The following is a 57,671-nucleotide window of genomic DNA, read 5'->3' on the forward strand; positions in this document are numbered from 1 at the left end:
GCCTACCCTAGACCCACAAGGCAACGGTCTCGGTGGAGGAACAAAAAGGCCCGAAATTCCGAGGCCCCCTGGCCCGATTTGTCCGGAGTCAGCGCCCAAGGGACCCACGCCGCCCCCGGCGGAGCCAGTGCCGCCGACAATCCCGACACCTGCGCCCGTACCACCCGTTCCAATCCCCCCGTCTGTTCCTTGGTTTTTTCTTGTTCCACAGTTCCTCATTCCGCGTTACAACTATAACGATACAATCGCGTTCTATCCCAGCGAGCTTCTAATCTACAGCGAGATCGCATGACAGACGACAAAGACAATCTCTGGCGAACTCTGGCAGCCCTGGAGGATGAGGGTGACGTCGCAGGTTCACTGGATTTCCTGCTGCGTTCGGCGCTCAGCGAGGATCCACGCGGGCAACGCTATATCGGATGGATATACTTCACGCGAGGTGATTTCGTGGTTGCCGCATCGTGGTACCTAAAGGCTGCCCAACAGGGCGACGAAGAAGCGCTAGCTGAGTGTATGGAGTGTGCAATAGCGATGTGGCGTAACGACCTTCATGAAGAAGCCCTTTCCCTGACGGCATCTCCTCCACTGTCGTCTCTCGAAACATTTCTACGATTTTCGGTGTCGCGCTACTTCGACCTTGGGAATAAAGAAAGGCTTCTTGAGTGGTCGGTCCGGCTTGCAGCGTTTGGCAAAGAAGGAGATGTCATGTATGTGGCGAGGCTTCTTCTATCGCGAAACGACCCGGCAGCAGCTGTTCCGTATCTTGAAGCAGCCGCTGAGCGAGGCAGCCCAGCAGCACATCAGCTCCTGGGTGAACTTTACCGGCGAGGCGCGGGCGTGATGCAGGACGAGATAAAGGCGGACCTGCATTTCAGGGAAGGTGCCAAGCATGGCTACATCCTAAGTCGAACCCGTCTCCTTCACTCCGGGCGCGCAATGCGGGGCATTTGGTATTTGCCAATATTTGTAGGTCGCCTTCTGGCTCTGATGGCAAAGACTGTCACGCTGAATTCCATCAACCCAACCGACCCGCGTCTTGCAGACCTGCCGGATTGCAGGCCTCGGCAGAGCAAATAACACGCCGAAAGCGCAAAGATGGCGCCGCGCGAAGCTGATCTCCACTTTCTTATCGAGATGCAGAGTGGTGACGTTATTGAAGCCGTTGCGGCTTCATTTGACTTTGCGAAGACTCTCACCACCACTGTCATCGTGCGGGATATTGAAAAGTAATGAAAATATCTCTTGCCGTGGTTTTTCTGCTGGCTAGCTGTAGCGTACTGGGTGCAGCTCCATGCAACGCTCGTTCAGGACACTCCGACGCCGCGGATGCCATCTTCGACGATGCATCGCCATTACTGAATACCACCATCCAGGTAAGAGGCCTTCTGCACTGGACGTTCGAGAATCAAAACCTCTTCCCGCCCGGAACGAGCACCGATCACATCTCTTCGAAAACTTGCCTTCCTGTACTAATCAGCAGCGACAACCGCGCACTGATTGAGCTGGCCAAGAAAAAGGACGGGTACGTCGTCACCGTAAGCGGCCGTATCGTTGATGTCGCACCTCCAGGAATGATTTCAGTCACCACGTGTAAGCCAGTGGGCATCGAAGTCACCGCCATTGATTAGGTGAGAACGCCCTTTCAGCCAGTATCGATCACAAACCCTCACTCGCGCCAATAACGCCCAGTCGGTCGACGCCATTCCCGGGCAACGCGTGGAAGGACGTCACGAGGAAAGTCGACCCGGACCGCACCGCTCGCGGCGGTATTAAGCACCTCAGCCCCCGCATCCCGATGCCGCGCCAACACCGACGCATGCGGATGCCCAAACCGGTTACGCCACCCCGCCGACACGATCGCCAGATCCGGCTGCACGGCACGCAACCAAAGCACATCGGACGAATGCTTGCTGCCGTGATGCGCCACCGTCGTCACGGTCGGAAGGTCCGACCATAATGCCTCGCGATCCATACGACGCTCGGCCTTGTCGCTGATGTCGCCGGTGAGCAACAGGCGGCCCCCTTCCCCCTCGACGGAAAGCACGCAGGAACGATCGTTGCTCGCGGTCTTGCCTTGCTCACTGCCCGGGACGTCGATGAAACGAAACACGACATCGTCCCAGGTCCAGCTCGTCATCGATGTACACCGATCCGCCGTAAATGACAGGCGATCCGGCTCGCCGGACAGCCTTCGCGCTTCCGGATAGCGATCGACAACCGCCGCCGCTCCACCCGCATGATCGATATCGCCATGACTGAGCACGAGCGTATCGACTGGCCCAAGCCCCAGTGCCGTGATCGACGGGAGCACGATGCCTGCACCCGCATCCCGGCCGCCGCCGTAAGCAGGACCCGTGTCATAGACCAGCGTGTGTCGCCGCGTACGCACGATCACCGCCAGTCCCTGGCCGACGTCGAGTGCCCAGACCCGAAACGCGCCTGTCTTTGGCATATCGCGCGGTGGCAGCAGTAGAGGCAGGAACAGCAGCGCGCCGTAGCCGCGCAAGGGAACACCACGCGGCATGAAGAGCCACAGGGCTCCGGCCGTGGCGAGGACGACCGGCAGCACGCCGCTGTCCGCCACGGTCAGCTGAGCGCCGGGCACACGCGCCAACTGCGCAAGTAGCTGCCACAGCCAGCCGAGCAACCAGGCGGCGCCGGCTAACAGAGGCCCTGCAAGCGATGGCAGGGGCAACAGCACGCAGCCGAGCAAGGTCAGCGGCACCACGACGAAGCTCACCAGCGGTGCCGCGACCAGGTTGGCGACAAAGCCCATCAACGACGTGCTACCGAACAGGCACAGGGACAACGGCAGCAGCGCGATGCTCATCGCCGCCTGCGCGCGAAGCAACTCGCCAATCCATCCGACAAAGCCCCGCGACCGCGGCGCCACGCAGCAGATGAGAAAGCCAACGCCGGCGAACGACAACCAGAACCCCGCCGACAGCACGGCCAGCGGATCGAAAACGAGCACCGCGAGCATCGCAAAGGCCAGCAGCGACAGACCACCCGCGCGACGCCGCGACATCCCGGCGAGCACGACGACACCGATCATCAGCAACGTGCGCACGGTCGGCAGGCCCAGGCCGGCGAGCATGCCGTAGCCGCCTGCCACCAGCAGGCCGAGCAAGGCCTGGGCGATCTGCCTCGGCAGCCACAGCCCTAACAAGGGCCACCAGGCGTAAAGAAACCGTATCGCGAGCACACCGCCGCCGGCCGCGACGCCGACATGAAATCCCGAGATCGCGATGAGGTGCGAGACGCCCGTCGCACGGGCGACATCCCAGTCGGCAGCGTCGAGCCCACGCGTATCGCCCACGGCGAGCGCCTTCAGGATGCGTGCGTCAGAGGCCCCGAGGCGCTCGTCCAGCGCCCGTGCTACGCCGTCTCGCCAGGCATCCACGCATCGACCGGGAGCGATGCGTGCGTTGTCCGTAGCGGCGCGCACGTAGCCCGTAGCGATGATGCCGCGCTGCAGCGCCGTACGCTCCGCGTCCCCTCCGCCTGGGTTGACGTTGCCGCGAGGACGTCGCAGGCGAACCGTCAGTCTCCAGTGCTCGCAAGGCGCCGGCACGACATGCGTGCGATACCAGCTGAGCCGAAGTTTGCCGCGAGCCCACGGCGCTGCGCCATCCACCGTGTCAGGCACGAAGAGAAACGACGCGTCGCCACCCCGTGCGCGCGGAAGATCCGTCACCTGGCCAGTAACGACGACGTCCTGACCCTCCTGCTCCGGGGGCAGGCGAGCTGCCATACCGCGAACGCCCTGCACGGCTGCCCATGCCGCGAACAACGCGACCACGGCGACGTGACGTGCAGGAGACCAGCGCCATGCAATAGCTACGACCAGGCCGACGACCATCGCGACGGCCAACCACGGCACGGCCGGAAGCCACGCACATCCCTGCACGGCGGTGCAGCCAAGCAGTGCGGAAAGGGCGAGCGAAATGATCGAGAACGAGGGAGCGCGTAGCGCCACGAGAAAGGCCGACAGACGGAAGCCCAGCCTAGGCGCGAATGACGGAGACGTTGTCCGTCACTCGTTGTAGGTCACCACTGCGTCGTCATCCCGGCAGGCGGATCACCGATGACCGAGCGATCGTCGCGCCCTCAGTGATCGTCGCGGTTGCTGTTACCACGGTAGTTCCCGCGCACACCCGGATGCCCACCGGCGTTGGGCGGCACTTGCGAGGGTCGATGACCTGCCTGCCCGCCCGACGACGGTGGACGACCGCCGCCCTGCCAGCCACCGGGTGGACGCTGATGATCGCCGCCTTGCCCGCCGCCCGGTGGGCGCTGATGGTTGCCACCCTGCCATCCGCCCGGCGGACGATGATCGCCATCGCCCGGACGGTCGTGCCAGCCACCCGGCGGTGGCGGACGCGGATGATCGCGTCCGTCACGGTCACGGTAGTAGCGGCGATCGTACCCGCGGTCGTAACCCCGACCGCCATACCACACCGAACCGACGGCGATGTTCGAGTAGCCGCCGTAATAGCCCGGTCCGTAGCCATAACCGTAGCCAGGGTCGTAATAGCCGCCAACGGGCTGGACGACCGTGGTCGTTTCCGTGCCGTAATACGCATCGCCGCCGGAGCTACTGCGAACGTAGCCCGGGTCGTAGTAGCAACCTGCGAGCGGCAGGGTTGCCGCGAGAGCCAGAAGCAGGGAATGCGCACGACGCATAGGAAGTCTCTGATGAGAACGACGGTGAGGAACGACTTCGACACTGCGCCCGCGCGATTGAACGCCCGCTAAAAAAGAAAGGGTCGCGAAAGCGACCCTTCCTCTCCATTCAGTCTTCGCTGACGTCAAACCGAGTTGATCAGCCCTTGTTCTTCTGCTGATCGCCGCGCTGGTGCGCCTCGTTGGCGTAGTTGGCCTCAGGCGAAGCGGCGGACGGCGACGGCGGGGTCGACTCGTTACCAGGCTGCGACGCCGGGACACCGTTGCCGTTCTCGCCGGTCGGCCACGACGGCGGCTGACGATCGCGCTCGCGCTTGGCTTCGAGGAGGGCCTGGATGTGCGCGACCGCCTCTTCCTGGCTGATGTGCTGAACCGGCTCGTCGGTGCTGGTCGGCTCGGCCGGCTTCGCAGCGGGTTTCGGCGCCGGCTTCGGACGGGGCTTTCCGGCCGGCTTTGCCTTGGCAACGGGCGTCGGTGCCGACGACGCAGCCGGGGCGACGGTCAGCGGCGGCTTGCGCGGCGTGCTGGTCGCCGGAACGCGCGATACCGGCTTCTGCTCGATCGTGTGCGCGCTTGCGCTGCGCTTGGTCGGCGTGGGCTTGGCGACGGACTTCGCGACCGGCGTCGCCGTGACCTTCTTCGCAGGCGCGGCGGCCTTGCGAGCTGGGGTCTTGCGTGCCGGTGCCTTCGCTACCGGCGCCTTGGTGGCGGCGACTTTTCGAGCAGGAGCCTTGCGGACGGCCTTCGTCGCAGCCGTCTTACGGGCCGGAGCCTTACGCGCCGAGGCCTTGGTGCTGGCTTTCTTGGCGGCCTTACGCGGCGCAGCCTTGGTGGCGGCAACCTTGCGCGCCGGCGACTTCTTTACGGCGGCCTTGCGTGCCGAGACCTTCTTGACGGCCTTCTTCGCGGCGGACTTCCTGACGGCAGTCTTCTTGCCCGCCGCTTTCTTCACGGCTTTCTTGACTGCCGTTTTCTTTCCCGCTGCCTTCTTGACCGCTGTCTTCTTGCCGGCTGCCTTCTTCACCACCGACTTCTTAACGGCTGACTTCCTAACGGCTGACTTCTTGACCGCCGTCTTCTTCACAGCCGACTTCTTGCTTGCCGACTTTCCGACAGCCTTCTTCGCCGCAGCCGGACGGGCGGCGGCCTTGCGTGCGGTCTTCTTGGCAGCGGCGCGAACGCCCGCTTTCTTCGCGACAGTCTTCTTTACCGCGGATTTCTTCGCGGCGGATTTACGGGTAGCCATGCGTTCACTCCTCCTACGTTAGTAGCCGACGCGAACTGCCCCACCGGGGAAGACCCGCGTGCATGCCGGATGACTTGGAAAAGGGTGGCGTTCGATCCGGACAAACGCATGATGTATCAGCTGTCGTCCGAAGTCACATAAATGGTTCGGAAAAATTCAGGTTGCGGGTCAGGAAAAGCTGGGTTGTGACAGCAGCGCGATGAACCGGGGCAGCAGCGAGGGCTCGAGCGCGATGGTGAAAATCACGCCGTAAGCCGCGCCCCACAGGTGCGCGCTATGGTTCACGTTGTCGCCGCCGCGCTTGTCCATGTAGATCGAATACGCCACGAAAAGCACGGCGTAGATGATCGCCGGCAGCTTGACGATGAAGACGTAGATGCTCGACCAGGGGCTGATCAGCACGTAGGCGAAGAGGACGGCCGACACCGCACCGGAGGCGCCCAGACTGCGGTACGAGGCGTTATTACGGTTCTTCATGTACGTCGGCAGGATCGAGAAGAGCAGCGCGCCGATGTAGAAGGTGACGAAGCCCAGCGGGCCCATCGCCTGCGTGTAAAGGCCTTCCATCGTCCGACCGAAGAAGTACAGCGTGAACATGTTGAAGATGAGGTGCGACCAGTCCGCGTGGACCAGGCCGTAGCTCACCAGCCGGTAGTACTCACGGCTGCGCGAGAGCGCGGGCGGCCAGAGGATCAGGTCGTCCATCAGGCGGCGGTTGCTGAAGGCGAAGAACGAGACCACGGAGGTCACGAGGATGATAAGCAGCGTGATCATGCGACGAACAGCGTCCTTGGGGACCGAGCCAGCCCGCATCTTGGCGGTAACGCGCGGCGATGTCGAACCCCCGGGCCCATGCCGACCCGGCGATGGACGGCTATCATGGCCGACCTCCCCCGCTCCCGGCACGACCGATGTCCCCCATTCGTTACAAGCAGCTCGACGTCTTCGCCGCCCGTCACGGCGGCGGTAATCCACTGGGCGTCGTCATCGACGCCGAGGGCTGGTCCGACGAGCGCATGCAGCGCTTCGCCCACTGGACCAACCTGGTCGAAACCACCTTCCTGATGCCCGCGCGCGCCGAAGGCGCCGATTACCGGGCGCGCATCTTCACCCCGACCAAGGAAATCCCCTTCGCCGGCCACCCGACCATCGGCAGCGCCCACGCCGCGCTCGACGCCGGCCTGGTCACCCCCGACGCCGCCGGCATCATCTGGCAGGAATGCGGTGCCGGCGTGCTGCCGATCCGCGTGGAGAAGGAAGGTAAGGCGCGCGAGCTGTTCGTGCAGTCGCCCAAAGCACGCATCGTCGGCGACGCCTCCTGCGCCGGTGAGACGCTGTCCGCCGTCCTTTACGGCGTCAAGCTCGGCGCCCTCGCCCCGGCTTGCGTCGAAGGCGGTCGCCGCTGGTGGGTCGCCGAATTCGCGGACGAGGCCGCGCTGCGTGGCTGGCGCCCTGATCACGCCGCGATCCGCGCACTTGCGCTGGCCACCGACACCCTCGGCCTCTGTGTCTTCGCCCGTTCGGCCGAAGGCCTGGCTGTGCGCGCCTTCCCGGCCGGCGTCGGCATCGTGGAAGACCCCGCCTCCGGCGCCGCCAACGGCCTCATCGCCGCCTATGTCGCCGCGCGTGATACCAGCGGCACGCTGACCAAGGGCTACGTGGTCAGCCAGGGCCGCGAAGTGGGTCACGACGCGCGCATCATCATCCGCATCGACGGCGACGCCGTGTGGGTCGGCGGCTGCACGAACACGATCGTCGACGGCCTCGTGGACTGGACGGACGCCTGAGCATGCAGATCTGGGTCGACGCGGATGCCTGCCCGAACGTGATCAAGGACATCCTGTTTCGCGCCGCCGAGCGCGAGCAGGTCAACGTCACCCTGGTCGCCAACGCCTGGATCCGCACGCCCACCTCGCGTTTCATCCGCTCGATCCAGGTACCGGGCGGTTTCGACGTCGCCGATGATGAAATCGTCCGGCGCGTCGAGCCCGGCGATCTCGTCGTCACCCAGGACATTCCGCTGGCGGCCTTCGCGATCGAAAAAGGCGCGCTGGCCCTGCATCCGCGCGGCGAGATGTACACGAAGGACACGATCGCGCAGCGCCTTTCCATGCGAAATTTCATGGAGGAACTCCGCGGCTCCGGCGTCAACACCGGCGGCCCCGCGACGATGCACCCGCGCGATCGGCAGGCGTTTGCCAATGCGCTGGATACGTGGCTGGCAAAGCGCCGATCCGCCAAATAGAAAGGACCGCCCGCTTCGCGAGCGCATGTTTTATGCGGCGTTCGCCGCCTCACGCTCGTGCTGCTGGGGAGGGGGGGCGAGCGCACCGCCTGCAGACGTCGACGCCATTGTAGGAGCCGACTATGTCGGCGAACCCTCGGGCTCTCCAGTGTGCGAAAGAGGCATTCCGATGATTTGGCGAGCGGTTAAACCGCCTGCACGATGCGATGCACAGCCTCATTCGCAATATGACGGTTGAGGGTTCGCCGACATAGTCGGCTCCTACCGGCGTTGCGCTCGACCCCATGCCACCTCAGTGTTCGCTGCCGCGAGGGGCAAGGCCCTTGGGGCCGCATGAGCTGAGGGCGGCCCCGACTGGCTAACGGAGCGAATGCGTGGCTACCGCCCGCCTCGAAGAGCTGCGCCGGCGGCCCCAAGGGCCTTGCCCCTCGCGGCTTCTAGAACACCCACACGCGTGAGGCGGCGAACGCCGCTAAGGACATGAGCTCGCGGAGCGAGCTATCCGCTTGCGAAAAAGATCCTGGCAACCTGGCTATCGCCGCTGAAGCGGCTCCCACATGAAGCGGCTTCCACACAAAGCGGCTACGCGCCGACGACTTCATCCAGTCGCAACGTCAGGCACTTCGCCGCACCGCCCGACTTCATGAACTCGTCCAGGGCCACCTCGATCACCATGAAACCGGCGCCCTCCAGTCGCGAGCGCAGATCCGCACTTGCGCGGTTGAGGATCACCACCTTGCCGAGGTTCACCGCGTTGCAGGCGAAGTCCAGGGCGTCGTGTTCGTGCACGACGAGTCGGTGGCTGGGCGGGACGTGCTTTTCGATCAGTGCCAGTGAGGGCGCATCGAAGGCGGCCGGGAAATACAGCATGTAGCCGTCCGCCAACGGGCAGAAACAGGTATCGAGGTGGTAGAAGCGTGGATCGGCCAGCTTCAGCGGCAGCACCTCGACATCGAGCAACGTGGCCAAAGCGGATGCCGCGGCCTGATCGGATCGATGGCCGTAACCCATCCACAAGCGACGCGAGACGCCACGATCGAACAGACCATCGCCCGCACCCTCGAAGAACACGTCATCGGGCAGCTCGACGATGTCGAAGCCATGGCGAGCGAACCAGGCGCGGTTAGGCGCTTCTTCGCCCTGGCGTTCGGCGTAGCGAAAGCGGCTGGGGACGAAGGTGTTGCCGAAGACCAGGCCAGCGTTGGCAGCGAAGGTCATGTCCGGCTGGCCCTGGGCAGGTTCCTCCAGGGCGACATCCGCATGGCGCGTCACCGTTTCCCGGAGCGCGTCCCACTGCCGGCGGGAGCGCTCGGCAGTGGTGTCATGGACGTGGTCGGTCATCCAGGGATTGATGACGTAGCTGACTTCGAAAAACGTCGGTGCGCACATCAAAACACGAGGAACGGTGCGTTCCATCGTGGGGGACATCGTTTCTGCCATGGACGGTGCTCGCCGGGATGGGGGAACGAGCCCCCATCATGGCAGAAACGCAGCGCTGTCCGTCAGGCCAGCTTGCCGCCGATCGCGTTGACCGTTTCCGACGAAAAATGCAGTTCCTTCAGGGCTTCCTCGAGCGAATCGCGCGAGTTGGCTTCCACTTCCACTTCTTCGCCGACACTGGCCGGCGAGACGTGCACGTAGCGACTGCCTTCCTGGTAAGCAATGCCTTCGTCATGGTAGATCTGCTTGGTGGCGAGCTTGAAGGTGCCGTCGTTGGACTCCTTCACCGTGACGTTGCGGCCTTCGTGCATGCCCTCGTATACCGTCTTCCAGCTTACCGTCATGATATCCGTCCTCAGCTGCACAGCAGTGTGCGGATCCGATTGTTGCGGACCCGCGGGGGTAATGATTGTGAAGGCTTGCCGAAATCCGGCTCGCTTTCAATCCTTCAGGCGCGCCCGGGCGCCGGCCACGCGGGCCAGGCCGGAGAAGTCCAGCTCACCGTCGCCCGCCGCCAGGGATTCCAGCAAGGCGTCGTGGAGGACGCTGGCGAAAGGCATGGGCACGCGCTTGGCGTCGGCCGCGGCGCGCGCCAGGCCGATGTCCTTGAAGCCCAGGCTCAGCTTGAATGCCGCAGGCGTGTAGGTCTGCGCAGCGATCATCCCGCCGTAGATCTTGTAGATCGGCGAGGCGAACAACGAATTCGACATGACATCGAGGAAATCCGCCGCAGACACACCGTGGGCACGGGTGAGCGTGGTTGCCTCGGCCATGCTCTCGATGGCGGCGCCGATCAGGAAATTGCCGCCGATCTTGACGATCGTGGCGCGGATCGGGTCGTCACCCATCGGCCAGACCTTCTGCCCGATCAGCTCGAGCAGCGGCTGCACCTTGGCCACCGCGTCCGGCTTGCCGGAGGCGACCACGTTGAGGTTGCCTGCCGCGGCGACTTCCGGGCGGCCGAACACGGGCGCGGCGACGTAGCCCAGACCGCGCTTCTCGTGCGCTTCGATCAGTTCCTGCGCCAGCGCCACGGAAATCGTCGCGTGATTGACGTGCACCGCACCCTTGGGCAACGCGTCGAGCACGCCACTATCGAGGATGACCTCGCGTACCGCGGCGTCGTTGGCCAGCATGCTGTGCAGCACATCGGCACCGGACGCGGCATCGGCCGGCTTCGTGGCCACGGTCGCGCCCTGCTCTGCCAGCGGCTTGGCCGCGTCGGCCGAGCGGTTCCACACCGTCACGTCATGGCCGCCCTTGATCAGGTTGCCGGCCATGCCGGTGCCCATGTTGCCCAGTCCGAGAAAACCGATCCGCATTGCGTTACTCCGCGTCAGACGGCCAGGCCGGCGGCGTTGCCGGAGGCCCAGGCCCATTGAAAGTTGTAGCCACCCAGGTGGCCTGTCACGTCGAGCACTTCGCCGACGAAATACAGGCCGGGCTGGCGTTTGGACATCATCGTGGACGACGAGACTTCGTCCGTATCCACGCCGCCGAGGGTGACCTCGGCCGTGCGGTAACCCTCGGTGCCGCTGGCCACCACGGGCCAACTGGCCAATTGTGCGCCGATGTCCCTCAACTCGGCGTCACGGTATTGCCGCATGGGCCGGTTCGGCAGCCAGATCTCGCACAGGCGCTCGGCCAGACGGCGCGGCAGCAAGCCAGCCAGCACCGTCTTCAGTTCAGCCAGGGGACGCTCGGCGCGGCCTTCGAGCAGCGCCTCCGCAGCGTCCATCCCCGGCAGCAGGTCGACACGCAGGTCCGTACCGGGCTCCCAGTACGACGAGATCTGCAGGATCGCGGGACCGCTGAGGCCACGGTGGGTGAACAACAGGGCGTCGCGAAAACTTGCATCGTTCGCCGCGGCCTCGACCGGCAGCGCCACACCCGCCAGGCCTTCGAAGCGCTCCTGATGCTTGCCACTGAGGGTCAAAGGCACCAGTCCCGCGCGCAGCGGCAACACCGCATGACCGAACTGCTTGGCCAGCTCGTAGCCGAAGCCGGTGGCACCCAGGCTTGGAATCGACAGCCCACCCGTGGCGACCACGACGGAGGCCGCGCGCACGTGGCCGAGCGGTGTGTCGCAGCCGAAACCAGACTCCGTCGCGCGCAGGCGGGACACCGCGCAGTTGATCTCGACGCGGACGCCCGCCGCGGCGCATTCGTCGAGCAGCATGCGCACGATCTGCTTGGAGGAATCGTCGCAGAACAGCTGCCCGGGCGACTTCTCGTGCCAGGCGATACGGTGCTTGTCGACCATGGCGATGAAGTCCCACGGCGTGTAGCGCGCCAGCGCGGACTTGCAGAAATGCGGGTTCGCCGAGAGAAAATGGGCCGGTGTCGTCGCCGTATTGGTGAAGTTGCAGCGCCCGCCGCCGGACATCAGGATCTTCTTGCCGGCCCGGTTGGCGTGGTCCACGACCAGCACGCGCCTGCCGCGGCCGCCCGCGACGATGGCCGTCATCAGGCCTGCCGCGCCCGCCCCGATGACGAGGACGTCGTATTCCATGCTGGATTTTCCACCGTACAAACACACATGGTAGCGCCCTCGCGTAAACTTGTTGACCTCGCCCCGAGCCCAAGGACCCCCGCCATGCCCTCCTTCGACATCGTTTCGGAAGTCGACAAGCACGAACTGACCAATGCGATCGACCAGGCCAACCGCAAGGTAACGAGCCGCTTCGACCTCAAGGGCACCTCCGCCGGCATGGAACTGGACGACAGCACCGTCACCCTGAAGGCCGACAACGAGTTCCAGCTCGAGCAGCTGATGCCGATCCTTCGCGAATGCCTGGCGGCGCGCCATATCGACGTCCGCGCCATGGATCTGGGCAAGGTCGAGACCAACCTCGCCCAGGCCCGCCAGAAGATCACCATCAAGCAGGGCATCGAACAGCCGATCGCGAAGAAGCTCATCGCGACGATGAAGGAAGCCAAGCTGAAGGTCGAAGCGCAGATCAACGGCGACAAGGTCCGCGTCACCGGCAAGAAGCGCGACGATCTGCAGACGGCGATGGCGCTGCTGCGCAAGGCGGATGTGGAACTGCCGCTGCAGTTCGATAATTTCCGCGACTAGAAGGCTCTTACAGCCCGGCGATGCGACTGCGGTTGCGCCCGTCGTTCTTCGCCTCGTACAACGCCTCGTCCGCGCGCCCCAGCAGCGAGTTCAGCGACTCCGGCGAGCGCCACATCGCGACACCGGCGCTCACCGTGATGCGGATGCGGTAGTCGCCGTGCACGATCACCAGKGCGGCCAGCGCGTGGCGGACGCGCTCGGTGATGTCCAGGGCATGCTCGGCCAGCGCGCCGGGCAGGCAGAGGATGAACTCCTCGCCGCCGAAGCGACCGGCGAGATCGTCGGCGCGGCACATCGACGAGATCACCCGCATCGTCTCGCGGATCACCGTGTCGCCGGCCAGGTGGCCGAAGGTGTCGTTGACCGTCTTGAAGTCGTCGATATCCAGCAGCACCAGGCTGAAGGGGATGCCGTCATTGGCGGCGCCCTGCCGCACACGCTCGGCCTGCTCGAGGAAGCGGCGGCGGTTGAGCGAGCCGGTGAGTTCGTCGGTGCCGGCGAGGTGGTCGAGGCGCTCGTTGGCGGCCTTGAGGTCGCGCGTGCGCGCGTCGACCTGGGCTTGCAGCAACTCCGCGCGCCGACGCAGATAAAGCGTGCGTAGCGAAACCAGGCCGAAGAACGCGGCGACGGCCAGCGCCACCGCGGCCAGCAGGGTCCAGGGGCTTTCGTACCAGCGCGGGGTGACATCGACGCGGACCGACGTTTCGACCGTGCGGGCGTCGAGCCCACGCATCGTCGCCCGCAGGCGCAGCGTGTACGTCCCGCTGGCGAGATTCGTATAGATCGCACTGGGCGGGATGCCGCGCGCCACTTCGTTCCAGCCCGTATCCGCATCGTCCATGCGGTAGGCGTAATGCGTTTCCATCGGTGCCCGGTAGTCGAGCAAGGCGAAATCCACGCGCAGGTTGCGACCGTCGCCACCGATGGTGATCCGGCCGCCGTCTTCGGGCATGTCCGCCAGCGGCAAGGGCTTGTCGTTGACGCTCACGTGGGTCACGGCCATGCGTGGCGGCACGATCTGCGGCGCCACCCAGTACGGACGAATCACGGTAAGGCCACCGAGGCCGCCGAACATCAGCTCACCACCGGGGGCCTCCGCCGCCGCGCGGTGGATATAGCTGGGAATGCGCAGGCCGTCGCGAATGCCAAGGTCCAGGACACGATGGCTGGCGGTGTCGACCATGGCCACGCCATTGGCCATGGATGCCCAGACGCGATCGTCGTGGTCGACCAGCAGCGCGTTGATCTTGCTGTTGACCAGGCCCTCACGGGCGCCGATCAACCCGAACCGGAACGGTCCATGCGGATTGAAAGTGTCCAGGTAGGCAATGCCACCGAACGTGCCCAGCCACAGGCGATGGTGTGAATCGAACACCATGGAGCCGGTGTAATCCTGCGGCAGGCTGGTCGGATCGGCGGGATCGTGACGCAGGTTCACGAAGCCCTTCTGGCCGTCATAGGCGATGCTGATGCCGCTGATCGTGGCAAACCACCAGGCGTCGGGCATGCGCACGATGTGGCGCACCTGATCGCCCACGATGCTGGCCGGATCAGCGGCATCGTGGCGCATCTGGATGAGCTTGCCGGTGACCGTGTCGTACTGGAACAGGCCGTCGTAACCGCCGATCAGGATTTCGTTGCCGTTGCGCTGCATCGACAGGATCAACCGGCCATCGAGACGCGGAATCATCGAGCTTTGCAGGGCGAACGTATCCGGATCGATGCGTGAGATACCTTGCGCACCGGCCCAGATGGAGCCGTCCGGCGCGACGACAAACGCCTGCACGTCGCGCTCGGCCTGCTCACCGCCAAGCTGCAGGTGGCGCATCGTGCCCCTGCCCAGGTCGAGCACGTCGATGCGACCCATGCCCAGGCCCAGCCACACCCGGCCACGCGGATCGACGAACACGGAGTGCACGTTGGCATTGGACAAGGTATGCGACTGCAGGGGCGATGGCAGGACGGAAAACACCTTGCGCCCGTTCGGATCGTAGTGCGCCGCACCGAGTTCGGTGGCGACCCAGATGTTGCCGGTGCTGTCCTGGAAGATGTCGCGCGTGATGTCCCCCGGCAGCGACGAAGGCATGGCGGCATCGTGGCTCAGGATCCGCAGCTGGTGGGTGTTGAAGTCGTAGGTGACCACGCCCGCGCCGTCCGTCGCGGCCCAGAGCACATGTTGCGGCGTTTCGTGGAAGGCACGCACCGTACGCCGGCGGGCCATGCCGTTCTTGCCGGAGAAGCCGGGGACCAGTTGCGCATGTCCCTGGGCGTCGACGTAGACGGCACCGGACTGGCCGGTACCGACCCACAGCCGCGACTGACTGTCCTGGAACAGGGCCCATACCTGGTCGTGGAGGATCTCGTCGATGGCCGGATCGCTCGAGACCACGCGCTGGAACCGCTCGCCCGGACGGCGCACGAACAGGCCGTTGTCCGCGCCTGCCCAGAGGTTGCCCGCCTTGTCTTCGGCGACGACGAAGGTGCGTGCGAGCATGTCCTTCGCATCGCCGGGCTGGCCGGATTCGTGGGTGATCTTGCCCGTGCCCACGTCGACGCGATCGATACCGCTCTCGGTGGCAATCCAGAACACGTTGCGCTCGCGGGCGCGTGCGATCGCGAAGATCTTTCCGTTCGACGTACCACCGGGGCCGACCGGATAGACGTGGAAACGCGTCGTCACCGGATCGAAGCGCACGAGGCCGCCGGCGTTGGTGCCGATCAGCAAGCCACCGTCGGCCAGCGGCATGAGGTCGCGCACGTAAGCGTCCGGCAGCACCGCTCCCGCATACGCGTCGGGTTCCTGGCCGAACACCTGCATCCGGTAGCCATCGTAACGGGCCAGGCCACCGAAGGTGCCGATCCAGATCACCCCGCGCGTGTCCTGCACGATCGAGGTGGTGGTCGAGTGCGGCAGACCGTCGGCCACACCGACGGTGTCGAACCAGGCCGTCTCGTAGACGGCCCACGGGTCGAGGCCGACGGTGGCCGGAGGCATCGCCGCTGAAGCGGCTCCCACAAGCGCAGCTACAGGTGCTGCTGGGGAGCTTTGTGTAGGAGCCGGCTGTGCCGGCGATGGGGCTGGCGGCGCACTGGCTATCGCCGCTGAAGCGGCTCCCGCTGAAGCGGCTCCCGCAAAAGCGAGCGCGGCCGCACATGCGAGCGCCCCCACAAGAATGCCAGCGCGCAGGCGCGAGGAACGCTTGCGGCGCGGCCGTGCGTCAGCCTGCATAGACCAGCGACGGATCGAGATAGCGGCGGAATGCGTCGGGCGTCATCGGGCGGGCGAAGAAGTAGCCCTGCCCCACGTCGCAACCAAGCTCGCGCAGCCAGTCGGCCTGGGCTTCGGTTTCGACGCCTTCGGCGATGGTGCGCATGTTGAGTTTCTTGGCCAGGCCGACGATCGCTTCGGTGATCTCGCGGTCGACGAGGTTGAGGCCGCTGCCGCGCACGAAGGACTGATCGATCTTGATCGTGCCGACGGGCAGCTCGCGAAGATGGCCGAGGTTCCAGTACCCGGCGCCAAAGTCGTCGATCAGCAGGTCGAAACCGTGCGAACGCAGCTTGACCAGCTGGCGCAGGGTTTCCTCCGGCTCGCGCATGGCCGTGGACTCGGTCAGCTCGAAACGGATGCRCATCGGATCCACGCCGTAGGAGCGCACCGTGCGGGCCAGCGTCTCGACGAAGGCCGGGCGACTGAGTTCGTGCATCGAAAGGTTGATGGCGACATAGTCGACGTGGGTGCCCGTGTCATCCCACAGCTTTACCTGCGCCAGCACCGAGCGCAGTACGAACTCGCCCAGCGCGTGGATGAGCGCGGAGCGCTCGGCAATCGCAACGAAGATCGCAGGCGGCACGTCGCCGCGCGTGGGATGGTGCCAGCGCGCCAAGGCTTCGACACCCGCCAGCGTACCGTCGCGCAAATTGCGCTTGGGCTGGTATTCCACGTCCAATTCGCCGCGCTGCAGGGCTTCGCGCAGTTCCACCGTAAGGGCGAGGCGCTCGCGTGCCTGCTCGAGCATGCCCTCTTCGTAGAAGCGGAAATCGGCCTTGCCGGTTTCCTTTACCGCGTACATGGCGGCGTCGGCATTGCGGATGAGGGTTTCGGCGACGTCGCCATCGCGCGGCGCCACGGCGATACCGATGCTCGGGCTCACGGCGACGAACTGGCCGGCGACGTTCACCGGCTGCGACACCAGGTCGAGCACCTTGCGGCAGACCCGCACGAGGTTCTCCAGGCCGCCGTACGCCTGCACCACGACGACGAACTCGTCGCCGCCGAAGCGCGACACCACGTCGCGCTCGCGGACACTGCTGCGCAGCGACGTGGCCACCGCACGCAGGAAGGCATCGCCGGCCTCGTGGCCCAGCGTATCGTTGATCGACTTGAAGCCGTCGAGATCGATGAACAGCACAGCCAGCGACTTCGTCTCCGTCGAGGCCAGCGCCTGCTCCAGCTYCTGCATCAGGTAGGCGCGGTTGGGCAGCCCGGTGAGGGTGTCGTGGTAAGCGTGGAAGGCGAGCGCGCGGCGGGCCTGCTCGCGCGGGTCTTTCAGGCGGGCATGAAGACGGCGGCGCTGGGTATAGAGCCAGCCGATGACCAGGCCGGCCAGCGCGCTGACCACGAGAAGGGCGACCAGCCAGCCGAGACCGGCACCGACGGTGCTGAAACCCGAGCAGCGGTCGCCCTCGCCGGACCCGATGAGGGACCAGCGAGCGCACTTCGCTATCGCCAGGTCGAGGCCGGCGTCGCTACGATTTGTCAGCACGCCACGCTCCGGCCCTGCACAAGACGTTTCCCTTGGGAGTATCGGCCACCACCGCCCCCGACTTTAGAGTCGAAACCAAGCCGAATGATGATGGGTCGGCGGAAAAACGCAATCCATGATGGTCTTTCAGTCAACCACCGTTGGGGAAGCGCTACTTCCCGCTGGCTGGGAGGTAACGGTCGAACCAGGCAAGGGCCCGGGCCAGCACGTCACGCCGGCTGGCGTCGCGCGCAAAACCGTGCCCCTCACCCGGATACACCACCAGCGAGGTCGGCACGTTCTGGGCGCGCAGCGCGTGCCAGAACTCGAACGACTGCGGCGCCGGGGTTTCGGCATCGCGCTCGCCCACGACGATCAGGGTCGGCGTCCGCACTTCCTTGATGAAGTTGATCGCCGAGCTCTTCGCGTAGACGCCCGGATCGTCGTACACCGAGGCACCGAAGTACGGCTTCATCCACTGGTCGATCAGGTTCTGGCCGTAGTAACTCTGCCAGTTCGAGATCCCTGCACCGGCGACCGCCGCGCTGAAACGATGGGTCTGCGTCACCGCGAACATGGTCATGAAGCCGCCGTAGCTCCAGCCGGTGAGGCCGAGCCGCTTGTCGTCGACGGGGTGGGTTTTTTCGATGCTATCGACGCCGGCGAGCACATCGCGCAGGTCGCCGTAACCGAAATCCTTGCGGTTGGCCTGGACGAACGCCGCACCCTGGCCATAGCTGCCGCGCGGGTTCGGCATGAAGACGAAATAACCGAGCGCCGACAGCGGCGCGCCACCGTAGCCCGCACCCGGCCAGCGCGGCGTCACGGCGGCCGCGGGACCGCCGTGGATCGACACGATCATGCCGTAGTGCTTCTTCGGGCTGTAGTTGGCCGGGTACAGCAGCCAGCCCTGCACGTTCTGCCCTTCGTTCTTCCAGGTAATGGATTCGGCCTTGCCCCACGACGGTTTCAAGCCGGCGTTGAACGTGGTGACTGCGGCAGGCGTGGCCTTCCCATCGAGGCTGGCGACGTGCACTTCGTAAGGCTGGTCGAACGAGCTGGCCGTGAAGGCCGCCTTGCTGGCATCGGTCGTGAGCGACACGGACATCGACAGGCGACCGTCCCCGATCGTCATCGGCACTTCGAACAGGGTCGTCGCGGAGGCCTCACCATTGGCCGAAAGCGCATAACGCGACACCCGGCTGGCGCCAGCGGCGGCTTCGGAAACGAGCAGTTCGTCCGCACCCGTCCAGGCGATCCAGGCGGGTGTCGTGGTGATGCCCGGCGTCACGTCGACCGGCGCGGCGCCGCCGGCGCTGGGCACCGTCCAGATGTCGCCACCGGTGGAGCCCTGGTCGCTCATCAGGCCGCCGATGAAGGCGATGCGCGAACCGTCCGGCGAGAAACGCGGCACGGCCATCTGCAGGTCCTTGAGCGGACCGGTGAGAGTCGCGGTGTCGACCACCGTAACCGGCTTGCCCTTGGCGGTCGGCGCGGCCGGCTGGACGTAGAGCTTGGCGACCCACCAGTTGTTGTCGCCCGGCGGTTCGGCCGCGACATAGGCGATGCGGCGGCTGTCCGCCGCGAAGCTGAATTCATAGACGTGCAAGCCCGCCGGGGTCAGCGTCGTCACCGCGCCACCCGCGGCCTCGACCATGGCGACCTGCTGGATCTCGATGCCTTCGACGCCGACTTCGCCGGTCTGCACTTTCGCCGCGGCGGTCGCGCTGGACCGGCGGGTGGCATTGGGCACATAGAGGAAGGCGAGCGCCTTGCCGTCCGGACGCCATTCCAGGCCGTCGATGTAACCGGTGAGGCGGGTCAGGCGCTGCGGCGCGGCCTTGCCGGCGATGTCGACCACGTTGATGTCGTTCTGCTTGCCCTCTTCCACGCCCGGCGCCTTGCCGGCGCAGTCGGTGAGGAAGGCCAGGTGGCGCGAGTCCGGCGCCCAGCTGACGCCGATCTCGCTGCAGCCGTTCGACTTGGTGATGCGGTGCGCGTTGCGCCCATCGGCGTCGGCGACTTCGATCACCGGCTTGCCGTTGGTCTTCACGGCCCATGCGAGGTGCTTGCCATCCGGCGACAGGGCCACGGATTCGACGGTGCGGACCTTGCCCAGCGAGTCGAGGATCGCGGCGATGCGCGGATCCGCGGGCTTCGCTGCGTCGCCGGCCTTCGCGGCGGTATCGGCCTGCGCAACGCCCGCACAGGCAAGCGCCACGGCGGCGGCAATCCACTTCGTACGCATAGGTGACCCTGAATCTGAATGGGGAGGACGAAAACTAGCACGTCCGTTCAGGTTCGGGCGAGCGTCGGGCAAAGCATCGCCGATGAATCGGCTCCTACCGGAGCAGGCCGCCTCCCATGCAGGAGCCGATTCATCGGCGATAACCAGGTCGCCTCACCCAGGTAGGAGCCGATTCATCGGCGAAAGCCCGGTCGCCTCACGCCAGCAGATGGGCGTACTCAGGATTCCGCTTGAACCAAGCCTCGGCATACGCACAAGCCGGGTCAATCTTCCAATGCTGCTTCTCCGCGGTTTCCACCGCGAACTTGGTCAGCAGGGCCGCGATGCCCCGACCGCCCACCGGCGACGGCACGCCGGTATGGGTGATGCTCATGATCTTGCCCTGCAGCCGGTACTCCAACTCGCAGTCGTAGCCATCCACGGTGGCCACGAACAGCTGGTTGGCGGTGTCGTGACGGATCTCAAGCGGTTTTGCCGTATCGCTCATCGTTCTCTCCAATCAAGGCAGGGCGACCCTTCGCATTATGTGGATGCATCGGCCGGTAACGTCCGTGGATCAGCATGCGCGTGTTCGAAGCGGCATTCCATCACCAGTGAGGAGAGCATCATGCAAAAGTGGGGATCAGCAGTATGGCAAGGCGGGATCAAGGACGGCCAGGGCGTCATTTCGAGCCAGACCGGTGTTCTTAAGGAAGCCCCGTACGGGTTCAAGTCCCGCTTCGAGGACGGCCCGGGTACCAATCCCGAGGAGCTTCTCGGCGCCGCGCACGCCGGCTGCTTCAGCATGGCGCTCTCCGGCTTGCTCAACGCCGCCGGCCTGACCGCCGACAAGATCGAGACCAAATCCACGATCACCCTGGAGAAGGACGGCGACGGCTTCACCATCACCAAGGCCCACCTCACCGTAAAGGCGAAGGTGCCCGGCACCGACCAGGCCGGCTTCGAGGCCATCGCCAAGCAGGCCGAGCAAGGCTGCCCGGTGTCCAAGGTGCTCAAGGCCACCATCACGATGGACGCGACGCTGGAAGGGTAAACTGCCCGCGCCACCGGCCTTGCCGGTGGCGCTCCCCGGTTGCCAAGGACACCCTCCCACGTGCTGATCGTTCACGAACACGGCAATCACACCGGCCCGGTCACGTGGTCCGCCGAGATGGGCAAGCCGAAGGCGCCGATCTGGATCGACCTGTTCGACCCCAACGAAGACGAACGCCGCTGCGCCGCCGAGATCACCGGCCTGCGCGTGCCCGAGCGAAGCGACATCGTGAACCTGGCGCTGTCCAGCCGTATCCGTACGGACGACGACGCCATGTACCTCTCCATCCCCTATTTCGCCGACACCGATAACGGCCACTACCCCGGCCCGGTCGGTATCGTCGTGACCAACCACGTGCTGATGACGCTGCGCTTCGCCGAATCGCCGGCGTTCAAGCTCGCCAGCGACAGCTGCCACGAGCATCGTTGGGAATCCAGCGCCGACGTCCTCGCGACCCTCATCGAAGCCATCGTGAACCTCTCCGCGCAGCGCATGGAAGACGTCTCGGCCGAGCTGAAAAAGCTCTCCGACCGGGTGTTCACGCCGGAACGGCTCGGCACGCCGCTGCTGCGCGACATCATGCTGGAGATCGGCAGACTCGAAGGCCTGCAGGCGCGCAACCGCTCGTCCATGCTGGGCGTGCAGCGCATCGTCTCCTTCGTGCGCGCCAAGAAACCGGAGTGGATGTCCGACACCGTCGAAGTACGCCTGCGCGTGGTCGACCACGACCTGCGTACGCTGGACGAGTTCGACGACCAGCTGACCAACAAGCTGCAGTTCCTGCTGGATGCCACGCTCGGTTTCATCAGCACGGACCAGAACCACGTGATGAAGGTGCTGACGGTCGCCTCCGTTGCGACCATTCCGCCGATCATCCTGGCCGGCATCTGGGGCATGAACTTCAAGGACATGCCCGAGCTGAACATGCCCTACGGCTATCCGATCGCGCTGGGCGTGATCATCCTCAGCACGATCCTGCCGGTGTGGTTCTTCAAATGGCGCGGTTGGTGGTCGGGAGACTGAGCCCATGACGGCCTTCGCGCGGCTGCTCCGACCGGCGTCCGCGCCGATCCGGCGCTGGGTGCTCACGGCCTTTCCGCGCCCACCCTCCGGCGGCATCGATTACGAGCACCCCGCGGGCGACCCCGGCCTGTTCGGCCCCTCCAGCGTGACCTGGCGCATGCATTCGGATTTCTGCGGCATGCTCGCCGGGGGCCTCTGTGCGCTCTACCTGCAGCTGCTGCATCCGCGCGCCCTGGCCGGCGTGTGGGATCACTCCAACTTCCGCGAGGATCTGGTCGGCCGCCTGCGCCGGACCACGGCCTTTGTCGGTGCGACCACCTACGCCCCGACCCACGACGCCGAGGCGATGATCGAACGCGTCCGCACGATCCATGGCCACGTTAAGGGCCTGGACGAGGCAGGCGTCCCCTACGCCGCCGACGATCCGGACCTGCTCACCTGGGTGCACGTCAGCGAGATGTCGAGCTTCCTCGCCGGCTACCGGGCCTACGGGCCGATGGCCGTGTCCGCCGCGGTGGCCGATGCCTACCTCGATGAGACACGTCGCGTCGCCGAAGCGCTGGGCGCACGCGATGTCCCTGGCTCGGTCGCCGAGATGGATGCCTACATCGCGCGCGTCCTCCCCTCGCTAGTGTTCGGCGAGCGGTCGCGGGTCGTACTCGAGGTGCTCGGCCGGCTGGATCTGCCGGTGCCGATGGCCGGGCTGTCGCGCGACCTGTTTCTGCACGCGGGTGCCGCACTGCTGCCGGACTGGGCCGCGTCGTTACTGCAGCGGAGCGACGCCGACCTGCGTAAGGCCAGGCTGGCCCGCGGCACCTTGCGCGGCATGGCCCCGCTTTTCCGCGTGGCGCTGACCGAGGGGGTCGCCTCGCGCTCCTGCCGTCGGGTGGGCGTCGACCCGGGGTTGCTGTCGCACTGGCCGTCCTAAGCCCAGCGCCCTACCCCACTTCATCACGTTCGTGAAGGCTGAAAAACGGAACGGGTTCTCACTTTCCTTAGTTTTTGCCGAATATGCTCTAAAGTTATCGGCCGCGACGCCGCTAACACCTTCGAGGTTGCGCGGCGGGGAATCGCCGCAGTGACACCAACACAGGGCGCGCATCACGTGCGTCCGACTCGGGGGAGGATGGGGTCGGTGACAGCCAGTTGCTCACATAGCGGACGCCAGGTCGTCGGGATCGTGGGGCCATGAGGTCGCCGTGGCATTCGCTTGCCGGCGGTCCGCCGGAGTCGCGCCTGCTCGCCTCCGTGGCCGAGTTCACTCACCACCGCGACATCGATGCGCTCGACCACAGCCTGGTGCTGTCGCTGGCCGAGCTGATCTCGGTCAGCAGCGTGACCCTGTGCAAGCGCGGCGAGAGCCTGCAGCTCCCGGTGGACTCGATCGTGGTCTGCTCGCGCAACGACGCTGGCGCCTTCGTCGTCGAAGCCCTGGATCCTTCGCGAGACGGCGATCCGATCGACACGATCGTCTGCGCCATGGAAACCCTCGAAGCGATCAGCGATGTCACCGAGGACGGCACCTGCCGCCTGGTCATCCCGATCCAGCGCGACCATGCGGCCATCGGCGCCCTGATGCTGGAGTCGGAAGACTCGCTCGACGGCGTGCGCAACATGGTCGAAGGCTATGCCCGCATCTACGGCAACTACATCGCCCTGCTCAACGAGAGCGAGCGGGACAAGCTCACTGGCCTGTACAACCGGCGCAGTTTCGAACAACGCCTGCAACGCCTGCTCAAGCTGCAGCGCCAGCGTGCCCGCGCCGCGGCCAAGGGCGAAGACGAGCGCCGCCTGCCCTTCGAGGCCGATGTCTCGCAGATCTGGCTGGCCATCCTCGACATCGATCACTTCAAGCGCATCAACGACACGTACGGCCATGTCTACGGCGACGAAGTCATCCTGATGCTTGCCCAGCAGATGCGGCACAGCTTCCGTCAGAGCGACGTGCTGTTCCGTTTCGGCGGCGAAGAATTCGTCATGCTGATCGCTGCGCAGGACGAACGCGTCGCGCACATGGCACTGGACCGCTTCCGCCACTTCGTCGCCGAGCATGCGTTCCCGCAGGTCGGCCACGTCACGGTCAGCATCGGCTACGCGCGCATCACCGAGAACGACTACCCCGAGATCGTGCTCGACCGCGCTGACAAGGCGCTGTATTTCGCCAAGGAAAACGGGCGGAACAGCGTGCATGGTTACGAGGCACTGACCGAGCGCGGTGAGCTGGGCGCCGCGGTAGCCCTGGGCAGCATCGACCTTTTCTAGTGCTCCTTGTGGGAGCCGATTCATCGGCGAATGGGTGCTTGCCGCAGTCTGGCCCGCTGCCGCGGGATCGCCGATGAATCGGCTCCTACCGAGCGGGGGGCGGTCTTACCCGAAATGCCAGGCTGATCCTCGGCCCCACCTCGCCGCGCGCCTTGGGGATCCCATGATCCCAATGAAACTGCGTCGCATAACTCATCGTCAGCAGGCTGCCGGGCTCCAGCTTCACGTCGAACTTCCGCTTCGGCGACTCGCGCTCGCGCAAGGTCATCGTCCGCGTGGCACCCAGCGAGAGCAGCGTGATCGGCGCGCCCTCGGCCAGTTCCTCGATGTGATCGTTGTGCGGCGCCACGCTGTCGCGTCCATCGCGATAGAGGTTCAGGCCCACCGAGGTAAACGGGGTACCTGTGGCCGCGACAACCTCGCGGCGCGCATCGCGCAGCACCGGTGGCAAGTCGGGGTCGTCCAGTGCGTAATGCTGCACCAGCCGTGGCACATCCACGTCGCGGCCATACATCTCGCGTCGTTTCGCCTGCCACGGAACCTCGGCCAGCAACGTAGCGAACCACGCCTCGGCCGCCACGACGGAAATCACGCCAGGCTCATACGCGAACCGCCCGTGGTCGTCATCGACGATCACGAGCGGTTCGGGAGCGAAAAGACCGCCTTGCGACATTCGACCCTTACTTGATCACGCCGCAGGCGATGCGCGCACCGCCGCCGCCGAGCGGCGCCGGCTCGTCGGCGTAGTTGTCGCCACCGGCGTGGATCATCAGCGAATGGTCCTTCAGCGTGGCCAGGCTCTTCAGGTGGGGCGCGGTGACGGCGGTGGTGTCGGTGCCATCGGCACCCACGGTGATGCGTGGCAGATCGCCTTCATGGCCCATCGCGTCCGGACCTTCGTGCTTGCCGGTCTTCATCGGGTCGTAGTGACCGCCAGCCGCGAGGGCCGCACCCTTCTTGCCATCCTTCTCGCCCGGATCGCAGCTGGCCTTCTCATGCAGGTGGAAGCCGTGCTCGCCCGGCGGCAGACCCTTGAGGTTCGGGGTGAAGACCAGGCCGCCTGCGGACTGCGTCACGGTGACCGTGCCGACCGAGGCGCCCGCGCCATCGGCGGTGACAGCCGTCATCGGGACGACGACGCTCTTGTCGACTACCTGGGCTGCTTGGGCGACGGTACCGGCGAAGAGGCTGGCGACAGCGACGGCAATGGCGATTTTGGTCATGGAGTGCTCCTTGGGGTCATGAGGACTTCCGGATACTGCACCCTGCGTGGACAAGGCGTCCACAGGCCGACAACCGCTCCGRTAGGAGCCGATTCATCGGCGATCCCGCGGCAACGGGCAAGCTCTCTGTAGGAGCCGATTCATCGGCGATCCCGCGGCAGCGGGCAGCTCTCTGTAGGAGCCGATTCATCGGCGATCCCGCGGCAGCGGGCCGGGGTGAGGCGARCACCCGTTCGCCGATGAATCGGCTCCTACCACAGCCGGCGGCGTCAAGGGCCAGCGAAGATGCGTGCGGTGTCTTCCGCAGTTAGCTGACGCCACTCACCAGAAGCCAGGCCGTCAAGGGTCAGGCCACCCAAGGCGACGCGCTCCAGGGTTTCCACGTGGTTGCCGATGGCGGCGAACATGCGGCGGACCTGGTGGTAGCGACCCTCGGTGAGCGCCAGACGAATGTGGCGGGGACCGAGTATTTCGAGGGTGGCCGGCTCCAGCGGGTCGGTCTCGCCGTCCAGCATCAACGTACCCGCCGCGAACGTGGCGGCTTCATCCCCGCGCAGGTCTTCGGCGAGCGTCGCCTCGTACACCTTGGCCACCGAGGACTTCGGCGAAATGATCCGGTGCAGCAAGGGGCCGTCGTCGGTGAACAGCAGCAGGCCCGAGGTCTCGCGGTCGAGACGACCCACCGTCGACAGGACCGGATTGCGGATGCCGTAACGCGGCGGCAGCAGTTCGTAGACAAGGCGACCGACGTCCTTGCGCGAGCACGTGTAACCGGCCGGCTTGTTCAACATGATCAGCATGCCGGCCGGCGGATCCAGAGGCTCGCCTTCGAAGCGCACGTCCGCATGCTCGACCTTGTCGTCGGCATAGAGCACCTCACCCGAGGCGTCGGTGACGACACCTTCGCGGAACAGCGCGGCGACTTGTTTGCGGCTGCCATAGCCGAGGTTCGCCAACAGGCGCACGAGTTTCATCGACGAGGCTCCTTCGCTTCGATCACTTTGAACCCGTCGCGCTCGGCGACGGGTCGAACATGGGTGAAGCACGCTTCGAGCGTGGCTTCGTAGGGGAGATGCCGGTTGGCGACCATCCAGAAGCGACCCTGCGGCGACAACGCGCGCGCAGCGACCGCGATGAAGGCACGTCCCAGTTCCGGCTGGTCGGCGCGCCCCTGATGAAACGGCGGATTGGACACGATGGCGTCGTAGCCACCGTCGATGCCGTGCGTGACGTCATGCCAGTGCACGTTGGCGGTGACCGCCCTGCCCGTGGCGGCGATCGTCGTGGCGAGGTTCTGCCGGGCCGGCTCGATGGCGCGACCTTCCGCTTCGTAGAGATCGACGGCGGTTACGCCAGGATTCGTGGCGATGACGCGGCAGGCGAGATAGCCGAAGCCCGCGCCGAGATCGCCGACACGGCCCATGAAGTCGACGGGCAACACCGAGGCCAACAAGGCGGAGGCGATGTCGATGCGATCCCAGGCGAACAGGCCGCGACGGCTGAGGTAGCGACCCTCGTCGATCGGCAAGGCCTCGTCCAGCGCAAGCCAGGCATCCCGCAAGGACGGCTCGGGCGTGGCCCCAGGACGCGTCCAGAACACGCGGCATTTGTGCTTGGAGAGGTGGGACACCCCGCCGCAGAGTAGCGCGAGGTCGGCCTCGGCGGTCTTTGCGCCTTCCGCGTTCGGCACCGCCGCGATAACCACCCCGTCGGGCGCCACGCGCGTCGTGGCCTGCGCGAACAAGGCCCGCGACTCTTCGCGCTGGCGCGTCGGCAGGACCATGACGACGGCGAAGCGGCCTTCGGGAATATCCGCACTCACCGCGAAACCGGAGCGTGCGAGCGCATCGGCCGCTGGCTTGAACGACTGCTGCAACACCCAGCCGGGACGACGCTGCTCACGCACGACGAAGCCGTCGCGCGCCCGCAGGATCAGGACATCGCCGGACGCCGGCCACGCGAGGTCGCCCGTGGCGAACGGGACGAACAAGGCATCGAGAGCGGCATCGGAAGCGGAACCAGCGGACAACGCGAAGGCCTGAAAGGGATATCCGGGCCGCCGATTCTACCCCGTGGCGGGTCAGCTACTGCAGGAAAGCATGGAGCAGCCGACCCGATCGCGCGCCCATTCCGGCCGGCGACCGGCCAGATGATCCCTACCCGGCTGCTCGTCGTAGGGCCGACGCAGGGTCTCCATCAGCTCGTGGAGGGGCGCGTAATCGCCCCGCTCCGCGCTGTCGATCACCTGCTGCGCGAGGTAGTTGCGCAATACGTAACGGGGGTTGCTGGCATGCATCAGGGCCAGCCGTTCCGACGCCGGCGACGCCTCCGCACGGACGCGCTCCGCATAGCGCTGCAGCCACGCACCCAGCGCCTCCTGCGTCGCCACCCGTTTCTCATCCTCGTAAAAAGCGGCCCCCACCACGCCTGGATGCGGCGCATCGAGATCGAGCAACGCGAGGTCGCGGTAGAAGATCGTCATGTCCATGCCGCCCAGTGTCAGCAGGCCGCGGAGGTCGGCGACCAGCGCTTCGTCGCCCTCCTGGGCGGTGACGAGGCCGAGCTTGGCCGCGGAGAACGCGGCATCGGTGGCTTCGAACACCTCGACGTAGCGGTCCAGGCCGTCCTGAAGCGCCTCCACACCAGTGAACAGCGGCGACAGTGCCTGGGCCAACCGCTGCAGGTTCCAGTACGCCACGCGTGGCTGGTGGCCGAAACGGTAGCGCTTGTGCGCGCGGTCGGTGGTGTTCGGGGTCCAGTCGGGGTCGAAGTCATCGACCCAGCCGTAGGGGCCGTAATCGATGGTCAGGCCGAGGATGGACATGTTGTCCGTGTTCATCACGCCGTGCACGAAGCCGACGCGCATCCAGTGCGCCATCAGGCGCGCGGTGCGCTCGCAGACCTCGGCGAAAAAGGCGGCGTAACGTGCCTCCCCGTCCAGCCCGGCGAAGGCCGGATAATGTGTGGCGATGGTGAAGTCCGCCAGCTTACGCAGCAGTTCCACGTCGTTACGCGCCGCCGGCAGCTCGAACGAACCGAAGCGGATGAACGACGGCGCGACGCGGCAGACGATGGCCCCCGGCTCCAGCGCCGGGTTACCGTCATACATCACGTCGCGAAGAACCTCGTCGCCCGTGAGCACGAGGGACAAGGCGCGGGTGGTCGGCACGCCGAGGTGGTGCATGGCCTCGCTGCACAGGAATTCGCGGATCGACGAACGCAGGACCGCCCGGCCATCGGCGCCACGCGAGTAAGGCGTGCGACCGGCGCCCTTCAGCTGCAGTTCCTGCCGGCCACGGTGGGCGGTGAGTACCTCGCCCAGGCCCAGCGCGCGGCCGTCGCCCAGCTGGCCGGCCCAGTTGCCGAACTGGTGACCGCCATAGGCCATGGCGTAGCCGGTCATGCCCGGCAAGCGCGCGTTGCCGGAGAACACCACCGCAAAATCCGGCGCATCGGGCGAGACGCCTAGCATGGCCGCGACCTCGGTCGAGACGGCGACCAGCCGCGGCGCCGCCACGGGCGTAGCCTCCACCCACGAGAACGCCGCGCCGACGACCTGACGCGGACCGTTGGACATTTCGGGGTCGGCCGGCAACTCGCGGACGAAGGCATTGTCGAAGCGCAGGTCTGTCATCGGCATCAGGGGTAGGACGTTGTTTCCAATATCCGGGCGTTCGCGGCGCATGCAAGGGCGTCAACTCGTGCAAACTAGCGCCCCTGCTCACCTCGACCTGGCCCTCATGCGTCCGACTCGCCTCCTGGCCATCCTGCTTGCCGCTGCCCTGGCTTCCGCCGTGGCGGCCGAGCCCGTGAGCGTTCCGCGCAGCGACAAGACCCTGGTCGAGATCATCAATTCGACCATGGGCACCCTGCCCAACGCGGTGGATTCCCTGTCCAACAAACTGCCGGGTGGACTGCACGCCACGGCCGACGCGCCACCGCTCATCGTGCGCAGCGTTCCCTTCGTCACCCGGGACGGCTACCGCGTCAGCGCCTTCGAGGCGCGCGGTTTCAACGAGGGAGGCGATGTGCCGATGGTGCGCTTCACCTCGATCCAGCTCGAGCAGCGGCCCTGCTTCGCGCGCAGCGGCCTGACCGAAGCTTTCCACGTGGCGACCTCGGAAACCAGCCTGCCCGCCGCGCCATCGATGCTGCCCAACCGCTACATGGTCATGCAGATGCCCTGGGGACGGCTGTCGTTCGGCAGTTCGCAAGAAAGTGGCGGCTGCATCATCGCCATCGTCGGCGACGCCACCGGCGGCCTGGTGGATGCGCATACACCGTTGCCGCTGCCGCAGCCCACCACGATGCCCGGCATGCCGGATCTTCGGCGGACCTGGCCGATGCCCGCGGACGCCTATCCGGCCGAATAAGCCGGCACGGACACCGGGTACGGGCCGATGATCCGCTCGATGCGGTCTTCGGGTACCGCCGGCGAGAACAGGAAGCCCTGCAGCTCGTCGCACCCGGCCTCGCTGAGGAAGGCACGCTGCTGCTCGGTCTCCACCCCTTCGGCCACCACGCACAGGCCCAGCGCGGCGCCCAGGTTGGACACGGCCCGCACGATGGCGGCGGAATCGCCGGCCTGGGTCGCGTTCTGCACGAAGGACCGATCGATCTTGACCTTGTCGACCGCGAGGTCCTTGAGCAGGGTCAGGCTGGAATAGCCCGTGCCGAAGTCGTCCAGCGAGATGCGCACGCCGGTCCGGCGAAGGCGCCTGAGCAGCTGCACCGCCGCACCATCCGCGTTGACGATGGCGGTCTCGGTGATCTCCAGTTCCAGGCGCTTCGGCGGCAGGCGCGTCTCCAGGAGCACGCGCATGACCATGTCGGCGAAGCCTTCGTCGCGCAGCTGCACGGCGCTCACGTTGACCGCCACGAACAGGTCGTCGAGCTTGGCCACGCGAGCGCATGCCGTGCGCAGGACCCATTCGCCCAGCTGACCGATCAGGCCGGTTTCTTCCGCCACGGCGATGAATTGCACCGGCGAGACGACGCCGAGGGTAGGATGCCGCCAGCGGGCGAGCGCCTCCAGGCCCACCACCTTGCCGTCCGCGCTGCGGATCATCGGCTGGTAGTGACAGCTCAGGCCCTCGCGGGTGAGCAAGGCCTCGAGCAGCGCCTTTTCGATGTCGCGGCGATGGGCCAGCGCTGCGTCCATGGCCTTGGTGTAGACCACCAGGCGGTTACGTTTCTTCTTCGCCTCGTACAGGGCGCTGTCCGCCTTGCGCGCCAGCTCGCCGGCAGCGACGGCATCGGTATCGATCGCGACCATGCCGATCGACGTGCCGATGAAGGTGGTCGTCGAGAGCACGTCGAACGGCTCGCCGGCCAGGAGCAGGATGCGCTCGGCAAGCGCGTGCGCATCGAGGTCGCCGTGATCGTCGACCAGCAGCGCGAACTCGTCGCCACCGATACGCGCCACGGTGTCGTCGGGGCCGACCACGCTACGCAGCCGCGCGCCGAACTGGACCAGCAACTCGTCGCCGATCAGGTGTCCGTAAGCGTCGTTGACCTTCTTGAAGCCGTCCATGTCCAGGTAGAACAGCGCCGAACGCAGGCCGCCGCTGGCCGCCCGGCCGATCGCCGCGTCGAGCCGGCTGAACAGCGCCGTACGGTTGGCCAACCCGGTCAGGGCGTCGTGGCAGGCAAGCCAGCGCACGTGCGCCTCGGACTCGCGCAGCTCGGTGATATCGGTGACCGAGGCCAGCACATGCGGTGCGCCCTCCAGGTCGATGCAGGTCTTGCGGGTGAGCAAGGTGCGGACGTGACCGTGCGGGTCGGTCACCGTCTCTTCGGTTTCCACCACTTCGTGGCTGCGCAGCACGGCGTCGTCACCGGCTTCGAAGCGGGCGGCCTGGTCGGGTGGGAACAGCTCGGCATCGGTCTTGCCGAGCACGTCGCCGGCGTTCAGGCCGAAGTACTCGCAGCCCATGCGGTTGACGAACACCCAGCGGTGCGCCGCATCGCGCACGAACATCGCCGTGGGCATCAGCTCCAGCACCGTCGACCAGCCGGCCAGATCCTGTATCAAGCGAATCTCCCCCCGTCAGGAACACGCGTCCAATGTGAAACGCGCCCCGTGATGTGGGTGTATGCACCCTCCGCCACCCCGAGGTCAAGGTGTGGCGGGTTGGGTCAACGGCCGCAGTGACTCGAACTTGCGCTGGTACTCGTCGGTGACCTGCTTGGCCTCGTCGCCGTTGGTGATCACCCGGGGGGTGATCAGGACGATCAGCTCGGTGCGAGTCCGCGTGCGGCTCGTCGTGCCGAACAACCGGCCGAATATCGGTATCTGGTTGAGCCCCGGGATGCCGGTATCGGTCAGGGCGTCGTTCTGCTTGATCAGGCCGCCGAGGAGCACCGTCTGCCCGCTCTGGACGGCCACCTGGGTGGCCACCTCACGCTGCTGGATCGGGAAGTTGCCGGTCGTGGTGTCCTTGATACCGGGGCTGCTCACCACCTGGCTCACATTGAGGTARACCAGGCCACCCGGATTCACGCGCGGACGCACGTTGAGGATCACGCCRGTGTCCTTGTATTCCACCTGGCCGATCGTGTTGTCCGTGTTCGCGCCGGTGTTGACGAAGGTCTGGGTGATCGGGATCTGGTCGCCGACCTCGATGTGGGCCTTCTGGTTGTTCAGCACCACCAGCGACGGTGCCGAGAGCACCTTGGTGTTTCCGTTCTGCTCCATCGCGTGAAGCGCAACAGAGATGTTGTTGTTGACGAAGGAATAAAAGAGGTTATCGCTGGCGCTGAGGGTCGCACCGCCACCGCCGAGCGCGTACTGATGTTTGTTGCCCGGCTGGGTCGGCTGACCATTGGTCGTGCCGGTCAGGCCTTCGAGGTACCACTGCACACCAAACTCGAGATCGCCGCTGAGGGTGACTTCAAGGATGCGTGTCTCGATCTGCACCTGCATCGGTACGGCATCGAGGCGCTTGATCGCCTGCTCGATCTCGGCCCACTGCGCCGGACGGCAACGGACCATCAACTGGTTGTTCGCGTCCACCGAGGTGATACGCACGCCATCGTCCGTCGTGGTCGAGGAATGCCGGTTACCCGCATCGCCGCCGCTGTCGTCGGACGAACCGGAGCCCGCACCGAGACCCGTCGTGCTGCTGCCGCCGATGCCCGTGCTGCTGCCGCCCAGCCCGCTACCGGAGCTCATGCCGGTGGTCGAGGTGCCCGTCGACGAACCCGTATTGCCGAAAGCGCCCGTGGTACTTCCGATGCCGGAGCCGCCCCGATTACCCAGATCGCTGTCGCTGCCGCCCAACGTGCCGGAGCTCAGGCCGGGGCCGACCTTGCCGCCCCTGTCGCCCGAACGGCCGCCACCGGATCCGCTGCCGTAGATGTCCGAAAGGTAATCGGCCATGTCCGAGGCCTGCACGTTACGCACATCCACCACGTAGAGCTGCGGCTCGTTACCGCCACCACGATCGATACGGTCGATCCAGCTGCGCACCTCGTCCAGGTAAACCGGCTGCGGGCTGAGCACCACCAGCGAATTGGTCCGCTCGATCGGAATGAAGCGCAGCATGCCGGCCATCGGCGTATTGCCCTTCTCGCCGAAAATGCCTTCGAGCTTCGGCGTGAGGTCCTTCACCTGGGCCCGCTGCAGGGCGAACACACCGACCGACATGCCACGCAGCCAGTCCACGTCGAACGTGGCGACCGTGCGCTGGTAGTTGTCCAGTTCGCTCGGCGTGCCGGCCATCACCAGGACATTGCGGGTGGGGTCGGCGAGCAGCACGGCGTCGGCACGCGCGAACGGCTTGATCAGCTTCTGCATCTCCGTCGCGGAGATGAAGTGCAGCGGGAACAGGCGTGCCTGCAGACCACCGGCGGGTGCCGTCGCGCCGATGCTCGGCACGAGGTTGCCGGCGACGGCGTCCTTCGCCGGCATCACCACATAGCGGCCATTGCTGTGGACGAGTGCATTCCCCGTCCACGAGAGCAAGGTCTCGAGGATCGGCAAGGCCTGCTCGGCCGTGACCGGCTGCGAGGTGGAGAAGGACACGTTGCCCTGCACGCCCGGCACGATCGAATAGTTCTCATGTAGCAGGTCGCCGAGGATGGCTTTCACCACCGACTCGACCGGCTGGTTCTCGAAATTGAAGGTGACTGTACCTGCGCCTTCGGCGACCGGCTTCGGCTTGGCCAAACCGACCGGCTTAATGAACTCGCCGGTACCCGTCGTCACCTGCGGCGCCGTGTTGGATGGAACAGACGGATTGGTCGACGGCGCGATTTTCGCCTTCGGTGCCGGGAGCTCGGTACCCGCCATGGCTTCGCGTTGCAGTGCGCCATCATCGCGGGGCTGGGGCAGCGTAGAGCAACCTGCCAGGGCTACCGCGAGCGCCGTGGCGCCGATCGTAAGAAAACGCGTCATGCAAGAACCATCATGGTTATTGAAGCCTGCGAGATTGGGGGGTGCGTGTTGCGACCCCATGACGCACTGTTGCATGGGTTCGCGCGAACCGGCAACTCGCCCCTAAAAGAAACGGCCACCTCCGAAGAGATGGCCGTTCGCTTTCGTGGCTCTTCCCGGCCACTGCCGCCGTCACTGGCTACATCGTTATTCCGGCTGGGTCGCGACCGCGGCCGGCGAATTGCCGACATTGACCGTGGCGACCACCGTGTTCTTGAACGGATCGATCACGGAGACATTATTCGAACCCGTGTTGGTGACGTAGACCCGACCGGAATTTCGACTGACTGCGACCGACTCCGGCGAATTACCGACGACTACCGTGGCGAGCGTCTTCTTGCTGAACGGCTCGATGACCGAAACCGTGTTGTCGGCAACGTTGGAAACATACACCGGCGTGCCGACAAGGCTCGTCGCCACGTCGAAAGCTCCGTTGCCTGCGGCGATCGTGCCGACGACCTTGCTGCTGAGGGTATCGACGATGGCGACGTTGTTGGATCCGATATCCGGCACGTAAAGGCGCGCGCCCAGGGGGCCGACGCCCAGGCCGAACGGAACGCCGTTCACCGACACCGTGGCGGTCACCTTACCCGCGCGCGTGTCGATGACAGAGACGGTGCCGTCGCCCACGTTGCCGGTATAGACACGGGCGCCACCAGGACCCGCTGCGATGCTCAGCGGAGAGCTGCCGACCGCGATCTCGCCGACCACCGAATTGGTGGACGCGTTGATGACGGAAACGGTATTGGCACCGGAGTTGGCCACATACACCTTCGAGCCATCACCGCTGACCGTGACGGCGGCGGGGGTCGAACCTACCGCGACGTTGGCGGCCACGATATTGGTGGCGGCGTCGATCACGGAGATCGTGTTGGACTGACTGTTGGCCACGTAGACGTGGTTGCCGTCAGGACTGACCGCGGCAGCTACCGGGGTGAAGCCGACCGTAATGGTGGCGGTCACACCGTTGGTGTTCATATCGATCACGGAAACGGTGTTGTCCGTCTGGTTTGCAACGTATGCGTGGTTGTTGTGAGCAGCCGACGCAGGGAGCGCCACGCCAGCCATGAGGAGCGGGAGAGCGCAGCGAGTCGCGGACGCGAGCCAATGGCTCTTGGACGCCGAAAGTTGAGTCGTCATGGAAAACACCTCGGTAATGGGTTTCGGTAATGGATCCTGTGCGCCGTCGAGACCCGTCGTCGTCCACCCAAGCGCGCGCCGAGAGACGCTATCGTGCCGTCGTGACCATTTGGCGATGCCCATATCTCAGCTGTCGTGACGATATGAAGACGGTGTATCAGGACGCCGGTACCGGGCGGCCGCCCGAACGATTCGCTTCGGCCCCCGATTCGCGCCATCGAAGCACACGATACGAGCGGGGATCGCCAGGTGCGTTCTGAAGAGCCACCGTTGCCTGGATCCTCACAGCGACTCCATCACTGAAGGTAGCCGTCGAAACGATGGTGACGGTGCCGCTGGCAAGTACGGACGACTGAGCCGACCCCACGTTACCCGGGATCGCGGGAAGGCCGCCGTGTTCGGGGTCCATGGCGCGGATGTCCTCGACATAGGACTCGGCGGCTTCCTGTCCCGCTCCCGTCATCGCGACGACCACTTCCACGGGAGCGTGCGCAWGGTTCGGTCCCGACGTCGACCATAGCGTCAGCGTCGGCTCCAGGCGATCAAGCACATCCGAGGGCAGACCGGGAACGCGACGCAGCTCCTCAAGGCTGGTGAATCCGCCCTTGGCCAGAAGACTGTCGGCAAAGCGTTCCCCGCCATTCCCCCACTGGACAATGGCATCGCGCATACGCGGCATCCGCTCCGGATCGACACCCACAGCCTTCAACAAAGCGCCCAGCTGTTCGGGAGACGCCTGGTTGAGATTGAGCTTGCCATCCTCATCCCCTATGGACACCGATACGTCGGCGTCGCCTTCTCGCATGCGATACGTTCGTCCATCGACCGACCACCGTTGCGCGGGCTGCGCAGCGCGAAGTCGGTATGCCGCTTGCTCGATGCCGGCTTCCGCCGCGTAAAAGCCCTTCGTCTGAAGATACTGCCCGCGGGCCTGTATCCCTTCGACCCTGGCACTGCTGGCCAGGGCACCAAGGGTAATGGCGGCGAGCGTGCATCCCCACAGCACCACGAGAAGGGCGATGCCTCGTTGCCCTCGCCTGCATCGCAGCGGCCTCATGACTTCGACTGCGCAGCGACAAGGCGTGTATAGGCTTCGCGATCGTTCACGGCACCCGTGTCCATGCGCAAGGGCACCGTGAAGGTTGGCCAGCGGAGTCCCGGGCGCAACTGAAGTTCCACACCGATCATGGTCGGCAGGCGCTCTTCATAAGGCCACGATGTCTTCCAGGTCACCGGGTGGCCCTGATCATCCAATCCGCTGTAAACGATACGCCCCGATGCAATGTGCTCGACGAGTGTCTCGGGCGCAGTCGGCACGATCCCGGCTCCTGCACGCGTAGCAAGCGGTGCGAAAGACACCTCCAGGCGTTGGTCTCCCGATGTGCCGACTAACGAGAGCGTCTGCAACTGCAAGCCCTGAGCCGCGAGGTAACCCGGTCCGGGAGAAACGAAGGTGACTGTCTGTGCATCCCCACGAAAGACGACTGCACGCTGTTCCTTGCCCATCGACCACGGATAGGCCAGCGCACCCGAAAGCGCCCGACGCATATAGTTCTGCGCCGCCCGCATCTCATCGAGTCGCTGGGTGGCAGCAAGACTCGCATGAGTGGACCGCGCAATCGTATCCAGCGACGCCATCACGCCCAGGAGCAGGAGTGCCAGCAGCGCCAGCGCTGCCAGCGTCTCCATCAAGCTGAAGCCTGCCGAACGCTTCACGAGTCCCCCGCCGGCGACGGTGCATCCCGCGGTGGAACCTGGGATACCGTGCGCCGGGTCAGGAAACGTGCTGACGCCGCCCTCCCCTTTTCATTCCATTCGACGATCAACTCGATGCGATAGAGCCGCATCGGTGCCGTCGTTCTGATGAAGGTCTCGGACGAAGGTTCCGACACCTTCATCGTCCACCGGTACACATCGTCGAACCTTCCCTCGTGAACACCTGTGGATGGGAACTCGGTGACATATTGCCTGTCGAGCAAGCCGCTGGCCCACAATGACGCTTGCGTGTAACCGGACGCCCGTGCGTTGAGCGCCATGGAAGCACCGGCCGCCTGCATCAAGGCGCCAAAGCACAGCGCGAGCAAGAACATCGCGGCCAACGTTTCGAGCAAGCTGAACCCTCGCGAGCGCCTCTGCCGCATCGTGTTTCCCTCATTCGTTCCCAAGCATAGGGCGCGCTTGATTTCGTTCGCATGACGCGGCCGGCACCTCAGAAAGAAAGGGCCCCGAAGGGCCCTTTCGCTCATCCCTGACTCATCCGTGAGAGTCTTCTCTGTAGCGAATTACAGCGTGATGCAGGTGTTGATCTTGGCGTTGGCCACCGGCGAGTTCACGAACGCGTAGCCGGTGGTGCCGCCAGCCGGCGGAGCGATCAGCGTGGCGCCGACGCGGCGGGTGGAGCTGTAGGTGAACGACATCAGGTCACGCACGGCGGCGAGATCCGAACCGTTACCCTTCTGGTTGAAGATCAGGTTCGACACGGCAAGGATCGGGTAGCTGCCGGCGACGCCGTTGGCATAGGTCGTCGGATCAGCCGACAGCATGCAACCGGCGGTCGTGGCACCCGTGAGGGCCTGGACGTTCGGCGTACCCGGAACGAAGCCCGTGTCGATCGCCGAATGGAAGCCGTTGATGACCTTGTCCACCAGGAGCGTGCTGATGCTGATCGAGTTGGACAGGTTGGCGTACGGATCCTTACCGTTGACCTTGGCAACGCGGGTGGTCGACGACACCGACGTGTGCTGGAGGTTGGCGGCTTCGGCGTAACCGATGGCACCCGACGTGGCGCTGATGGCAGCCACGACACCCGGGTTACCGGTACCGGCAACCGAACCGGCCGGCAGGGTGAACTGGGCAGCGACCGTGGTGAACGCCTGGTCCGCCTGGAAGAACTTGCTCGACGGCAGGGCCGTGCAAACGGTGGCCAGATGGTTGGCGAGCGAGTACGTCGTGCCGCTGCCATCGCCACGATAGGCAAGCTTGAGGGCGAGGTTCGGCATCGCCGTCGTCGGCGCGGTGTTGAAGTCCGTTCCGCTCAGCTGGTTCCAGTTGGTGACCTGGCCCGAGAAGATGCGGCAAAGACCGGCATCGGCCAGATCGAGGGACGGGGCACCCGGCAGGTTGTAGGCAATGGCGACCGCGCCAACGACGGCCGGGAACTGCACCGGCTGACCATACTTGGTGGCCTTGTTACCGAGGTTGGTGCCATTACCGAACCAGTTGAACTCGGACTGCGACATCGGCGCATCGCTTCCCACGAAGTGCGGGTCGACGATGGAGGTGTCGCCGCCGAAGCCCGACGTCGCGCTGGCGGTAGAGCTGCACGCCTGACCGGCGCCGCCCCAGGTGGCTGTACCGTCGGAATGATCGAAGATCTTCTTGCCGCCGCCGCTACCCGTCTGGCAGTACGACACGAGGTGGGTGGGCGTGGTGTTGCCCGAACCCGACCAGGCGCCCAGGAGCGAGGTCGGATCGATGGCCGAACCGGTCTTGCCCGTGACGTTGCTGGAGAAAATAGTGGAGGGCGCGCCCGAAGCGACGAAACCCCAACCAACATAACCGCCGGCCGGCAGCGTGGCACCGCCGCCGCCCACGTTGGTGCTCATTGCAGCACCGGCAGCGGTCAAACCGAGCGTCATCAGGACGGCGCTAGCGAGGAGCTTGGCGCGGGTGTTCCCCATAGCATTACGCTTGAACATGGTGTTACCCCTAGTCGTTAGACCTCCTTTTGGAGGCGTTCCGATTATTCGCCCGGTAATTGTCGTACGAATGACGTGGGGATGTCCTTCGATGTGCCATTACCGTGACAGCTTTAACGCGCTGTTGGCACTATCGAGTTAATGACAAATAACATGACAACGGAGCGATAAAAATCATGCCGACGTAACGACGTCACGCCGGCATTCTTAATTCCCCTGGAACGTATCACTGCATCAGACGCGCACGCTCCGTGGGCGTCAGTCCATCACCTGCAACGCCCGCGCGACGCACTACCTGCACGGGGCTTGCACTGTCGTAAGCCGAGCCATGCGTGCCGCTGTCGGTACTTGCGCTGGGGTCGGCGCCGATCACCTGCACGGAGATGATCGATGGCTGGCGGTCGCGCGCGTCCGACTGCTGCTGGCGTGCCACATCTTCGGCGGCCTTCGTCGCAGCCGTGGCAGCGGAGCTGGCCGCATTGAGCGCACCGACGTTCACCGATTGCACGACGGGCAGGCCCACGGAATCGCCCTTGACCTGTACGTTGTCGGCATTGGCGACGTGCGCCGCGGCGACGACGAGATTGCCGGAAACGCGTATGCCAGCGTCGCCTGCGTCCACGGTGCCTCGTGGCGCCATGAGGTAGACCGAGCCTTGGGGCGCCTCGGGGATCGTCTGCAGCGTGGCAATGCCTGCACCGCTTACCTGGCCTGCCGAATCCTGGAAGCACCAGGCGTCCACGGTGCACAGATAGCGTACCGGCGGGATCTCGCTGTTGGTTTTCGCGCCCTTGCCCGCATTGATATCGCCGTTGGAGCTCCAGATGGTGACGTCTCCACCTTGCTCGGTGAAGATGCGGCTCTGCGCGAGCAAGGTGCTGGTGTCGGTGAAGATCGACACATTGCCCTGCTGGAGGGTGAGGATGCCCTGGGTGTTCGGACCGGCGAGCAAGTTGCCTGTCACCGAATCGACGATGACGGGAGGCGCCGAGACACTACCCAACAAGGCCTCGCCGCCGGGGCCGACGATGGAAACATCACCGCCACGCTGCGTCTGGATCGTGCTGCCGCGAATGTCCAGGTCGCCTGTGTGCACGGTTTGCTGTGCGCCGTTGGTGCCGCCACCGAGTCCGTTGGCGGTGTAGCCGAGTGACGCGGGGAACAAGGTGTTCAGCGCCTCGTAACCACGCACGTACTGGTTCGCAAAGGGGCTCGACGCGTCGTTGTAATCCTTACCCACCTGCGCCAGGACACCGAACAGCGTCTGCTGCACGAAGATGGCTTTCGCCTCGTCCGGCAATGCCTGGAATCGTGCCCAGGCCTGATCCACCGTATAAGTCGGTACGTGACGATCAGCAAGCAAGCCCGTATCAACCGGCAACCCCGCGTCGTAATCTTCGACGAAGGTGACAAGGCCAGCGGAACCGTCGTCGAGGCCCGGCGGCTTTGCTGCGGAAGGATCGATGTAACGAGCAATGAAAGCCGCGCGGTCCACGCCTGGGGCGACACCGTACGACGCAACGATCGATGCGCCCTGCGTTGGGAGCGCGGCGTTGTAGATGTTGCCGACCGAATTGATGCCTGTATAAAGGCCCGCGTCAGCGGGGGCCAGTAGCGCGGCGACAGGTGCCTGCTGGCCGGAGCTCGGATACAGCTCGGTCTGCGAAGCCAGGCGCCCGAGGTTGCGGCCAGCCTCCACGGAAAGGTATCCAGGACCAGCCTGGGCGATGACCGCCATCGTATTTCCTGCGAGTCCCGTCGTGGCCCTCGTTACCACCGGCAGATCCACGACGTCCCGGCCCGCTTTGATAACTGAAATGTCAGCACCGTGAATTTGCTGACCGAGGTAGGCGAGATCGACGATATCCCGGCCTGCCTCGATATGCGACACCTTGTTGGGCATCAGGAAGACGCCGTTGGCTCCGCCACCGTCGCCGTTGACGATATCGCCGTCGAGCGCGTAGACGCGCGCCGGATCGGTGTCGTCGGCATGCCACAGGTCCGTAGCGTGATAGGCCTGTTGGCCGACCGCAAGAGGGGACATCTCGTGTAGCAGATAACCACCATGCGGCGAGCTATTACCCGGCGTCAGCCCGATCGGAGTGAGATTGAGTGGCGACACCATGGAGCTCAGCGGCGCGTCGATCATGCCCCACGCGTTTCGGTTGGCCTGCCCGAGATTGGCCACGCTGAAGGAAACATTGCCTCGTGCCAGCAAAGCGAGATCGCCATCGTCGGACGGAAAGAGCTCGCCACTGGTCAGCAGCGACAGATTGCCGTTGGCGGCCGCAAAGTTGACGGAGGCAGGCAGCATATCTCCCGCCGTATCCGGATACGGCTGGGAATTGGCTGCCAGCCCGGCCGTGAAGAGGGAGATCGGCGATGTCAGGTCGCCATACACCACGTTGCCCGAGAGCGACGTCACATCGATGCGCGAATCRGACGAATAATTCTGGCGATCGGGGTGTCCCGCCGGCACCAGGGCCGACACCGGATTGCTGTCCAGCAACGAAGGATCGAAGATGCCCCCGAGGCTCACCGATCCGTTGGCCTGCACCGACACCTGGCTGTCCTGCATGGCGATGAGTGTCGATACCGGCATGGTCGCCTGCTGGTTGGTCGGCGTCGTGTACGTCACCGAGAAATCGCTGCCGATCTGTCCGCTCGCCTGGATGCTGCCCTGCCCGTGCGCCACGAAGTAGCTGCCGCTGAGGATGTCGCCGCCGGCGCGCACATCGAGATCGCCGCCACCGAAGGTCTGCAGGCTGCGCGCACCGCTTGCGTCGGTATTGATCATCCAGGTCGTGGGGAGCGACACCGACAGCTCGCGGATATCGCCGCCCGCCTGCACGCTCACGTTGCCGCCCGCACTCATCACGCCCTGGTCGAAACCACCGAAGTTGATCGACGAGCGGGTCGCGGTGTTGTTCGTCTGCATCCACGGCCACCAGTACTGTGCCGTGCGCGTACCGGCGGTTCCCGTCAGGTCGCCCGTCGTGTCGACCGTATTCTGGATACCGTCGATGTCACCACCGGCACGCAGGCTCAGGTGTCCGGCATCGTCGGGATTGACGACGCCGGTGACGACGAGTTCCGGTGTCGCGGACTGGAAAATCGCCGTGTTCGTCGAAGGCTGAAGTAACGACACCGAGTCGTCCGCGGTCGTGCCCGGCGCCGGCGCACCCGCCGTGTACACAGCGGCGGGGGCGCGGTCATCCGTCCAGCGAATGTCGCCCGCGGCGGCGATCTCGATATCGCCCGTGCCCGTTCGCACGACGGTGGGTGCTGCCAGCACGCGATTCGTCTGTGGATCGGTGTAGTCGGTGTGGCCGCCAAGCAGGACGGACCCCAAGGCGCCCTGGCGCGTCGCGCCAGGGTCGCTGGATGCCAGATCCGCGCCCGCCGTCAGCCGATAGCTGGAGCTGTCCCCCCCCGTCAGCGTGGCGCTGAGGATCGGAAGGGTGTTGGTGGCAACCGCCCGTGGTGACGGGCTGTTGTCGACGGGCGCGGGCGTGGGAGCGATCAGGTCGAGCGTGGTCGGCGGGCCGTCCAGCGTCACAAAGTCACCCGGCATCGTCGACGTGTTCGCGAAGTCGGTCGACCGGGCTGCCGTGAGCAGATAATCCTTGTACGCGTTGAGGTAGGACGGAAACGCATTCAGCGTCTGCGGCGACGCCGGTTTCGGCGGTGCCGCCACCGACGGGTCGGTAATGAGAAAACCGATGGCGAAAGAAATAACCGTAGCCGGGCTGTTGATCGTGCTGTTGTTGGGCGGGGTCAGTTCCGCGATGCCGGTGGTCAGGTACTTCGCGTACTCGACGTACTGGCCGTAATACTGCTTCACGGCTTCGGAATCGCCGTCGGCGAACTGTGCCGGCTTGGTAAAGACGCCGTCGATCTGATCCGCGCCGCTTGCCTGGCTGACGATGAGGTCGTAGTAGGTGTTTGCTTCGGCCTGGTCGGCCTCCGGGGCATCGCCGCCGACGCCGCCTGCATTCCCCTGCTGGTAGAAACCATCCGTGATGCTCGCCCGGACGTCGAGATTGCCGTCCGCACGCAAACTGAGCGCGGGAGCCTGGTCGCCATAACGGTAGGCAAGATGAAGCGTGCCATTGGCATCCTGCGTGCCGGCGCCGAGATTCCAGTTGGTGAGCACGGTGATGTCGCCACCGTTCCAGGCCGTATTACCGTTACGCAGCTCCACGCCGGGCTGCACGGCGAGGTCAGGCACGGCTCCCTTCAAGCGGGATTCGAACGTGAACCCGGGATTCTCGATGAAGCTCATCAAGGTGCCGGCGCCCTGCCCCTCGCCGCCGTTGACGTAGCCGTAGAACGTGGCGTGTGCAAGGTTGGGATCGGCGGGTTCGAAACGATAGCGGGAAAGGTAGTCGGCCACTTGTGCGGCATTCGTCGGATCGGGCGCGGCGACGGCATTACCCGCGTCGTCCTTGAACGTACCGGCGACCAGCATCGGACGCCCCGTCACCGGGTCGGCCGCATACCATCCCGCGGCATCGACGAGGCCATCGAAGTGCTTTCCTGCATCTGCCACAGGGTCGACCGGCGTATCGCGCGTGTCCCATGACGCGTATGCCTCGACCGAGGGATCGCGGCTGTGCGACAGGTCGACGCCTGGGGCGATATCGATGGGCACGTCGCCATCGCTGAGCAACGGTGCGCGCAGGTAGAGCTTGCCGTCGGCATCGGTGCCGCTCTGCACGATACGTGCACCGCTGCCGATGCGGATGTGTCCCGCGTCCGCGCGTTGGACGTTCTCATAGCCAAAGGCGGCGTTCAGCGTCCCGTCGCTTGTCCCGCTCGTGCCAAGGGTGATGTCACCACCGTCGTGCTGCGCGGCCGAGGCGCTGGTGTCGAGCCCGCCATCGATATCGACACCACGCGCGCCGAACAGTGCGATCGTGCCGCCAAATGTACCGGATGCGTCGATATCGCCGGCGACGTCGACGGCACCGCCGTCTGCGGTGAGTTTCACCACGTGGGCGCGCAAGGTTTGTCCCGCCCCGACCGAAAGATCGCCGGCGCGGGTATGAACGGATATCGAGCCGTCTACCCCACCCGCACTCGTCAGGGCAGCCAGTCCGCCGAGATCGAAGGCGGCGGCCGCATCGACGGACAGCACGCCACCAAGGTAGCCATCGGCCGCACGCCCCATGAGCGCGCCACCCAGGGCGACGCTACCCTTTGATGCCTCGACGTCGAGGCGACCTGCACCGCCAGAGGCCGTGCCTTCACCCGGACCACTGATGTCGATCATCGAGCCTGCCGACGTGGCGACATTACCCGTATCCGCCTGCAGGGTCACCGAGCCGCCCGGCACGGCAACCGTGGTGTCGATGAACGGTAGTGCGACACCACCCACCCGAATGGCGCCCTGATCGCCGAGGCGCACGTCACCTTGCGTCGCACGCAGCGAGACTTCTCCACCCGGCGCCACGATGGCGGTGTCGAGATCGATGCTGCCGCCCTCGAGACCGATCGTGCCACTCATGTTGCTGCCCGGCGCCGGCGCCTGGCCGTTGCTGGTCAAGTGCATCGCGCCCGACGTTTGCACTTGGTTGTCTGCGCCGAGCGATGCTACGAGACCCGGCGTGGCGATATCGACAGAGGCTGCACCCAGGTCGACCGTACCCACGCCCGACGCATAGACGGCGCCGGCAACCTTCGCGGTGAATTGCCCGAGGCCACTGAATACCGCGTCTCCCGAACCGAGGTGCAGATCGTTCACGGCGACATGCAGCTGCCCATCGCCCACATCCGATGTCGGCGACTGCACGCCCGTGTCGTTTTCAATGGTGAGCGAACCAGCGGCGAGCGAAGCCGTTCCGCCATCGCTATGAATCGTGGGCGCGCTCAGCGTGAGGGCATTCGATACGGCAAGTGACGCGTCGCCGATGAGGTCGATCGCCTGGCGCCCGCGCAACGTCGTTTCGTCACTGTGGGCGAACTGCGCGAGGATACGCGGCCCGATGAGCAGGCTGCCTGCCTGGTCCTGCACCGTCGGATCGGTGTTCGTCAGGCCGATATGGCCGGCCGTTACGTCGATCGCGCGCGCACTCAGCGTCGCGTCATAGGCGAGCGACGTCAGTCCCGTGGCATCCATGCTGATGGTGTTCGCGGCGTCGATCACGGCCCCTGCACCGATGGCGAGGTTGCCGCCCGGGGCGCCGGCCGGGCCATCCAGGCCCGTGATATTCGTACGCACGATGGGCGACGCACCGAGCCCGGAGACACGCAACAGAGCACCGTCGCCACTGACGGCCGGCGTCGTATCACTGGCCTTCTGACCGATAAGCAACGCTGGCGAGGCGGCATCGTCGGTGGATGTCGCGCGCAGGACGCTACCGTCGTCGAGGGCCACGCCACCCTGGCCGTTGGCGACGAGAATGATCTCGCTGCCTTGCAGCGGGTGCGCCGCATCGTTCGAAAGCAGCACATTGTTCGCGAGCACGTCGACGCTGTCGCCCGCATCGGTGCTCTCGCGCTTTCCGCCGATGAGCAAGCTGCCCGCGCCCAATGTCGACAACTCGTCCGCCGAGACGTGCAGATAACCGTCACGCGCAATTCCTCCAGCGCCCAGGATCTGTATCGCGTCGCCGGCGATATCGACCTGGGATCCGCGACCTCCCTTCGCCGGAGCGGCATCCAGGGTGGCGCCGAGGTTCAACGCCGCAGTGGCCGCGATGCTCAACCGGCCGGCATCCGCGCCCAGTCGAGGGACGACGTTGCCGTTTGCATTGGCTTTATCGGTGAAGAACGTCGACGCGGAGGTGAGTGAGTACTCGGAGTACTGGCCCCAGGTGTCGGCCGATTGCACGGAGAACGAACTGGTCCGCGCATCCCTTGCGCCGGTCAGCGTGTCGGTAAAATAGCCCGACACGATGTGGCTGCCATCGGGCGCTGTCATCGCCGCACCCGGTACGGGATCCTTCACGCCGGTGTCCTGTACGACGCGATAGGCGCCCKGCAGCGTCGCGTAGCGGGCGGGAAGCAGCGTGTAAACGCCATCCGGCAGTCCTGGCACGCCGGAGAGGTAAACCGCCTGGCCGACGCCGGGTGCGGCACCCTGACCCATCTCGAGAGCGATGTCGTGAGCGGAAAGCGGCGACTGGGCGCCGGGGATGATCGCGTAGATCGGGCGGTCGTCCGCGTACTGGGACTTCTGCACACCGGCCTGCGAATTGGTGTAATCGGTGTAGGTCTGGGCGAGCACATCGCGCGAGCCACCCGTGCCGGGTACCCATTCCACCGCCTGGAGGTCACCGCCACCCGAGATATCGACGTTCGCGCCGGCATCCAGCGACACAGTGGCACCGGCGATCGACACCGATTTCTCCGGCGGGCGATCCACCAACAGCTGGGCCGTGCCGGCATTCTCGTAGTGCCAGTCCTTGCCGTCCTGGGTCGTACCGTAAGGAACGACCGCGTTGTCGAGCGAAACGGAGGTGACGCTTCCGGATGCCAGGTGCACGTCGCGCGTGGAGACCATGGGAAGCGAGGCATCCAGTCCGAGCGCCRTCTTCGTATCCGAAGGACGGTCGGTACCGAGAACGATCGAGCCGGACGGTACCCAGAGCGTGCCGTCCTGCTCGATGTGATCGGCGGTTACGACGAGCGTTCYACCGGCGCTCAACGGTGTCGAATCGTCGCTGCTGGCGGCACGGTGAAAGCTGACCGTCGTTTCGGACGTTGGATTGGCCGCGTCGATCAGGAACGCATAGTGCGTCATCGGGTACAGCCGGCTGCCCGTGAACTCGAGGTTGCCAGTGCTGTACAGCCATCCCGTCTGCGTGCTGCCGACATCACCCGTGGGCAGGGTGAAGCGTATGTCGCCGGTGGAGTCGAACGATGCCTGGCTGAAGCCGGCAAGATTCACACGGCCACCCAGATCGATGAAATCGGCATCGATCTGAAGCGTGCTGCTGCCCGACGCCGTCGGCGTCGGAACCGCAGCGGCATACTGTGAGCCCATGAGGGAAACGTAGGGCGCCTGCAGCTCGACATGACCCTCGATCCCGCCTGTCGCGTCGCCTGGCGTTCGTGCATCGGTGGCCATCGCCGAAACGCCGGTGGTCTGGATCTGGATGCTGCGGCCCAGATGCAGGGAAACGTCGCCCGCGAACGCCACCGAAAGCGGCTGCAGCTGCGTGGGGTCGGTACCGTTGATCGATGTGCCTATATAGAGGTCTTCGACACCCGAGCCATCGAGACGATCGAGCGCAAAGCGCAGATCGCCGCCGTCGAGTTTGTCCAGCCGGGTGGACGAGAAGGGATCGCTCCCCTCCGGTACGCGCCACCCGTCCTGCGTCAGGACAAGGAGGCCCTGGCCGAGAAGGCTATCGTCCCCGTTTCCCGACGTATCCGAAATGGATACCTGGCCGCCACGCGCCAGGGCTCCACCACCGTGGGCGTCAAGGCTGCCGTCGAAATACAATCCCGTGTTCGAGCGGATGTCGAGTGTTCCGCCGTCACTCCACACGGGCGTCGCCAGATAGGACACACCGGCGATCCCGCCGCGACGGCCCRCCGTCGGCAGGTCATAGGTATCGCTCGCCCCCGACAGCAGGATGCGAGATCCTTGCTCTGCGACGACGTCGTGGTCTGAATACAGTTGAATGGAGCCGCCGGGAAGCACGACACCTGACGCACGAGGCACGTCCGCTGCCCCGTCACGGGGCAACACGCCGGCTGCGGGGTCCCTCAGGGAAATGCCGCTGGCGTCCAGCACGCTGTCCGCGCCCAACCAGACGCTTCGATTGACGGCGGTCTGCTTGAGCGGCTGGATCAGGAGATCGTGCAACGCGATCGTGCCTCCCCGCGCGACGAGGGCACCATCCACGACGACGCTGCCAGGCGTGCTCAGAGCGATCGTGTCGCCTGCATCGACATCGATGCGCGCACCCTCACCCACCACCGCACTGCCGGTAACGCCGGGCAGTTCATCGCCTTGCCAGCCGCGATATATGCCCGCCTGAATCGTCAGACCATCGCCCGCCTYTCGTTGCGTGTAACGAACGTAGGGATCCAGCACCCCCGACGTGGCCAGATCACCCTGCCCATTCGTCCCTAGCAGGTTGGTGCGACTCGCCGTGCCCAGCAGTGTCGTGCGATCGGCCACCATTGCCCGCGCCTGCACGGTGACTTGCGCCCCGGGCATCACCGAAGCATCGGTGTCCGCGATGAGGTTGTAACGGGAGAAACCGAGCGAGGAGAACATCGCGGGGTCGAGATAAAGCAGTGATACGTCCGGCGTCGGTGACGCCTCGCCGCCTATCTGGATCTGCGGCGCGTGGAGGGTCAACGTTCCACCACCGGAAAATCCCTCGGCGATGATGGTGGCGCCGAGGTCGATCGCGCCGCCAAGCAGGTCGGACGGCTGCCGGCCGGTAACGTAATTGAGTATGGGTCCATCGACATGGGTCTGGATCGCCACGTCGCCACCGCGGCCATCCGGCACGTCGCCGTTTATCGACAGCGACGCATCGGTGCCGACATAGCCACCGCCGGAGACATCGATCACCGCGCCCTTCGCCAGGACGATATCCGCGGTCGTATCGGCGAAGCCCGCCACGCCGCTCGTCAGGCCGGTCAGCGTGACGCTGCCGCCATTGATCCAGCGACTCCCCTGCAATTCGTCGGCCGTGCGTCCCGCGTCGTTCACCCAAAGCCCACTGGCGTCGAGTCGGGACGAATCGCCCATGATGACCGACGAGGTAACGGCGTTCTCGAAGTCGCTCTGCGCATTGCGGGCGGAAAGATCGATAGCACCGCCGTGAGCCGTGATCGTGCCCTCGACGTCGACGTTGGTCGCCGTGATGTCCACCTCTCCACCGTCGGCGACGTGCAGGTCGGCACCGTCCTTTACCAACACGGTGCCGGCTGTGCTGATACGTACCTTGCGCAACCCCGCGTTGTCGATCATGGCGGTGGAGAGGCTATGCCACCACAGCGGGTTATTCGGGTTCGTGGGGTCGCCCTTTGGCGTGGGCCAGGGGTCGTCGGCGGTGAAATCGGGCGCGTAGGTCTCCAGGGGAATATGGTCGGGCTGGATCACGAAATTGACCCCAAGGCCCGCGGGGATCCTGTTTGATGCGTCGTAGTACGCAATGTCGACGACATTGATGTCGAGCGTGCCACCTAGCGGCTCGTTGCCACTACGAACCTGTTCACGGCCCGCGTACGCGTGTGCACTGACGTCGCCATCCAGGATGACATCGTCGACCAGCGTGATATTGCCGCTCTGACCGAACGACAAGGTGCCGGCGTAGCCGCCACTGATGAACCCTGGATCCCAGCGACCCATGTTCGCCAGCAAGGGGCTGGTATAGGTCTCGGTCACGCCCCAACGGGCATGGTCCTGGCTGAAGACGCCGGCAAAACCGGTGTAGTCAACGTTCGGATCGGCCGAGGCGATGTCGTAGACCAGACCATTCGCCGCCTGCAGGCGCGGCGTGGTGATGTATCCGGGGAGGTAGTTGAGGAAACCGCCCTCGAGCCGCAATTGCGCGCCCGTACGAACGATTCCGCCGAGCTGGAAAGCGATGTTGCCCGAGTTGATCATCAACTGGTCGACGGTACGCGGCATGTTGTTCACATAGCCAGCGGCGTTGAGCACAGGACTGCCGACCCAGTCGAGACCGTCGCTACGCGTGCCCGACCGGGTACTGTCGATCGCGACGTTCTTGGCCGAGAACAGGAAGCTGTCGCGCAGCAAGGGCGAGTTGGCCAGCTCGTTCAGGCCGATCCGGGGGATGATGACCAGGAGCGCGGACATCGGAAGGGTCACGTTGGCCAGACCGGAAACATCGATCGTCGCGCCGCTATCGACATAGGCCTCACGGTGGAAGGTGACGTTGCCAGCCGGCACCTCGACCAGCGCACCGGGATTCAACACCGCCTTCATGTTGAAGTCGACCTTGCTCGTCACGAACGCCGCGTCGGCGTCGGCTGTCGAGGTGGTCGTCTGTCCGTCCTTCTCCGGAAGAACCGTCGTGACCGAGCCCTGCCCAAGGGTCACCACCGTCGATACGTTCTGTGCATTGCCCAGATCGAACGTGATGCTGCCAGGGTGGCTCAGGCTCGTCGACGATACAAGCACGCCATCCTGATGCAGGTCTTCGCCGATCCACTGGATCTGACCTTGCCTGGCCTGGACCAGACCCGTGTTCACGATGGATCCCACAAAGCCGGGGGTAGCCGTGAACGGCACCACGTTCAGGCCAGCCCCAGGCTTGTTCGTCGCGGACGTGAGATCTCGAACAGCAGCAAGGATCACCTGCCCGTTATCGGCGACGACCTCGCCCGCCTGGGTGATCGACGGAGCCGCTATCAAGGCAAAGCCATCCTTCGATGCGGTAATCGATGCGCCCTGCTCGACCGTGAGCGCACCTCGTTGCGCGTTCGGCCGGCCTGCGTCGCCGCTGTCCGTAAGGATCGGGACCGGGTTGTTGCCATTGCCGAGGATGTTGTCCGTATCGGTCGCGCTACCAATACCGTACTTCAGGAAGAATGCGTTGCTCCTGGTCACATCGCCAGAGAACATGTCCAGCGAACTGGCGATCAACGAACGCGTATTGACCTGCGCTCCTCCGCCGAAAATCATGCCATTGCGATTGAGCAGGTAAACCGTGCCCTCCGCCTTGATCTGCCCCAGGATCGTGCTCGGATTCCCGGAAGGATCGTTGATCCGATTCAGAGCGATCCACTGATTCCCGCCGTCCGTCTGCGTGCCACCCGTCTGGTCGAAATGCACCGTCGTATGACGACCGACGTTGAACGACTCCCAGGTCAGGATCGCCTTGGACGCGTTCTGCTTGATCTCGACCGTGGTCTGACCGTTGGCGACCGACTGCGTCGGCGCATTGGCGTTCTGCCACAAGGTCGGGTCGCTGAGCACGTTGCGGTCGACCTTCAACCCGCCCGCTGCGATACCGTCCGGCACGTTCGACGCCAGCTGCTGCGCTGCCTTCTGCGCGCTGCTCTGCGCGGCCATCTGCGCCGCGACGGCCTGTGCGGCGGCGTCGAGATTGGCGATGGACTGCTGCACCCGCTGCTGCAACATCACGTTGCCGGGCGTGAACACGTTCCCGCCGTTGTTGCCTGCGCCGTTACCGGTCGTGGGCGTGGTCGGCTGCGGCGCACCCGCCTGCTTGGCCGCCAGCCAGGCCTGGCTGAAGGGCGGCGGCGTCGCGGCGTGGGCCGCGCCACCGAACAGCGCCATGGCGATGAACTGGCACAGAGCGTTACGGCGGAAAATCGGGCGCGGCTTGTTCATGAGAAATCACCAGTCATCGATGCCACTTCATCATTGAGTTCAGGTAATGCGGCGAGCTCCCTGAGCTCGTCGTCGCACAGTTCGCGCAGTACCGCGCGGATCGCCAGGCGGCGTCCGTCGTGGAGCCATGCGTTGAGCACGCTGGCGATCGCGCGGATCGTCGGCAGCGTCGTTTCTTCCTGTCCCGCCTTACGGTGTTTCAGCCGGTCGTCGACCGCGTAGCGCACGCGGCCGCCGAGAAAGGCTGACGATTCGCCGAGCAACTGCTCGAGCGTTTCGCGTGAGCAACGGTCCAGCAGTGCCTCGGCCAGCTTGTTCTGCCGCGCCGCATACAGCTGGCGCAGCATCTCGGCCAGCGCGTGCAGGCAGCTCATGCGGCCCACCCGTGCGTCCACTTCGGCGCGCGCACGCGATGCGCGCGGCCGCGGAGCGCGGTATTCGGGCAAGCTGGTCGAATCATGGTCGGGATACATGCACTGCCTCGCTGACCTGATGCATAAAAAAGAGACGTCCCTGTCCGTTGCGATGTCCTAAGCATTCCTTTGCGCCCCACCGCCGGGCTGACGGGTCCTGGTTCATTGCGTCGCGTTCATTTCGTGGCGGAAACCTGGCCGGCACGGGGATCGAAGCGCTGGTCGTAAAGCTTGTCGCCGAACGACTGCGCTGCGTTTTCGAGTTTCACCCGCGACTTCGCCGCGAACGGCTGGCGCGAGCTGACGATGTCCGTCGTGTCGATGTTTTCGTAGGCCGTGATCACCTCCTGCCCTACCCGGTACATCTGCACGTTGCGCGCGGTGCAGGCATCCACCTGGGCGTGCGACACGTCGAGCTCCTTGGCCAGGCGTGAACGCTCGGCCTCTGCCGTACGCAAAGCCACACCAGCGGACTCCGCGGCGGACTTGCCACGCTGCAGGCTGGCCTCGGCGGTCTCACGGCGCTGGCGTTCGGCCGCCAGCTCCCGCGTGACCTCGGGCGACACCGCCGACGACGCCTTGGCCGACGAACGAGCGGTCTCGGCTTCCTGCTTCGCCGCGTCGCGTTCTTTCTCCAGCGCCGCCTTCTCGGCAGCCCAGGTGGACTGCTGCGCCTGCAACTCCTGCAACTGCGTACGTGTCTCGCGCAGCTGGTCGCGCATGCGGCTTTCCAGGCTGGCGGTTTGTGCCTGCGCCAGCGGGAAGACGGCGAGCAGGATCAGCGCGATGAGGGTGCGTTTCATATCGCCTCCTTAGAACCGGGCATTCATTTCAAGCTGGAACACGTCGATCGAGAGCGGCGGGCCGAACACTTCCCTGGCGTTGAAGTAGCGCAGGCTGAGCCACGAGTACTTCGAGATGCCGTAGCTGCCGCCGAGGATGAAGCCCTTGGCATTGGTGCCACCGAGGTGGAAGTCGGTGTCGGTCAGGCCATCGAGCGTGGCGTCGGGCTGCAGGTACTTGTAGGCCAGGCTCACGTTCCAGTCGCCGGCCGCATGCGGGTTCACGTCGCCGAGCGTGGCGCGGAGCATCCAGCCCACCGGGCCGCTCTTGTAGGTCGACTCAGCGATATCGCCGACGCCGAAGTTGTTGACCAGACGATTCAGGCCGACGTCGGGGCGGAACGCATCCGCGCGGTGGTAAGCCATGTTGCGGATGTAGTCGGCTTCGATGCGCAGCGGCGTATCGGCCACCTTGGTATCGAACTGGGCGTTGGCATCGCCGACGTGATAGTCGTAGACCAGGCCGACGAACTGCGGCTGCGCGTAGTTGGTCGGCGAGTTCGGGTCCGGCACGATGTCGCGGATCAGGAACAGCGAGTTGCCCTTCTGCATGAAGGCCGAACGGCTGGTGTCCGTATCGCAGGCGGTCACGCCCAGGTAGATCGAGCACGGCGACGAAAGCTGGCCCTGCATGTGATCGAAGCGGTAGTACGCCAGGGCAGCCTTGAGCTGGGTGTCTTCGTTGAACTTCCACGTGGCACCGAGCTGCGCGCCGGTCATCCACTTGTCGCGGCTGGCCTGCTTGACGCCCTGCTGCGACGGGAAGTCGTYGGCCTGGTATTCGATCGGGAACATGCCGATGTTGGCGAAGGTGCTGAGCTGGTCGGTCATCGGCACGTTGAACTTGCCGACGATGCCGTCGAAGTTCAGGTCGTTCGAGTAGACCAGGTCCGTGCTCATGAACGGGTTCGGCATGCGACCGCCGATGACCTGCGCCCAATCGGTCGGCTTCCAGGCCAGCCAGGCCTGGTCGAGCCAGACGTCCTTCTTGGCGAAGCCGCCGCCGAGGGTCTGGGTGGTCGAGACCGGGTTGTTGTCGTTGCCGGTGCCGATGCGGATGCCGGCGGTGACGCCCTCACCCAGGTCGACGTTCACGCCGAGACGCGCACGGATACGCAGCGAGTTCGTGCGGTTCTCCAGCGTGTTGAGCAGCGGCGGCGGGTTGTTGCCGTTGAGGTCGTAGGGACCGGTCCTGTTGAGCTGAGCGAAGTCCACGACGGGCGAAGCATTGCCCTTGTCGTAGTAATGGAATTCGTCGCGCACGCGCATGTCGCCGGTCCAGCTGATCCGGTCGAGCCATTCGGGCAGCTTGCCCGGCTCGGCCCAATGCTCGGTCCTGGCCTGGGCGACCACTTCCTGGCGCAGTTCGTCCTTGATCTGGTTGCGCACCACTTCGGGCACATAGGTGACGCGCACCTGGCCCGGCGTGGTGGGCGCCGCATTGGCGGTGCCGGCGAGCTTCTGCGCCTGCGCGGCCTCGGCGTTGGCCTGGGCGATGAGGCCATCGGCGTCCGACTGGGTGAGCACGCCGCGCTTCACGAGCAGGCGCACGAGGTTGATCGTGGCGTTGTCCGACGCGGCACTCTGCGCCTGGGCAGCGCCCGCGCAGAGCGACAGCCCGATAGCGAGGGCCAGCACGGCTCGCGCGGGTCGATGGCGGGCCTTTCCGATGGTCATGCGAACTCTCCGGGGTTCCAAAGCGTGTGTTTCAAAGGGGATTGGCGTGGTGGGCGTCATACGGGGCGCTTCCCGCGGATGGCCACGCGCACGGGGAAGTGCAGCGCGGCGGGCGGCGTCACGTCGATGCGAGGCATCGCACGCAGGGCGTCCAGCAAGGCTTCGTCGGTCTTCGCGTTGCCGGTGCCACCGACCAGTTCGGCGCGGGCGAGCTTGCCGTCGGCATCCAGCCACACGTCGGCGCGCACATCGAAGGCCAGGCGGTTGACCCGGTCGTCGCGCTGCACCGCCTGCTGGATCGCATAACCGAGGTACTGGCTGTAGCTGCCGGTGCCCGTGCCGTTGCCGCCACCGGAACCGACCATGCCGCCGCCGTCGCCAGCGCCGATGTTGAAGTTGTCGCTGCCGGCCTGGGCATCGCCGTTGATCGTGACGTTCTTGGCCACGTCGTTACTCGGCTTCGGCGCGTCGGTCGGCTTCTGCGGGATGTCCTGCGGCTTCTCGATCGGCTTGATGTCTTCCTCGACCTTCTTCGGCTCCGGCGGCTTTTCCTTCGGCGGCGGAGGCGGCGGAGGCAAGGGGGTGATGGTGGCGATGCGCGGTGCCTCGCGACGCACGCCGACGCTGCTGCCGGCGAAGTGCCAGATCAACACACCGAGCAAGACGAGCACGGCGACACCGACCGCCGGCCCGAGCCAGCGTTTAGGTTTCCCGCGACGGGATGTGGGCAAGGTCACGCGCTCATCCCTTCGGCGACTTGCCGGTGACCAGGCCGACCTGCGGCAGGTCCACACGACGCAGCAGATCCAGGATGTCCATGACCTTCTGGTACTGGACCGTCGAATCGCCCTTCACCACCACCGGGAAATCCGGATTGAGCGCCTTCAGCGAGCGAAGACGCTCCTCCAGTTCGCCGATCGTCACCGGATAGGCATCGAGGAAGATCTGCCCGGATTCGGAGATCGTGATCGCCTTGGTCTGCGGCTTGGCCATGCTCACCGCCGCGCTGGCCTTGGGCAGGTTCACCTTGATGCCCTGCACCGACGCGGTGGTCATGATGATGAAGATCACCAGCAACACGTACGCCAGGTCGAGCATCGGCGTGATGTTGATGTCGTCGTACGGTTTCTCTTCGTCTTGCGCGCGCATGATCCGTTCCTCAGGCCGCGACGGCCGACGGGTGGGTGGCGCGCTGCTGTTCCGCCAGGCGAGTCACGAACTCGTCGACGAACACCTGCATGTTCGCGGTGACGTTCTTGTTGCGGATCAGCAGGTAGTTGTAGCCAAACAGCGCCGGGATCGCGACGAACAGACCGGCGACCGTGGCGAGCAGCGCCGCGGCGATACCCGGCGCGATCGCGTTGACGTTCACGTCGCCCGCCGCGGCGATCGCGGCGAAGGTGATCATCACGCCGACCACGGTGCCGAGCAGGCCGAGGAAGGGGCCACCGGAGATGGCGATGGTCAGCAGCACCATCGACTTGGACAGGCGCTGGTTCTCGCGCACCAGCACCGAATCCATGGTGGCGCGAATCGCTTCGATGGACTCCGCCGCAATATGGTCATGTCCGTCGGCATCGCGGCGATTCCACACTTCGCCGGCGCCCACCTTGTACAAGCGATACAGCGAGGCGTCTTCCAGGCGCGAGGCCGTCGGATCGCGCGACAGTGCCAGGATGTTGCGACCCTGCTGGCGGAACGCGTCGAGGAAGTCCTCGTTAGCGTTCGTCACGCGGTTGACGTACGCGGCGCGCTGCCACATCACCACCCAGGACAACGCGGCCATGACCAGCAGGATGCCGATGATGACCCAGGCATCCGCGGTAACCGATTTGACGATGATGCCGAAGTAGCCGAAGCCCACGCCCGACTGCTTTTCGTCGGCGCCGTAGTTGAGCAGCTTGGATTCCGCACCCTGCGTCTGCGCATCCACCGCGATCAGCGTGGCCGGACGGGCGATGCGCGACAGGCGCACTTCGTCCATCAGGCCGGTAAAGGGAACGAAGGTCTCGGTCTGGCCGGCGATATCGCCACCGAGCGTGGCCTGGCTCGTCATCGCCGGCAGTTTCGCGGCGAGCTTGGCGTAGGGCTTGCCATCGACATAGAGCGCGATGTCGTCGCCGGCGGCGGTGACCGCCAGGTGTGTCCAGGCACCGGCCTTGATCGGCTCGCCGGCCGTGCTGGTGGCGTCGCCTGTCTGCACGAAGGGCACGCCGTGATCGAGGCCGATCAGCAGCTTCTGCTCACCCTGGCGGCGGGCGTAGACCAGTGCGCGGCCATCGGCCACGGCATCGAGCTTGATCCAGGTGCTGAAGGTGAAAGTGCCGCCTTCGGCGACATTCATCGACACGCTGCCCGGCAGGGTGACGATCTTGGAGCCATCGAAGTGCGCGGACTTGCCGATGACGCCGTCGACGCCGGCGATATCGCTGCCGACGGCGTTGTTGCCATAGGCAGTGGCATCGTGCGGCGGCGTGCCGGCGGGCTCTTCGAAGTGGTACACCGCGGCGTAGTCGGCGTCGAACACGGCGCCGGTCTTCTCGGCACCCTGCGCCTTGGCGTTGCCGTAATACATCCAGATCTGCTGCTGCGCATCCGCGGCAACCTGCGGCACGTCGACCCAGATCAGCGCCACGCCGAGCACCGGATCGAAGCTCTCGATCTGGAAGTTAAGCGGTGTCTTGTCATCGGCAGCGACGAAGCGAACGTCCGCACCCGATTCCGAGACGCCGTCGAATGTGAAATTACCCGAGTGCAGGCGAACCAGCAGCGGCGTGCGACCGACCGCCGTCGTAACGTTGCCGCCCTTGGCGGTCGTGTCGATGGTGATGGCCTTGCGGAAGGAGAAGTCCTGGTTCCACCACGAGGTGTCGGCATGAGCCGCCGGCACCCAGCCGAGGATCAGCAAGCAGGTCAGTAACAAGATTCGAGTCACGGTGATACCCCTGGAGTCTATGGTCCGACCTGCCGGTCAGAGATCCGCTTTGAGTGAGAAATGGATGCGAGTGTCGTGCGCCCGCGTGGCCTGCCCGTTGTTGAACGGATAGGCCACTTCGAACGCACCGGTGGCGATGTTGAAAATCTGGAAACGGGTACCGACGCCGACGCTGGAAAGGTCGTAGCTGGTGACGCGCGTGCTGCCGGCGTCCGGATTGGCCGCGTCGATCAGCTGGGGCAAGGCGTTCATCAGCGCCAGATGCGCGGCATCGGCGAAGACGTGAAAGCGCCAGTCGTTGACCCAGCCACCGATGTGCTGCGCAATCGACGGCGTGCGGAACTCCAGCGAACCGATGACGCCGTGGTCGGCGGTCTCCTCGGCTTCGAGGTAGCCGCGAACCGTGCTGTCGCCGCCGGCCGCGTACTGTTCGCTGGAGACCAGCGACGAGGTCGACAGCTGCAGGCCGAGGCGACCCGCCAGGCTGAAGCCGTCCTCGAACAGCATGGTGTGGCCGCCGTCGAACTTCACGTAGAAGAAGTTCTGCTTGGCTTTGTAGCGCTGGTTGTCGAACGCCGCCGAGTCGCTGCCGCCGGCGCGGAAGCCGAAGGTGCCGCTCACGCCGATACTGCTGGAGGAGCGTTCGCCGACCGACTGACCCTGGTAGCTCGCCACCACCGGGATATAGGTGATCGGTGCCTTCGAGGTCTGTTCGCCCAGGCTGATGTTCTGGTCGAAATGCTTGCGCGTCACGCCCAGCGACAGCGACTGCGAGTACTCGCCATGCGTCGGCAGCGTGCGCACGAAGGTGAAGCCGAAAGCGTTGCCTTTACCCAGCACCGTGGTGCCGCCAACGGCATTGGCATTGCTGTTGGACTTGTACGCGGAGGTAAGCACGCTCCAGTCGCTGCTCAGCGGAACCAGGTAGGAACCGGCCCAGACTTCCGCCGCATTGCGATCCTGCGGCGCGACGATATACGTCAAAGACGCCGACTGCCCCTTCTGGA

General features: G+C 65.4%; 43 protein-coding genes (1 of these 43 running past the window's edge). 11 read left to right on the plus strand and 32 right to left on the minus strand.

What is annotated here, in order from left to right:
* Positions 1-288 precede the first annotated feature (288 nt).
* From AC1DYM_RS16450 to AC1DYM_RS16460, 3 genes are read left to right on the plus strand one after another with little or no spacing between them, the layout of a single operon-like run.
* Positions 289-1,077, plus strand: a complete 789-nt coding sequence (locus AC1DYM_RS16450; protein ID WP_477340121.1) for a tetratricopeptide repeat protein — start codon at positions 289-291, stop codon at positions 1,075-1,077.
* Positions 1,078-1,095: 18 nt separating this feature from the next.
* On the plus strand, positions 1,096-1,230 hold the full coding sequence (locus AC1DYM_RS16455; RefSeq protein WP_477340123.1) for a hypothetical protein: 135 nt from the start codon (positions 1,096-1,098) through the stop codon (positions 1,228-1,230).
* Positions 1,230-1,628: a hypothetical protein gene (locus tag AC1DYM_RS16460; protein ID WP_477340125.1), complete on the plus strand. Its 399-nt coding sequence runs from the start codon at positions 1,230-1,232 to the stop codon at positions 1,626-1,628. Before AC1DYM_RS16455 ends, AC1DYM_RS16460 begins: the two co-directional genes overlap by 1 nt.
* Before the next feature lie 38 nt (positions 1,629-1,666).
* Here AC1DYM_RS16460 and AC1DYM_RS16465 read toward each other — a convergent pair whose 3' ends face one another.
* The 4 genes from AC1DYM_RS16465 to AC1DYM_RS16480 all read right to left on the minus strand — a co-directional run bounded on the left by AC1DYM_RS16465 (position 1,667) and on the right by AC1DYM_RS16480 (position 6,706).
* A complete protein-coding gene (locus AC1DYM_RS16465; RefSeq protein ID WP_477340127.1) occupies positions 1,667-3,979 on the minus strand; it encodes a DNA internalization-related competence protein ComEC/Rec2 in 2,313 nt (770 codons plus the stop codon).
* A 131-nt stretch (positions 3,980-4,110) separates the two neighbouring features.
* The gene (locus tag AC1DYM_RS16470) at positions 4,111-4,686 is read right to left on the minus strand and encodes a hypothetical protein (protein ID WP_477340129.1); all 576 of its coding nucleotides are present in this window, start codon (positions 4,684-4,686) and stop codon (positions 4,111-4,113) included.
* 139 nt (positions 4,687-4,825) lie between these two features.
* Positions 4,826-5,932 (minus strand): histone H1-like repetitive region-containing protein, encoded by a 1,107-nt coding sequence (locus tag AC1DYM_RS16475; RefSeq protein WP_477340131.1) that lies wholly within the window; start codon positions 5,930-5,932, stop codon positions 4,826-4,828.
* A gap of 168 nt (positions 5,933-6,100) precedes the next feature.
* Positions 6,101-6,706 carry a rhomboid family intramembrane serine protease gene (locus AC1DYM_RS16480; RefSeq protein ID WP_046969357.1) on the minus strand — a complete coding sequence of 202 codons (606 nt, stop codon included), beginning with the start codon at positions 6,704-6,706 and terminating at the stop codon, positions 6,101-6,103.
* A gap of 137 nt (positions 6,707-6,843) precedes the next feature.
* Here AC1DYM_RS16480 and AC1DYM_RS16485 point away from each other — a divergent pair, with 137 nt between their 5' ends.
* Together AC1DYM_RS16485 and AC1DYM_RS16490 are read left to right on the plus strand one after the other, a co-directional pair.
* A complete protein-coding gene (locus tag AC1DYM_RS16485; protein WP_477340133.1) occupies positions 6,844-7,719 on the plus strand; it encodes a PhzF family phenazine biosynthesis protein in 876 nt (291 codons plus the stop codon).
* Positions 7,720-7,721: 2 nt separating this feature from the next.
* Positions 7,722-8,177, plus strand: coding sequence for a YaiI/YqxD family protein (locus AC1DYM_RS16490; RefSeq protein ID WP_477340135.1), 456 nt, complete (start codon positions 7,722-7,724; stop codon positions 8,175-8,177).
* A gap of 582 nt (positions 8,178-8,759) precedes the next feature.
* Here the strand turns inward: AC1DYM_RS16490 and AC1DYM_RS16495 are convergent.
* The 4 genes from AC1DYM_RS16495 to AC1DYM_RS16510 all read right to left on the minus strand — a co-directional run bounded on the left by AC1DYM_RS16495 (position 8,760) and on the right by AC1DYM_RS16510 (position 12,129).
* Positions 8,760-9,593: a dimethylarginine dimethylaminohydrolase family protein gene (locus AC1DYM_RS16495; RefSeq protein WP_477340137.1), complete on the minus strand. Its 834-nt coding sequence runs from the start codon at positions 9,591-9,593 to the stop codon at positions 8,760-8,762.
* An 86-nt stretch (positions 9,594-9,679) separates the two neighbouring features.
* Positions 9,680-9,961 carry a hypothetical protein gene (locus tag AC1DYM_RS16500; protein WP_477340139.1) on the minus strand — a complete coding sequence of 94 codons (282 nt, stop codon included), beginning with the start codon at positions 9,959-9,961 and terminating at the stop codon, positions 9,680-9,682.
* Positions 9,962-10,057: 96 nt separating this feature from the next.
* On the minus strand, positions 10,058-10,939 hold the full coding sequence (locus AC1DYM_RS16505; RefSeq protein ID WP_477340141.1) for an NAD(P)-dependent oxidoreductase: 882 nt from the start codon (positions 10,937-10,939) through the stop codon (positions 10,058-10,060).
* Between the two features lie 14 nt (positions 10,940-10,953).
* Positions 10,954-12,129, minus strand: coding sequence for a BaiN/RdsA family NAD(P)/FAD-dependent oxidoreductase (locus AC1DYM_RS16510; protein ID WP_477340143.1), 1,176 nt, complete (start codon positions 12,127-12,129; stop codon positions 10,954-10,956).
* A gap of 84 nt (positions 12,130-12,213) precedes the next feature.
* Here AC1DYM_RS16510 and AC1DYM_RS16515 point away from each other — a divergent pair, with 84 nt between their 5' ends.
* Entirely contained in the window at positions 12,214-12,696 is a 483-nt protein-coding gene (locus AC1DYM_RS16515; protein WP_046969350.1) for a YajQ family cyclic di-GMP-binding protein, read from the plus strand.
* A gap of 7 nt (positions 12,697-12,703) precedes the next feature.
* Here AC1DYM_RS16515 and AC1DYM_RS16520 read toward each other — a convergent pair whose 3' ends face one another.
* From AC1DYM_RS16520 to AC1DYM_RS16535, 4 genes are all read right to left on the minus strand, one after another.
* Positions 12,704-15,691 carry a ligand-binding sensor domain-containing protein gene (locus AC1DYM_RS16520; RefSeq protein ID WP_477340146.1) on the minus strand — a complete coding sequence of 996 codons (2,988 nt, stop codon included), beginning with the start codon at positions 15,689-15,691 and terminating at the stop codon, positions 12,704-12,706.
* Positions 15,692-15,914: 223 nt separating this feature from the next.
* On the minus strand, positions 15,915-17,462 hold the full coding sequence (locus AC1DYM_RS16525; protein ID WP_477340148.1) for a putative bifunctional diguanylate cyclase/phosphodiesterase: 1,548 nt from the start codon (positions 17,460-17,462) through the stop codon (positions 15,915-15,917).
* Positions 17,463-17,613: 151 nt separating this feature from the next.
* Complete coding sequence (locus AC1DYM_RS16530; RefSeq protein ID WP_477340150.1) at positions 17,614-19,689, minus strand: alpha/beta hydrolase family protein; 2,076 nt, start codon at positions 19,687-19,689, stop codon at positions 17,614-17,616.
* 196 nt (positions 19,690-19,885) lie between these two features.
* Complete coding sequence (locus tag AC1DYM_RS16535) at positions 19,886-20,176, minus strand: GNAT family N-acetyltransferase (RefSeq protein WP_477340152.1); 291 nt, start codon at positions 20,174-20,176, stop codon at positions 19,886-19,888.
* 120 nt (positions 20,177-20,296) lie between these two features.
* Between AC1DYM_RS16535 and AC1DYM_RS16540 the strand changes: the two genes are divergently transcribed.
* The 4 genes from AC1DYM_RS16540 (at position 20,297) to AC1DYM_RS16555 (ending at position 24,007) form a co-directional block, all read left to right on the plus strand.
* Positions 20,297-20,722, plus strand: a complete 426-nt coding sequence (locus tag AC1DYM_RS16540; protein WP_159892135.1) for an OsmC family protein — start codon at positions 20,297-20,299, stop codon at positions 20,720-20,722.
* 60 nt (positions 20,723-20,782) lie between these two features.
* On the plus strand, positions 20,783-21,745 hold the full coding sequence (locus tag AC1DYM_RS16545; RefSeq protein ID WP_477340155.1) for a CorA family divalent cation transporter: 963 nt from the start codon (positions 20,783-20,785) through the stop codon (positions 21,743-21,745).
* A gap of 4 nt (positions 21,746-21,749) precedes the next feature.
* Entirely contained in the window at positions 21,750-22,673 is a 924-nt protein-coding gene (locus AC1DYM_RS16550; RefSeq protein ID WP_477340157.1) for an oxygenase MpaB family protein, read from the plus strand.
* A gap of 260 nt (positions 22,674-22,933) precedes the next feature.
* Positions 22,934-24,007, plus strand: a complete 1,074-nt coding sequence (locus AC1DYM_RS16555; protein ID WP_477340159.1) for a GGDEF domain-containing protein — start codon at positions 22,934-22,936, stop codon at positions 24,005-24,007.
* Between the two features lie 85 nt (positions 24,008-24,092).
* Here the strand turns inward: AC1DYM_RS16555 and AC1DYM_RS16560 are convergent, their stop codons facing one another.
* From AC1DYM_RS16560 to AC1DYM_RS16580, 5 genes are all read right to left on the minus strand, one after another.
* Positions 24,093-24,644 carry an alpha-ketoglutarate-dependent dioxygenase AlkB family protein gene (locus AC1DYM_RS16560; protein ID WP_477340161.1) on the minus strand — a complete coding sequence of 184 codons (552 nt, stop codon included), beginning with the start codon at positions 24,642-24,644 and terminating at the stop codon, positions 24,093-24,095.
* A 43-nt stretch (positions 24,645-24,687) separates the two neighbouring features.
* Positions 24,688-25,230, minus strand: coding sequence for a superoxide dismutase [Cu-Zn] SodC (gene sodC, locus AC1DYM_RS16565; RefSeq protein ID WP_477340163.1), 543 nt, complete (start codon positions 25,228-25,230; stop codon positions 24,688-24,690).
* A 269-nt stretch (positions 25,231-25,499) separates the two neighbouring features.
* On the minus strand, positions 25,500-26,204 hold the full coding sequence (locus AC1DYM_RS16570) for a pseudouridine synthase (RefSeq protein WP_477340165.1): 705 nt from the start codon (positions 26,202-26,204) through the stop codon (positions 25,500-25,502).
* Positions 26,201-27,259 (minus strand): class I SAM-dependent methyltransferase, encoded by a 1,059-nt coding sequence (locus tag AC1DYM_RS16575; RefSeq protein WP_477340167.1) that lies wholly within the window; start codon positions 27,257-27,259, stop codon positions 26,201-26,203. The genes AC1DYM_RS16570 and AC1DYM_RS16575 overlap by 4 nt, the downstream gene beginning before the upstream one ends.
* 51 nt (positions 27,260-27,310) lie before the next feature.
* A complete protein-coding gene (locus AC1DYM_RS16580) occupies positions 27,311-28,864 on the minus strand; it encodes a protein adenylyltransferase SelO (RefSeq protein ID WP_477340207.1) in 1,554 nt (517 codons plus the stop codon).
* 106 nt (positions 28,865-28,970) lie between these two features.
* Between AC1DYM_RS16580 and AC1DYM_RS16585 the strand changes: the two genes are divergently transcribed.
* Complete coding sequence (locus AC1DYM_RS16585) at positions 28,971-29,603, plus strand: hypothetical protein (RefSeq protein WP_477340169.1); 633 nt, start codon at positions 28,971-28,973, stop codon at positions 29,601-29,603.
* Here AC1DYM_RS16585 and AC1DYM_RS16590 read toward each other — a convergent pair.
* From AC1DYM_RS16590 to AC1DYM_RS16660, 15 genes are all read right to left on the minus strand, one after another.
* Positions 29,588-31,264, minus strand: a complete 1,677-nt coding sequence (locus tag AC1DYM_RS16590) for a putative bifunctional diguanylate cyclase/phosphodiesterase (protein ID WP_477340171.1) — start codon at positions 31,262-31,264, stop codon at positions 29,588-29,590. The two genes, AC1DYM_RS16585 and AC1DYM_RS16590, sit on opposite strands and share 16 nt — an antisense overlap.
* Before the next feature lie 84 nt (positions 31,265-31,348).
* Positions 31,349-33,628, minus strand: a complete 2,280-nt coding sequence (gene gspD / locus AC1DYM_RS16595; protein WP_477340173.1) for a type II secretion system secretin GspD — start codon at positions 33,626-33,628, stop codon at positions 31,349-31,351.
* Between the two features lie 186 nt (positions 33,629-33,814).
* Positions 33,815-34,807, minus strand: a complete 993-nt coding sequence (locus AC1DYM_RS16600) for a YVTN family beta-propeller repeat protein (RefSeq protein ID WP_477340175.1) — start codon at positions 34,805-34,807, stop codon at positions 33,815-33,817.
* 157 nt (positions 34,808-34,964) lie between these two features.
* The gene (locus AC1DYM_RS16605; RefSeq protein WP_477340177.1) at positions 34,965-35,864 is read right to left on the minus strand and encodes a type II secretion system minor pseudopilin; all 900 of its coding nucleotides are present in this window, start codon (positions 35,862-35,864) and stop codon (positions 34,965-34,967) included.
* On the minus strand, positions 35,861-36,523 hold the full coding sequence (locus AC1DYM_RS16610) for a prepilin-type N-terminal cleavage/methylation domain-containing protein (RefSeq protein WP_477340179.1): 663 nt from the start codon (positions 36,521-36,523) through the stop codon (positions 35,861-35,863). Before AC1DYM_RS16610 ends, AC1DYM_RS16605 begins: the two co-directional genes overlap by 4 nt.
* Complete coding sequence (locus tag AC1DYM_RS16615; protein WP_477340181.1) at positions 36,520-37,053, minus strand: type IV pilus modification PilV family protein; 534 nt, start codon at positions 37,051-37,053, stop codon at positions 36,520-36,522. The genes AC1DYM_RS16610 and AC1DYM_RS16615 overlap by 4 nt, the downstream gene beginning before the upstream one ends.
* 36 nt (positions 37,054-37,089) lie before the next feature.
* Entirely contained in the window at positions 37,090-38,505 is a 1,416-nt protein-coding gene (locus AC1DYM_RS16620; RefSeq protein WP_477340183.1) for a substrate-binding domain-containing protein, read from the minus strand.
* 226 nt (positions 38,506-38,731) lie between these two features.
* Positions 38,732-50,797 (minus strand): filamentous haemagglutinin family protein, encoded by a 12,066-nt coding sequence (locus AC1DYM_RS16625; protein WP_477340185.1) that lies wholly within the window; start codon positions 50,795-50,797, stop codon positions 38,732-38,734.
* Positions 50,794-51,270, minus strand: a complete 477-nt coding sequence (locus tag AC1DYM_RS16630) for a hypothetical protein (RefSeq protein WP_477340187.1) — start codon at positions 51,268-51,270, stop codon at positions 50,794-50,796. The genes AC1DYM_RS16625 and AC1DYM_RS16630 overlap by 4 nt, the downstream gene beginning before the upstream one ends.
* 116 nt (positions 51,271-51,386) lie before the next feature.
* Entirely contained in the window at positions 51,387-52,013 is a 627-nt protein-coding gene (locus tag AC1DYM_RS16635; RefSeq protein WP_477340189.1) for a hypothetical protein, read from the minus strand.
* A 9-nt stretch (positions 52,014-52,022) separates the two neighbouring features.
* Positions 52,023-53,729 (minus strand): putative porin, encoded by a 1,707-nt coding sequence (locus tag AC1DYM_RS16640; RefSeq protein WP_477340190.1) that lies wholly within the window; start codon positions 53,727-53,729, stop codon positions 52,023-52,025.
* Positions 53,730-53,785: 56 nt separating this feature from the next.
* The gene (locus tag AC1DYM_RS16645) at positions 53,786-54,466 is read right to left on the minus strand and encodes an energy transducer TonB family protein (protein WP_477340192.1); all 681 of its coding nucleotides are present in this window, start codon (positions 54,464-54,466) and stop codon (positions 53,786-53,788) included.
* A gap of 4 nt (positions 54,467-54,470) precedes the next feature.
* On the minus strand, positions 54,471-54,878 hold the full coding sequence (locus tag AC1DYM_RS16650) for an ExbD/TolR family protein (protein WP_046969330.1): 408 nt from the start codon (positions 54,876-54,878) through the stop codon (positions 54,471-54,473).
* Between the two features lie 10 nt (positions 54,879-54,888).
* The gene (locus tag AC1DYM_RS16655; RefSeq protein WP_477340194.1) at positions 54,889-56,664 is read right to left on the minus strand and encodes a DUF2341 domain-containing protein; all 1,776 of its coding nucleotides are present in this window, start codon (positions 56,662-56,664) and stop codon (positions 54,889-54,891) included.
* Positions 56,665-56,700: 36 nt separating this feature from the next.
* Positions 56,701-57,671, minus strand: the 3' portion of a protein-coding gene (locus AC1DYM_RS16660; protein ID WP_477340196.1) for a ShlB/FhaC/HecB family hemolysin secretion/activation protein. It continues 643 nt past the right edge of the window; 971 of the gene's 1,614 nt are visible here — the last part of the coding sequence; its start codon lies off the right edge, out of view; the stop codon is at positions 56,701-56,703.

Source organism: Luteibacter sp. P1_D3, from assembly GCF_056406135.1.

Bases quoted from the DNA above. Each gene is read 5' to 3' on its own strand.
- AC1DYM_RS16535 (WP_477340152.1), bottom strand. From the start codon at position 20,176: ATGAGCGATACGGCAAAACCGCTTGAGATCCGTCACGACACCGCCAAC.
- AC1DYM_RS16495 (WP_477340137.1), bottom strand. From the start codon at position 9,593: ATGGAACGCACCGTTCCTCGTGTTTTGATGTGCGCACCGACGTTTTTC.
- AC1DYM_RS16570 (WP_477340165.1), bottom strand. From the start codon at position 26,204: ATGAAACTCGTGCGCCTGTTGGCGAACCTCGGCTATGGCAGCCGCAAA.
- AC1DYM_RS16475 (WP_477340131.1), bottom strand. From the start codon at position 5,932: ATGGCTACCCGTAAATCCGCCGCGAAGAAATCCGCGGTAAAGAAGACT.
- AC1DYM_RS16530 (WP_477340150.1), bottom strand. From the start codon at position 19,689: ATGCGTACGAAGTGGATTGCCGCCGCCGTGGCGCTTGCCTGTGCGGGC.
- AC1DYM_RS16455 (WP_477340123.1), top strand. From the start codon at position 1,096: ATGGCGCCGCGCGAAGCTGATCTCCACTTTCTTATCGAGATGCAGAGT.
- AC1DYM_RS16650 (WP_046969330.1), bottom strand. From the start codon at position 54,878: ATGCGCGCGCAAGACGAAGAGAAACCGTACGACGACATCAACATCACG.
- AC1DYM_RS16490 (WP_477340135.1), top strand. From the start codon at position 7,722: ATGCAGATCTGGGTCGACGCGGATGCCTGCCCGAACGTGATCAAGGAC.
- AC1DYM_RS16505 (WP_477340141.1), bottom strand. From the start codon at position 10,939: ATGCGGATCGGTTTTCTCGGACTGGGCAACATGGGCACCGGCATGGCC.
- AC1DYM_RS16615 (WP_477340181.1), bottom strand. From the start codon at position 37,053: ATGAGCGAAAGGGCCCTTCGGGGCCCTTTCTTTCTGAGGTGCCGGCCG.
- AC1DYM_RS16540 (WP_159892135.1), top strand. From the start codon at position 20,297: ATGCAAAAGTGGGGATCAGCAGTATGGCAAGGCGGGATCAAGGACGGC.
- AC1DYM_RS16485 (WP_477340133.1), top strand. From the start codon at position 6,844: ATGTCCCCCATTCGTTACAAGCAGCTCGACGTCTTCGCCGCCCGTCAC.
- AC1DYM_RS16470 (WP_477340129.1), bottom strand. From the start codon at position 4,686: ATGCGTCGTGCGCATTCCCTGCTTCTGGCTCTCGCGGCAACCCTGCCG.
- sodC (WP_477340163.1), bottom strand. From the start codon at position 25,230: ATGACCAAAATCGCCATTGCCGTCGCTGTCGCCAGCCTCTTCGCCGGT.
- AC1DYM_RS16630 (WP_477340187.1), bottom strand. From the start codon at position 51,270: ATGTATCCCGACCATGATTCGACCAGCTTGCCCGAATACCGCGCTCCG.
- AC1DYM_RS16480 (WP_046969357.1), bottom strand. From the start codon at position 6,706: ATGATCACGCTGCTTATCATCCTCGTGACCTCCGTGGTCTCGTTCTTC.
- AC1DYM_RS16580 (WP_477340207.1), bottom strand. From the start codon at position 28,864: ATGACAGACCTGCGCTTCGACAATGCCTTCGTCCGCGAGTTGCCGGCC.
- AC1DYM_RS16450 (WP_477340121.1), top strand. From the start codon at position 289: ATGACAGACGACAAAGACAATCTCTGGCGAACTCTGGCAGCCCTGGAG.
- AC1DYM_RS16460 (WP_477340125.1), top strand. From the start codon at position 1,230: ATGAAAATATCTCTTGCCGTGGTTTTTCTGCTGGCTAGCTGTAGCGTA.
- AC1DYM_RS16585 (WP_477340169.1), top strand. From the start codon at position 28,971: ATGCGTCCGACTCGCCTCCTGGCCATCCTGCTTGCCGCTGCCCTGGCT.
- AC1DYM_RS16550 (WP_477340157.1), top strand. From the start codon at position 21,750: ATGACGGCCTTCGCGCGGCTGCTCCGACCGGCGTCCGCGCCGATCCGG.
- AC1DYM_RS16510 (WP_477340143.1), bottom strand. From the start codon at position 12,129: ATGGAATACGACGTCCTCGTCATCGGGGCGGGCGCGGCAGGCCTGATG.
- AC1DYM_RS16515 (WP_046969350.1), top strand. From the start codon at position 12,214: ATGCCCTCCTTCGACATCGTTTCGGAAGTCGACAAGCACGAACTGACC.
- AC1DYM_RS16635 (WP_477340189.1), bottom strand. From the start codon at position 52,013: ATGAAACGCACCCTCATCGCGCTGATCCTGCTCGCCGTCTTCCCGCTG.
- AC1DYM_RS16620 (WP_477340183.1), bottom strand. From the start codon at position 38,505: ATGTTCAAGCGTAATGCTATGGGGAACACCCGCGCCAAGCTCCTCGCT.
- AC1DYM_RS16500 (WP_477340139.1), bottom strand. From the start codon at position 9,961: ATGACGGTAAGCTGGAAGACGGTATACGAGGGCATGCACGAAGGCCGC.
- AC1DYM_RS16600 (WP_477340175.1), bottom strand. From the start codon at position 34,807: ATGACGACTCAACTTTCGGCGTCCAAGAGCCATTGGCTCGCGTCCGCG.
- AC1DYM_RS16555 (WP_477340159.1), top strand. From the start codon at position 22,934: ATGAGGTCGCCGTGGCATTCGCTTGCCGGCGGTCCGCCGGAGTCGCGC.